Annotated in this window: 43 protein-coding genes and 17 pseudogenes (1 of these 60 running past the window's edge); 13 read left to right on the forward strand and 47 right to left on the reverse strand. The window is 45.5% G+C overall.

Features of this window, described 5'->3' with window-relative positions; all coding sequences use genetic code 11:
• Positions 1-10 precede the first annotated feature (10 nt).
• The 5 genes and pseudogenes from ade to abhA form a co-directional block, all read right to left on the reverse strand.
• Positions 11-1,743, reverse strand: a pseudogene (gene ade, locus D368_RS06305) (adenine deaminase).
• Between the two features lie 147 nt (positions 1,744-1,890).
• Positions 1,891-2,555: pseudogene (ktrC, locus tag D368_RS06310) on the reverse strand (Ktr system potassium transporter KtrC).
• Positions 2,556-2,595: 40 nt separating this feature from the next.
• The gene (locus D368_RS06315) at positions 2,596-3,423 is read right to left on the reverse strand and encodes a gamma-glutamylcyclotransferase (RefSeq protein WP_128574648.1); all 828 of its coding nucleotides are present in this window, start codon (positions 3,421-3,423) and stop codon (positions 2,596-2,598) included.
• A gap of 1 nt (position 3,424) precedes the next feature.
• Positions 3,425-4,728, reverse strand: a pseudogene (locus D368_RS06320) (ATP-binding protein).
• A gap of 172 nt (positions 4,729-4,900) precedes the next feature.
• Entirely contained in the window at positions 4,901-5,185 is a 285-nt protein-coding gene (gene abhA / locus D368_RS06325) for a transcriptional regulator AbhA (RefSeq protein WP_024085249.1), read from the reverse strand.
• Positions 5,186-5,453: 268 nt separating this feature from the next.
• Here abhA and mreBH point away from each other — a divergent pair, with 268 nt between their 5' ends.
• The 3 genes from mreBH to D368_RS06345 all read left to right on the forward strand — a co-directional run bounded on the left by mreBH (position 5,454) and on the right by D368_RS06345 (position 8,000).
• Positions 5,454-6,461 carry a cell shape-determining protein MreBH gene (gene mreBH / locus D368_RS06335; protein ID WP_003154558.1) on the forward strand — a complete coding sequence of 336 codons (1,008 nt, stop codon included), beginning with the start codon at positions 5,454-5,456 and terminating at the stop codon, positions 6,459-6,461.
• A gap of 71 nt (positions 6,462-6,532) precedes the next feature.
• Positions 6,533-6,667 (forward strand): protein YkpC, encoded by a 135-nt coding sequence (locus D368_RS06340; protein WP_003154559.1) that lies wholly within the window; start codon positions 6,533-6,535, stop codon positions 6,665-6,667.
• Between the two features lie 100 nt (positions 6,668-6,767).
• Positions 6,768-8,000 (forward strand): aminopeptidase, encoded by a 1,233-nt coding sequence (locus tag D368_RS06345; RefSeq protein ID WP_128574649.1) that lies wholly within the window; start codon positions 6,768-6,770, stop codon positions 7,998-8,000.
• Between the two features lie 16 nt (positions 8,001-8,016).
• On the opposite strand, the gene D368_RS06350 is transcribed toward D368_RS06345, so the two are convergent.
• Both D368_RS06350 and D368_RS06355 read right to left on the reverse strand, forming a co-directional pair.
• Entirely contained in the window at positions 8,017-8,937 is a 921-nt protein-coding gene (locus D368_RS06350; protein WP_128574650.1) for a ketopantoate reductase family protein, read from the reverse strand.
• 112 nt (positions 8,938-9,049) lie between these two features.
• A complete protein-coding gene (locus tag D368_RS06355; protein ID WP_003154562.1) occupies positions 9,050-10,669 on the reverse strand; it encodes an ABC-F family ATP-binding cassette domain-containing protein in 1,620 nt (539 codons plus the stop codon).
• A 162-nt stretch (positions 10,670-10,831) separates the two neighbouring features.
• Here D368_RS06355 and D368_RS06360 point away from each other — a divergent pair, with 162 nt between their 5' ends.
• The gene (locus D368_RS06360) at positions 10,832-11,101 is read left to right on the forward strand and encodes a hypothetical protein (protein WP_021493749.1); all 270 of its coding nucleotides are present in this window, start codon (positions 10,832-10,834) and stop codon (positions 11,099-11,101) included.
• Between the two features lie 37 nt (positions 11,102-11,138).
• Here D368_RS06360 and sipT read toward each other — a convergent pair whose 3' ends face one another.
• From sipT to D368_RS06430, 14 genes and pseudogenes are all read right to left on the reverse strand, one after another.
• The gene (gene sipT, locus D368_RS06365; protein WP_003154568.1) at positions 11,139-11,720 is read right to left on the reverse strand and encodes a signal peptidase I sipT; all 582 of its coding nucleotides are present in this window, start codon (positions 11,718-11,720) and stop codon (positions 11,139-11,141) included.
• Positions 11,721-11,850: 130 nt separating this feature from the next.
• On the reverse strand, positions 11,851-13,755 hold the full coding sequence (locus D368_RS06370) for a PTS fructose transporter subunit IIABC (RefSeq protein WP_003154570.1): 1,905 nt from the start codon (positions 13,753-13,755) through the stop codon (positions 11,851-11,853).
• A 14-nt stretch (positions 13,756-13,769) separates the two neighbouring features.
• Positions 13,770-14,681: a 1-phosphofructokinase gene (gene pfkB / locus D368_RS06375; protein ID WP_003154572.1), complete on the reverse strand. Its 912-nt coding sequence runs from the start codon at positions 14,679-14,681 to the stop codon at positions 13,770-13,772.
• Positions 14,678-15,433: a DeoR/GlpR family DNA-binding transcription regulator gene (locus D368_RS06380; protein ID WP_014417627.1), complete on the reverse strand. Its 756-nt coding sequence runs from the start codon at positions 15,431-15,433 to the stop codon at positions 14,678-14,680. Before D368_RS06380 ends, pfkB begins: the two co-directional genes overlap by 4 nt.
• Positions 15,434-15,714: 281 nt before the next feature.
• Positions 15,715-16,908 (reverse strand): ABC transporter permease, encoded by a 1,194-nt coding sequence (locus D368_RS06385; protein ID WP_071391893.1) that lies wholly within the window; start codon positions 16,906-16,908, stop codon positions 15,715-15,717.
• Positions 16,905-17,597: an ABC transporter ATP-binding protein gene (locus tag D368_RS06390; RefSeq protein WP_071391894.1), complete on the reverse strand. Its 693-nt coding sequence runs from the start codon at positions 17,595-17,597 to the stop codon at positions 16,905-16,907. The genes D368_RS06385 and D368_RS06390 overlap by 4 nt, the downstream gene beginning before the upstream one ends.
• Positions 17,598-18,723, reverse strand: a pseudogene (locus tag D368_RS06395) (efflux RND transporter periplasmic adaptor subunit).
• Between the two features lie 9 nt (positions 18,724-18,732).
• Positions 18,733-19,430: pseudogene (gene yknW / locus D368_RS06400) on the reverse strand (YknW family membrane protein).
• A 322-nt stretch (positions 19,431-19,752) separates the two neighbouring features.
• Positions 19,753-19,986 (reverse strand): molybdopterin converting factor subunit 1, encoded by a 234-nt coding sequence (gene moaD / locus D368_RS06405; protein ID WP_007611118.1) that lies wholly within the window; start codon positions 19,984-19,986, stop codon positions 19,753-19,755.
• A complete protein-coding gene (locus tag D368_RS06410; protein WP_003154579.1) occupies positions 19,983-20,453 on the reverse strand; it encodes a molybdenum cofactor biosynthesis protein MoaE in 471 nt (156 codons plus the stop codon). The genes moaD and D368_RS06410 overlap by 4 nt, the downstream gene beginning before the upstream one ends.
• Complete coding sequence (gene mobB, locus D368_RS06415) at positions 20,454-20,975, reverse strand: molybdopterin-guanine dinucleotide biosynthesis protein B (protein ID WP_041482361.1); 522 nt, start codon at positions 20,973-20,975, stop codon at positions 20,454-20,456. It lies immediately after the preceding gene.
• Positions 20,936-22,207: pseudogene (locus tag D368_RS06420) on the reverse strand (molybdopterin molybdotransferase MoeA). Before D368_RS06420 ends, mobB begins: the two are co-directional and overlap by 40 nt.
• Before the next feature lie 37 nt (positions 22,208-22,244).
• Entirely contained in the window at positions 22,245-23,264 is a 1,020-nt protein-coding gene (locus D368_RS06425; protein WP_128574651.1) for a molybdopterin-synthase adenylyltransferase MoeB, read from the reverse strand.
• Between the two features lie 51 nt (positions 23,265-23,315).
• On the reverse strand, positions 23,316-23,918 hold the full coding sequence (locus D368_RS06430; protein ID WP_071391898.1) for a molybdenum cofactor guanylyltransferase: 603 nt from the start codon (positions 23,916-23,918) through the stop codon (positions 23,316-23,318).
• Between the two features lie 145 nt (positions 23,919-24,063).
• On the opposite strand from D368_RS06430, the pseudogene D368_RS06435 reads away from it, so the two are divergent.
• Positions 24,064-25,055, forward strand: a pseudogene (locus D368_RS06435) (sporulation protein).
• 20 nt (positions 25,056-25,075) lie between these two features.
• Here the strand turns inward: D368_RS06435 and rok are convergent.
• Together rok and D368_RS06445 are read right to left on the reverse strand one after the other, a co-directional pair.
• Positions 25,076-25,671, reverse strand: a pseudogene (rok, locus tag D368_RS06440) (transcriptional regulator Rok).
• A gap of 451 nt (positions 25,672-26,122) precedes the next feature.
• Positions 26,123-26,581: a redoxin domain-containing protein gene (locus tag D368_RS06445; protein WP_071391901.1), complete on the reverse strand. Its 459-nt coding sequence runs from the start codon at positions 26,579-26,581 to the stop codon at positions 26,123-26,125.
• Between the two features lie 286 nt (positions 26,582-26,867).
• Between D368_RS06445 and D368_RS06450 the strand changes: the two genes are divergently transcribed.
• Positions 26,868-27,674, forward strand: a complete 807-nt coding sequence (locus tag D368_RS06450; RefSeq protein WP_060386912.1) for a mechanosensitive ion channel family protein — start codon at positions 26,868-26,870, stop codon at positions 27,672-27,674.
• Positions 27,675-27,706: 32 nt separating this feature from the next.
• Here D368_RS06450 and D368_RS06455 read toward each other — a convergent pair whose 3' ends face one another.
• From D368_RS06455 to fadH, 14 genes and pseudogenes are all read right to left on the reverse strand, one after another.
• Positions 27,707-27,952 carry a YkuS family protein gene (locus D368_RS06455; RefSeq protein ID WP_003154596.1) on the reverse strand — a complete coding sequence of 82 codons (246 nt, stop codon included), beginning with the start codon at positions 27,950-27,952 and terminating at the stop codon, positions 27,707-27,709.
• A gap of 60 nt (positions 27,953-28,012) precedes the next feature.
• The gene (locus tag D368_RS20035; protein WP_101562970.1) at positions 28,013-29,137 is read right to left on the reverse strand and encodes an N-acetyldiaminopimelate deacetylase; all 1,125 of its coding nucleotides are present in this window, start codon (positions 29,135-29,137) and stop codon (positions 28,013-28,015) included.
• 108 nt (positions 29,138-29,245) lie between these two features.
• Positions 29,246-29,917: pseudogene (gene dapD / locus D368_RS20040) on the reverse strand (2,3,4,5-tetrahydropyridine-2,6-dicarboxylate N-acetyltransferase); the annotation flags it as partial.
• Positions 29,918-29,998: 81 nt separating this feature from the next.
• A complete protein-coding gene (locus D368_RS06465) occupies positions 29,999-30,454 on the reverse strand; it encodes a flavodoxin (protein WP_071391903.1) in 456 nt (151 codons plus the stop codon).
• Positions 30,455-30,480: 26 nt separating this feature from the next.
• Entirely contained in the window at positions 30,481-31,374 is an 894-nt protein-coding gene (locus D368_RS06470) for a WD40/YVTN/BNR-like repeat-containing protein (RefSeq protein ID WP_071391904.1), read from the reverse strand.
• Positions 31,364-31,837 carry a flavodoxin gene (locus D368_RS06475; RefSeq protein ID WP_071391905.1) on the reverse strand — a complete coding sequence of 158 codons (474 nt, stop codon included), beginning with the start codon at positions 31,835-31,837 and terminating at the stop codon, positions 31,364-31,366. The genes D368_RS06470 and D368_RS06475 overlap by 11 nt, the downstream gene beginning before the upstream one ends.
• 110 nt (positions 31,838-31,947) lie before the next feature.
• Complete coding sequence (ccpC, locus tag D368_RS06480) at positions 31,948-32,829, reverse strand: transcriptional regulator CcpC (protein ID WP_007611101.1); 882 nt, start codon at positions 32,827-32,829, stop codon at positions 31,948-31,950.
• 140 nt (positions 32,830-32,969) lie between these two features.
• Positions 32,970-33,413 (reverse strand): cyclic-di-AMP-binding protein CbpB, encoded by a 444-nt coding sequence (gene cbpB / locus D368_RS06485; RefSeq protein ID WP_101562969.1) that lies wholly within the window; start codon positions 33,411-33,413, stop codon positions 32,970-32,972.
• A 143-nt stretch (positions 33,414-33,556) separates the two neighbouring features.
• Complete coding sequence (abbA, locus tag D368_RS06490) at positions 33,557-33,748, reverse strand: antirepressor AbbA (RefSeq protein WP_007409618.1); 192 nt, start codon at positions 33,746-33,748, stop codon at positions 33,557-33,559.
• Between the two features lie 140 nt (positions 33,749-33,888).
• Positions 33,889-34,407, reverse strand: coding sequence for a ribonuclease H-like YkuK family protein (locus D368_RS06495; protein WP_020955744.1), 519 nt, complete (start codon positions 34,405-34,407; stop codon positions 33,889-33,891).
• A gap of 122 nt (positions 34,408-34,529) precedes the next feature.
• A complete protein-coding gene (locus D368_RS06500) occupies positions 34,530-34,769 on the reverse strand; it encodes a YkuJ family protein (RefSeq protein WP_003154613.1) in 240 nt (79 codons plus the stop codon).
• Positions 34,770-35,210: 441 nt separating this feature from the next.
• Positions 35,211-36,431 (reverse strand): EAL domain-containing protein, encoded by a 1,221-nt coding sequence (locus tag D368_RS06505; protein WP_003154615.1) that lies wholly within the window; start codon positions 36,429-36,431, stop codon positions 35,211-35,213.
• A gap of 142 nt (positions 36,432-36,573) precedes the next feature.
• Complete coding sequence (locus D368_RS06510) at positions 36,574-37,122, reverse strand: hypothetical protein (RefSeq protein ID WP_128574652.1); 549 nt, start codon at positions 37,120-37,122, stop codon at positions 36,574-36,576.
• A gap of 110 nt (positions 37,123-37,232) precedes the next feature.
• Positions 37,233-38,065 (reverse strand): annotated as a pseudogene (gene fadH, locus D368_RS06515) (2,4-dienoyl-CoA reductase).
• Positions 38,066-38,139: 74 nt separating this feature from the next.
• Between fadH and D368_RS06520 the strand changes: the two are divergent.
• The 4 genes from D368_RS06520 (at position 38,140) to D368_RS06535 (ending at position 41,526) form a co-directional block, all read left to right on the forward strand.
• Complete coding sequence (locus D368_RS06520) at positions 38,140-39,003, forward strand: metallophosphoesterase (RefSeq protein ID WP_071391907.1); 864 nt, start codon at positions 38,140-38,142, stop codon at positions 39,001-39,003.
• A 74-nt stretch (positions 39,004-39,077) separates the two neighbouring features.
• A complete protein-coding gene (locus D368_RS06525) occupies positions 39,078-39,572 on the forward strand; it encodes a L,D-transpeptidase family protein (protein ID WP_088037173.1) in 495 nt (164 codons plus the stop codon).
• Positions 39,573-39,647: 75 nt separating this feature from the next.
• Entirely contained in the window at positions 39,648-40,940 is a 1,293-nt protein-coding gene (locus D368_RS06530; RefSeq protein ID WP_071391909.1) for an MFS transporter, read from the forward strand.
• A gap of 121 nt (positions 40,941-41,061) precedes the next feature.
• Complete coding sequence (locus D368_RS06535; protein ID WP_003154622.1) at positions 41,062-41,526, forward strand: YkyB family protein; 465 nt, start codon at positions 41,062-41,064, stop codon at positions 41,524-41,526.
• Positions 41,527-41,568: 42 nt separating this feature from the next.
• On the opposite strand, the gene cheV is transcribed toward D368_RS06535, so the two are convergent.
• Positions 41,569-42,480, reverse strand: coding sequence for a chemotaxis protein CheV (gene cheV / locus D368_RS06540; protein ID WP_071391910.1), 912 nt, complete (start codon positions 42,478-42,480; stop codon positions 41,569-41,571).
• A gap of 188 nt (positions 42,481-42,668) precedes the next feature.
• Between cheV and D368_RS20045 the strand changes: the two genes are divergently transcribed.
• Positions 42,669-42,830: a hypothetical protein gene (locus D368_RS20045; protein WP_007409608.1), complete on the forward strand. Its 162-nt coding sequence runs from the start codon at positions 42,669-42,671 to the stop codon at positions 42,828-42,830.
• A gap of 199 nt (positions 42,831-43,029) precedes the next feature.
• Positions 43,030-44,243 (forward strand): annotated as a pseudogene (locus tag D368_RS06550) (aminotransferase A).
• On the opposite strand, the pseudogene D368_RS06555 reads toward D368_RS06550, so the two are convergent.
• Positions 44,224-46,043 (reverse strand): annotated as a pseudogene (locus D368_RS06555) (PAS domain-containing protein). The pseudogenes D368_RS06550 and D368_RS06555 sit on opposite strands and share 20 nt — an antisense overlap.
• A 177-nt stretch (positions 46,044-46,220) precedes the next feature.
• A pseudogene (locus tag D368_RS06560) lies at positions 46,221-48,353 on the reverse strand (peptidoglycan D,D-transpeptidase FtsI family protein).
• A 335-nt stretch (positions 48,354-48,688) separates the two neighbouring features.
• Between D368_RS06560 and D368_RS06565 the strand changes: the two are divergent.
• Positions 48,689-49,464 (forward strand): annotated as a pseudogene (locus D368_RS06565) (CAP domain-containing protein).
• Here the strand turns inward: D368_RS06565 and D368_RS06570 are convergent.
• From D368_RS06570 to ptsG, 7 genes and pseudogenes are all read right to left on the reverse strand, one after another.
• Positions 49,426-50,367, reverse strand: a complete 942-nt coding sequence (locus D368_RS06570) for an NAD(P)-dependent oxidoreductase (protein ID WP_486129234.1) — start codon at positions 50,365-50,367, stop codon at positions 49,426-49,428. The pseudogene D368_RS06565 and the gene D368_RS06570 sit on opposite strands and share 39 nt — an antisense overlap.
• A gap of 80 nt (positions 50,368-50,447) precedes the next feature.
• Positions 50,448-52,413, reverse strand: a pseudogene (locus D368_RS06575) (methyl-accepting chemotaxis protein).
• A gap of 127 nt (positions 52,414-52,540) precedes the next feature.
• Positions 52,541-53,569 (reverse strand): spore photoproduct lyase, encoded by a 1,029-nt coding sequence (gene splB / locus D368_RS06580; RefSeq protein ID WP_003154644.1) that lies wholly within the window; start codon positions 53,567-53,569, stop codon positions 52,541-52,543.
• A gap of 86 nt (positions 53,570-53,655) precedes the next feature.
• A complete protein-coding gene (gene splA / locus D368_RS06585; RefSeq protein ID WP_003154646.1) occupies positions 53,656-53,895 on the reverse strand; it encodes a splAB operon transcriptional regulator SplA in 240 nt (79 codons plus the stop codon).
• An 87-nt stretch (positions 53,896-53,982) separates the two neighbouring features.
• Positions 53,983-55,697, reverse strand: a pseudogene (ptsP, locus tag D368_RS06590) (phosphoenolpyruvate--protein phosphotransferase).
• The gene (locus D368_RS06595; protein ID WP_003154654.1) at positions 55,697-55,963 is read right to left on the reverse strand and encodes a phosphocarrier protein HPr; all 267 of its coding nucleotides are present in this window, start codon (positions 55,961-55,963) and stop codon (positions 55,697-55,699) included. Before D368_RS06595 ends, ptsP begins: the two are co-directional and overlap by 1 nt.
• 96 nt (positions 55,964-56,059) lie before the next feature.
• Positions 56,060-57,671, reverse strand: a pseudogene (ptsG, locus tag D368_RS06600) (glucose-specific PTS transporter subunit IIBC); it runs 484 nt beyond the window's last position.

Consider the following 57,671-nt stretch of genomic DNA (forward strand, 5'->3'; position numbering starts at 1 on the left):
GCAGTTTTTTTTATTGCAGCGGAATATGCTGAAAGGCTTTGACATCAAACAGACCGGCCGCCGTCATTTTAATATCCGGAATCACCGGAAGGGCTAAAAACGATAAGGTGAGAAACGGATTGAAATCACCGGTGAATCCGAGCAGAGGAAGCTTTTCATGAAGCACGCCCAAGCTGTCATTGACCCATTCCGCCGACTTATCAGACAAAAGCCCGGCGATCGGAAGCGGAACGGAGTGAAGCAATTCTCCGTTTTTCACGGCTGTTAATCCGCCCCCGGTGTCACGGAGCCTGTTGATTGCTTTTGCCAAATCGGCATCGTTTGTACCGACGGCGATGATATTATGGGAATCGTGAGAAATGGTTGTGGCGATGGCGCCTTCTTTTAACCCGAACCCTTGTACAATCCCGAGTCCTATCATTTTTTCGCCGCTGTGCCGCTCTGCGACGGCGATTTTTAATAAATCATTATCTGTATCAGAACGAAACGCGTCAGCAGACGGTGCAGGCACTTCTTTTTTTCTCGTCTCCAAATGATTCGGTATCATTTCGATTACTTTCATTTTCCTGCCCTCATGAATCGGCATATAAAAATCAGATTCAGTCAGCGGCGCTTTCAGCCGCACTGTATCCAACAGCGCCTGGTCCGGCGAATAGGAACCGGCAGACTGTTCATAAACCGTGCGTCCGTTCTCGGCAACGGTCCGGCCGGCGACCATGGTCTTCGTGACGGCAGCCTCCCGCACATCTGAAATGAACAGCAGATCTGCGTCAAAACCCGGTGCTACTGCCCCTTTTGTTTCAAGGCCGTAGCACTCAGCCGCATTTAAACTGGCGAGCTGATACGCAAGGAATGGATCAAGTCCCGCCTTTATCGCCATTTTGACTTGGTGGTTCACACTTCCTTCTGAAAGCAGATCATCTACATGCTTATCATCCGTGCAAAAGAAAAAGCGCCGCGCGTTTTTTTCATTCACCGCCGGCAGCACATTGAGCGTATTTTTCGCCACCGATCCTTCGCGCAGCATGACATACATTCCCCGTCTGATTCTGTCCAGCGCTTCTTCTTTTGTCGTCACTTCATGATCATTCGACACCAGTGCGGTTCTGTATATATTGATGATATCTGAAGACAGTCCGGCTAAATGCCCGTCGATCCGTTTTCCGTGACGCTTGGCATCAAGCAGTTTCTGAAGCATATCCTCTTCACCTTCCGCAACAGACACATAATCCATTACTTCCGCAAGTCCGAGCACCTCTTTCTCCTGATAAAAAGGCTTTAAATCCTCGGCTTTTAATACGGCTCCCGAGCGTTCAAAGCTGGCGGCGGGAACACAGGAAGGAAGCATGAAACGGATGTTCAGCGGCGCCTTTTTTGCCTGCTCTATCATAAATGAAATGCCTTTTGCTCCGGAAACGTTCGCAATTTCGTGAGGATCAGTAATGACAGTAGTCACCCCATGTGGGAGGACGGCTTTAGCAAATTCAATCGGAGTAACCATAGAGGACTCGATATGAACATGTCCGTCAATAAAGCCCGGAACGATCATTTGGCCTTCTGCATCAATGACTTCTTCCCCTTCATATTCGCCCAGCCCGACGATCACTCCGCCCGTAATGGCGATATCTGCAGAAATCCATTCCTGGTTAAATACATCCATGATTTTCCGTTTTTAATGACGGTATCGGCTTTTTGTCTGCCGGCTGATGCATTCAGCCGTTCAGCCAGTGTTTCTTTGTTCAAAATGAGGCCTCCTCTTTTCTTTATATGGTACAATATGCTATCGGATCGCCTGATCATAGTCAATAAAAATTGCAGAATATACCGCTTACACGATAAATGTCTTTCTATTCTGACATAATAAAAGACCGTCCTTTTACGGACGGCTTTTCACTTTGTGTGAAGCACTCTTTTTCAAATCGGGAAATGTCCGTAAGAGAGCCGATAACGATGAGAATATCTTCTTTTTGGATCATTTCAGTCGCCAGCGGAGATACGATCACTTCTTTTTCTCTCTTGATCGCCACGATATTAATGCCGTACTTCGCCCGGATGTCCAGATCAAGCAGTGTGTTGCCCGCAAGCCTGCTGTTGGCCACGATCTCCACAATGCTGTGTTCGTCGGACAGCTCCAAATAATCAAGCACATTATTTGATACGATGTTGTGGGCGATGCGTTTTGCCATGTCACGTTCAGGGTGGACGATGTGATCGGCCCCGATTTTCGCAAGCACTTTCTCATGATAATCGTTCTGCGCTTTAACCGTGATCGTGTTCACACCGAGTTCCTTTAAAATCAGCGTCGTTAAAATGCTCGCCTGTATATTTTCGCCGATTGCCACAATGACGTGGTCAAAGTTGCGCAGCCCTAAGTTTTTCAGCACCGATTCATCGGTTGAATCGCCGATGACCGCGTGTGATGCGATTTTGGCGTATTCATTTACTTTATCTTCATCAATATCCATCGCCATGACCTCAAGGCCTTCTTCACTTAATGCTTTGCAGATACTTCCGCCGAAGCGTCCGAGACCGATAACGGCAAACTCTTTTCTCATAACAGTACTCCTTTAAACAATATCTCTAATAGGAATAGTATCACATTTTCGGCAATGAATTCATATAGCGTTTGAGCTTTTCTGAAAAGGCGGGTGATAAATACAGGTCCGCTCCGCGTTCGATTTCTTCCTGATAGTGACCCGGAGGCGCAATTTCCTTAGCTTTATCAAGAACCAGAAACGTCAGGACGCCTCTGTATACACGGCCGCCGGCACACACTTCTATGAATGCGGGACGGTATGTGTGGTTATCAACACCTTCTCTTTTGTACAGATAGGTTGCCGCTTCAAACGGGAGCTTGTACAGCACGCCTTCAGTTCGTCCCCCGTCTTCAACAAGATCGGCTCTGGAACCGTCAGGACGCCTTAACGTGAATCTCGTCGAATACCCTTCAACAACCGCCCCTCCGACCGGCTCGGCAAAGAAGTGGTCGACCCCCGCCTGTTTAAACCGGGCATTGTCCATACAGGAGCCGTAAGCGAAATAATAAACCGGACTGTCATCCTCCCGTTTCATAAAACGGTATTCTTTCCAGTCTCCGCTTTTGATACGGCTGAATGAGGCACACTGGTCGGGCTTTACGACATATGCGAAGGCGGTTTTATTCCCGGCATCCGTCGTCACGGCAACCTCTTTCCGGTCAAAATCAGCATAATACATATCCAGCTTACGGATCATCTGATGATCTGTTTCATACAATTCCCCGTACACAAAAGCTGTTTCTACTAAAGACGCCGCAGGCTGACCTTTATCCGTTTCGTACAGCACACCGTTTATCGCGGCCTGCTCGCACACACACAGAGCACCTTTCAGCAGTTCATGGTTTTCTTCACGCTTTCGTAACAAACCGTATACAAAAAGAAGCAAGTTATTTTTCCTCCTTTTGGACAGCAGCCGCTTCTAACGGCAGAATCACCTGAAACGTACTGCCTTCTCCATTTTTGCTCTTAATGTTAAGTTTACCATTATGCTCCTTCAGAATTCGTAAACAAATCGGAAGCCCGAGACCCGTTCCCTGATCTTTTGTTGAGAAAAACGGTTTCCCGATGTTTTCAAGCTTTTCTTTCGACATGCCGTTTCCTTCATCCTGTATGCTGATCACCGCGTATTCTTCATCCCGTTCTGTATAAATATGAATATTCCCGCCGTCAGGCATCGCTTCAATCGCATTTTTAATAATATTGATAAATACCTGTTTCAGCTGGTTTTCGTCACCGTTAACCATACAGGACTCAGTCTGCCTGAAATCCTTCTCAATCACAGTGTTCGACAGCACCGCGTTCGTGTCAAGAAGCGTCGCCACCTGCCTTAAAATATGGTTGAGATGATGAGCGGTAAACGTCACGGTCTGCGGCTTGGCGAGCAGAAGCAGCTCCCCCAGCACGAGATCAATCCTTTTAATCTCCGAAAAAATAATATCGAAATAATCCGTTCTTTCCGGATACTGGGCTTTCATCAGCTGGAGAAAGCCGCTGACTGACGTTAAAGGATTTCTTACTTCATGGGCGATTCCTGCCGCAAGCTCTCCGGCAATGGCCAGCTTTTGAGATTGCATGGCAAGGCGTTCGTTCGTTTCCAGAAGCTCGTCGACCGCTTTTTTCCGTTCACTGATATCAGACATCGTCCCCAGGCTCCCGACAAATTTCTGTCTGCGGTCATAATACAGCTTATAATGGACTTCCCCCCAAAAAATCGTGCCGTCTCTTTTAATATATTTGGCCGTAAACATTCCTGACGGGGACTGCTGCTTGATTTGGGAGATAATATAATCAATGATATGTTTTCTTTTATAAAATAATCATTATACATCGTGCCCATACATTCGCTGATGGAGTGGCCCGTAATCGTCGTCCAGGCCTGATTCAAATATGTAATATTCCCTTGTGAATCCGTCTGAAAAACGATTTCCTGCAAATTGTCCATGATCCGGTTTTTCTCATCTGAAAGCGCCTTTGCTTTCTGCTCGCTGTCCTTCAGCTCCGCCAGCAGCTGCTTTTTATTGTCCACATAATAAGCCAGCAGCCAGACGCTGATTAATGTGACGGCGGTAAAGGTGATGTCAACGGGCCAGTTAATCGGATTCCGTTCAATCATATAAAATAAATAATCCCAAAACATAATAAAAATCATTGCCAAGATTAAGGAAATGATACGCGCTTGATATTTTCCCATAGTCCCACCTGCCGCTAACATTTCTACATATATTGTAACATTGTTGACTGCATTATTGACTAAAAAATGATAACTATTCCCAATTAATTGAGCAGGTTCGCTTACTTTTCCCGTGAGTTTTTGCACAAGTTCATAATAAAAGGACGGAATGATGCCCCGCCCTTTTTGCTGATTATGATCTATCTTTTAACGCTTCTTCGATTTCCTCAAGCAGCATTTTCGCTCCTTCAGGACTTAAAATAATTTTGCCGTTGCCGTACTCCTGATTTTCGGAGGTAATTTCCCCGGTCATTAAGCAAATGCCGTGCGGCTTGTATTTTTTTAAGACAATTTTGTCTCCGTCAACGAAAAATTCAATACTATCTTTAATAGCGATATCCAATGCTCTTCGCAATTCAATCGGCATGACAATACGCCCGAGTTCGTCTACTTTTCTTACTACACCAATTGATTTCATAGAAATCCCCTACTTCCTTTAATGTCTCTTCTTTATGTCCAAGGAAAATCCTTCATAAACGTAGACGAAAGGAACGGAGCAAAAGTTTCTCAGCATCCGGAAATGAATGTTTTTTACAGAAAAAAGCCTTTTGAAATACGGGATACAGACTTTCCCTCCTTTTTTACAAAAACATTTCATTCCCGGCGGAAACCCCCAAAAATCGTGGTTTTTCTCAGAAACTTTAAATGTAGAATCAATTAAATCAGGATAGGGATTGGGTGAAAACATGTTTCAATCAACTGAGATCGGAATCGACTTAGGAACCGCTAATATACTTGTTTACAGTAAAAATAAAGGAATTATTTTAAATGAGCCATCCGTTGTCGCTGTAGATACAACAACGAAAGCGGTGCTTGCCATCGGAACGGATGCCAAAAGCATGATCGGAAAGACGCCGGGGAAAATCGTCGCCGTACGGCCGATGAAAGACGGTGTCATTGCTGATTATGATATGACAACTGACTTATTAAAACACATTATGAAAAAAGCCGGAAAAAAAATCGGAATGACCTTCCGCAAACCGAATGTCGTCGTCTGCACGCCTTCAGGCTCAACAGCCGTTGAACGCCGCGCCATCAGTGACGCTGTCAAAAACTGCGGAGCGAAAAACGTTCACTTGATTGAAGAACCCGTAGCCGCTGCAATCGGGGCCGACCTCCCTGTTGACGAGCCGGTCGCAAACGTCGTCGTAGATATCGGCGGCGGTACGACTGAAGTCGCCATCATCTCATTCGGTGGAGTCGTATCCTGCCATTCGATCAGAATCGGCGGCGACCAGCTTGATGAAGATATCGCCTCGTTCGTCAGAAAAAAATACAACCTGCTGATCGGGGAACGCACGGCAGAACAAGTGAAAATGGAAATCGGATTTGCATTGATCGAACATGTGCCGGAAACGATGGAAATCCGCGGGCGTGACCTTGTAACCGGTCTGCCGAAGACAATCAGACTGCAGTCTAATGAAATTCAGCACGCGATGCGTGAGTCGCTCCTGCATATTCTTGAAGCGATCAGAGCGACGCTTGAAGATTGTCCGCCGGAGCTCAGCGGTGATATCGTTGACCGCGGCGTCGTGTTAACCGGCGGAGGCTCCCTTTTAAACGGGATGAAAGAATGGCTGACAGATGAAATCGTCGTTCCCGTTCATTTGGCGGCAAATCCGCTTGAATCAGTGGCTATCGGCACTGGGCGTTCATTAGACGTCATCGACAAGCTGCAAAAAGCGATTAAATAATAAGATTGTGCTTCTTTTTTCTCCGGCCGGCTCATATTGTGAGAACTGGAGAAACATTAAGGAGGAAGCATATGCTTAGAGATGTGGGAAGACGCGTAGCAGTAGCCGTCATTTTAAGCGGAATTATTTTGGGGGGCATGAGCATTTCACTGGCCAATATGCCCCATTCTCCGGCCGGCGGCGCCGTAAAACTGAATCACCCGTAAAGACGCAGCAAAAGCTGTGTCTTTTTCGTTTGTGCTCCTTTCTTTCCTTTACGAGGCGATATTTGATATGATGAGAAAAACCGATGAGGAGGAATGAACGATGAGTTCGTTTACTGAAAAGTTAAATACATATGCTCAGCTGGCGGTAGAAGTCGGCGTCAATGTCCAAAAAGGACAGCATGTCGTAATCAATGCCTCAACTGATGTCCGGGAACTTGTCAGACTGCTTGCCAAACATTCTTATGAAAAAGGCGCAAAAAACGTCACCGTAAATTGGCAGGACGATGAACTGTCCAGATTAAAATACGAGATGGCACCTTTTGAAGCGTTTGAAGAGTATCCTGAATGGGAAGCAAAAGGAAAAGAAGAGCTCGCGAAAAAAGGGGCTGCGTTTATTTCTGTCGTCTCATCCGACCCCGACCTGTTAAAAGGCACTGACGGCAAACGGATTGCAGCGTTCCAAAAAGCCGCCGGAAAAGCATTGCATACATACAGACAATATATTCAATCAGATAAGGTCAGCTGGACGGTGATCGGAGCTGCTTCAACAGGCTGGGCGAAAAAAGTGTTCCCGGATCAGCCGGAAGAAACAGCCGTTCAGCTTTTATGGGAAGAAATTTTCAAAACGACCCGCGTAAATGAAGAAAACCCTGTGGAAGCATGGAAAAAACATGATCAAAATCTTCATGAAAAAGTGGAACACCTGAACAAAAAACATTACAGCGCCCTGCATTATCAGGCTGAAGGAACAGACTTAACCATTGAACTGCCGAAAAAACATGTATGGGCAGGCGCGGGAAGCGTGAATGAAAGCGGTCACGAATTCATGGCCAACATGCCGACAGAAGAGGTTTTCACCCTTCCGCAGCGTGACGGGGTGAACGGCACGGTTTCCAGCACGAAACCGCTGAGCTACGGCGGCAACATTATTGATAACTTCACTCTTACCTTTGAAAACGGCCGCATTGTCGATGTGAAAGCTGAAAAAGGCGAGGAGATTTTAAAAGGCATCGTCGAAACCGATAAAGGCTCACACTATCTCGGTGAAGTGGCCTTAGTGCCTTACGATTCACCGATTTCACAATCAAATATTTTATTTTACAACACACTGTACGATGAAAACGCCTCTAACCACTTGGCGATCGGCAGTGCGTATGCCTTTAATATTGAGGGCGGCAAACAAATGACACGGGAAGAGCTTGTTAAAGAGGGCTTAAATGAAAGCATTACACACGTAGATTTTATGGTCGGTTCCAAAGACATGAATATCGACGGTATTACCGCGGACGGGAAAAGAGAACCGATCTTCAGAAACGGAAACTGGGCATTTTAATAAAAAAAGGAGGCGATCAGGCCTCCTTTTTTTTCGCTTCATACATTTGCAAGTTGGCGCAGACGGTTTCCAAAACAGGTGTATCAATTGACAAGCCTTTCGCTTTCTCAAGCAAAAAGCCGTGTAAATGATCACCTTCCGTCACCCTGCCCTTTTCCATATCTCTCAGCATCGACGATTTCATACGGTAAGACATGCTTGTCAATGTGCGATAACTCTCTTCTTCCAGACCAGGATCTTTCGGGATGCCGGCAGCCTTGAAAATGGCTCCGATTTCGGCAAAGAGGCGCTTTGCCGTGCTGCGGCCGCCTTCTGTTTCTAAAATCGGTCCGACCGGCTGTTGAAACAGAGTGGTCACTCCCGCCTGCGCGGCAATAAACATATATTTTTTCCAAATGTCCTTTTCAATCTCCCGACTGATGATGACATCCGCTTTCACACCCGCAAACGCTTTTTCCAGCTCATTTATACGTTCCGTGCGTTCCCCGCTCCATTCACCGAAAATGAAGCGGTGGGCAGCGCTCGTATGAAGAATGTCCCCTTTGTCGTTAAGGGCGCTCTCAATAAAGCAGAGGCCGCCCAGCACCTGCCGTTTTGAAAAAGCTTCAAACAGCTGGTTATAGTGCCTGTATCCGTTTAAAAAAGGAATAATGACCGACGAAGGTTTGACAAACGGTTTGACATCCCCAATGACGTCCTGCAAAGAATACGCTTTTGATGCGATGATAACGGCGTCAAACTCTCCATCTTCGCCCGCCATGATTATTTTCGGCTTGATTGAAACATCACCATTTGCACTTTTGACGGTCAATCCCGTCTCTTTTAATTGTTCCGCCCGCTTCTGACGGACGAGAAACGTAACGTCATTTCCCTTTTCTGCAAGTCGCGCGCCGATATATCCGCCCACTCCCCCAGCTCCGACAACTAAAAACTTCATGATGCATTCCTCCGTCTCTTTTCAATTTATGTATTCCTTTATTGTAACGGGAAGTCAGAAGATTGAAAACTTTTTTCATAAATAAAAAAGCAGAGTCTCCCCTGCTTCTTTATTACGCGTATAGCTCTTCAAGCTTTTTCTGCACATCCGCGTTTTCAAGAAATTCGTCATAAGACATTTGTTTATCAACAATGCCTTTAGGCGTTAATTCAATGATGCGGTTGGCAATTGTCTGTACAAACTGATGGTCATGAGATGAAAACAGCATAGCGCCTTTAAAGCTGATTAAGCCGTTGTTAAGCGCCGTAATGGATTCCAAATCTAAGTGGTTTGTCGGTTCATCCAGAATTAAGATATTCGCACCGGAAAGCATCGCTTTTGAAAGCATGCAGCGTACTTTTTCTCCTCCGGAAAGGACGTTTGATTTTTTGTTGACTTCTTCTCCTGAGAACAGCATGCGTCCTAAGAAACCGCGCAGAAAGCTTTCGCTTTGGTCATGCGGCGAGTATTGGCGGAGCCAGTCGACAAGGTTCGCATCGCTGCCGTCAAAATATTCGCTGTTGTCTTTAGGGAAGTACGCCTGAGAAGTGGTCACGCCCCATTTAAATGTGCCGCTGTCTGCTTCCATTTCCCCGGAAATGATTTTAAACAATGTCGTAACGGCAAGTTCGTTGCGGCCCGTAAATGCAATTTTGTCTTCTCTGTTCATAATAAAGCTGACGTTATCAAGCACCTTAACCCCGTCAATCGTTTTTGTTAAGCCTTCAACCCGCAGCACGTCATTTCCGATCTCGCGTTCCGGCGTGAAATTGACATAAGGATAACGGCGTGATGACGGTTTAATATCATCAAGCGTGATTTTATCAAGGAGTTTCTTTCTTGATGTCGCCTGCTTTGATTTAGAGGCGTTGGCGCTGAATCTGGCCACGAACTCCTGAAGCTGTTTAATCTGCTCTTCTTTTTTCTTGTTGGCTTCCTGAGAAAGCTTTAAAGCAAGCTGGCTTGATTCATACCAGAAATCATAGTTGCCGACGTACACTTGAATTTTATTAAAATCAAGATCGGCGATGTGCGTGCACACTTTATTTAAAAAGTGACGGTCATGGGATACGACGATGACTGTGTTCTCAAAGTTGATTAAAAACTCTTCCAGCCACTGAATCGCTTTCAGATCCAAGTGGTTGGTCGGTTCATCAAGCAGCAGAACGTCCGGCTTGCCGAACAGCGCCTGGGCCAAAAGCACTTTCACCTTTTCTGAACCGCCTAAGTCGGCCATTTTCTTCGTATGCAGGTCTTCAGAGATGCCCAGCCCCTTTAACAAAATAGCGGCTTCACTTTCAGCTTCCCATCCGTTTAATTCCGCAAACTCTCCTTCAAGTTCAGCGGCACGGATGCCGTCTTCATCTGAAAAATCAGGCTTCATATAAATCGCGTCTTTTTCCTGCATGACTTCGTATAAACGTTTATGTCCCATAATGACGACTTTCAGCACTTCACAGTCTTCATATTCAAAGTGGTTCTGCTTCAGAATGGCAAGACGTTCGCCCGGACTCATATGGACATCGCCGGTCTGCGGCTCCAGCTCACCGGATAAAATTTTCAAAAATGTTGATTTTCCGGCACCGTTTGCGCCTATTAATCCGTAGCAGTTGCCCGGCGTAAATTTAATATTGACATCTTCAAATAACTTGCGATCCGCAAAACGCAAGCTCACATTATTTACAGCAATCATTTAGAATCCTCCATCGTGTCTATCATCATTAAAAGTATACCATGAATAAAGGGGAAGAGAAATGTTTCCCTGCGAATATACGGGTTTGAAAAGATGCAGGCGTCAAACCCGGAGCGCTGTGATACAATAGATATATATACATATTCATCACGGAGGAACAAGTTGAAGCTTTTAACACTCACAGAATACTGTCTTATGATTTTCTTCACCGGGGTTTTTCTGGCCGTCACAGGCTTTACGGCACGTGACATCGGCTTGTACGTCGGAATCGCCCTCATTTATACGTTTTCGCATCTCTTTTCAAAACGGATGCTTGAAAAACGCGGCAAAGAGAAGAAGCAGGTGAATCTTTTTTTCAGCGTTCTGGCCATTGTCGGATCAGTGCTGGCCACGGTATTGTTCATCGCCGTCGCGGCCTCGTTTGCCAAATAAAAAACGCCTGCTGTCCGAATCGGGCAGCGCGGCGTTTTTATTTTGTCTGACGCATATCATGAAACGGGAAGAACACAAACTTCGAGGTGCCGACGATCCGGTTTTCGGCTATTAAGCCGAGGCCGTTCCGGCTGTCCATTGAATTCAGCCGATTGTCGCCCATGACGAAGTATTTGCCTTTCGGAACCTTTACGGGGCCGAAATCTCCCGTCAGGTTGACTCCCAGTTTTTTCGCTTCTTTTTTATTGCTCGCGAGGTACGGTTCTGCGATTTTTTTGCCGTTTATATAAAGCGTGTCATTTTTCATTTCCACCGTTTCTCCAGGTTTTCCGATGAGCCGCTTTACATAATGGACTTTCGACGTATCGCCGTTAATAATGACGATGTCCCCCCGCTCGATTTCTCCGATATAATTGACGCTTTTGTTGACAAACAGTCTTTCACCGTCATGTAATGTCGGGTACATTGATGATCCTTCCACTAAGTACGGTTCAAACAGGAAATGGCGGATTAACAGCGCAAGTGCAACCGCTATAATGATGGCCTTTCCCCATTCCCAATACGTGTTGGATTTTCTTTTTACCGATTTTTCAGAAGTAGGTTTTTGTTCTTCAGTCAACGTGGTTCCTCCTAGACGATCACTGTTTCGGTTCATGTACCATCTTTACTTTATCACAACTCATCACAAAATACATAACGCTTCTATGTGCATATGATTGAAAAAAGCGCCCGTAAAGGACGCTTTTCGCTTATTTCTCTACTACCGGTTTTTTGATGATTCCCAAGATAACCGCCGTTACAATCGCTCCGATCACGATGCTCATTAAGTAAAGCAGCGGATGGTTCGTAATGAATGCAACGAATATTCCTCCGTGCGGTGCAGGAAGCGTTACCCGGAAAAACTCTGTCAGTCCGCCCGCTACCGCAGAACCGACAACGGCTGCAGGGATGACGCGAAGCGGATCAGCCGCTGCAAACGGGATGGCGCCTTCTGTAACGAAAGCTGCTCCCATGAAGTAGCATGTAATACCGGCTTCACGGTCACGTTTAGAGAATTTGTGTTTAAAGAATGTTGTCGCCAGTGCGATTCCAAGCGGCGGAGCCATTCCGCCCGCCATGATGGCCGCATGCGGCGCATAGTTTCCGGCGTCGATCATCGCGATACCGAAAGTGAACGCCGCTTTATTGAGCGGGCCGCCCATGTCGATAGCCATCATACCGCCTAAAATAATCCCCATTAAGACAAGGTTTCCAGTTCCAAGGCTTTCAAGCCAATTTGTTAAGAAATTCATAAACGCTGCTACAGGTGTGTTAATGACAAACTGCATCAGGACACCGGTGATAAAAATACCAAGCAGCGGATAAATCAATACAGGTTTTAATCCGTCAAGAGTCTGAGGAATAAAGACAAACAGCTTTTTCAAAAGGACTACGACATAACCGGCTAAGAATCCGGCAATCAGTCCGCCCAAGAATCCGGCATTCGCCTGCGTAGCCATAAATCCGCCGACCATACCCGGCGCAAATCCCGGACGGTCCGCAATACTCATTGCGATGAATCCGGCAAGAACTGCAACAATCAGCTTTAACGCATTACCGTCACCGATAAAGTTCAGTGCTGCAGCAAACGTGTTGTATGTCGGGTCTTTCGGATCAGCTGAATGAATTCCCCAGAAGAATGAAATCGCAACGAGAATTCCGCCGCCGACGACAAATGGCAGCATGTTGCTGACACCGCTCATTAAGTGTTTATAGAAAGTACTTCCGATGCTTGTGCCTGATTTCTGTTTCGGACCGTCTTCATTTGAAGCGGAAGATCCTCCCCCGCTGCCCTCGTAAATCGGCGCATCTTGGTTAACGGCTTTTTCAATCAGTTCCTGTGGACGTCTGATACCGGCCGTTACAGGCACTTGAAGAACATGTTTGCCTTTAAAGCGCTCCATTTCAACCTGTTTATCAGCCGCTACGATAATCGCAGGTGCGTCTTCAATTTCTTGAGCCGTCAGCTTATGTTTAATACCGCTTGAGCCGTTTGTCTCGACTTTAATGTCAACGCCGAGCTCTTTCGCTTTTTCCTTCAGTGCGTCAGCTGCCATGAACGTATGGGCGATACCTGTCGGGCATGCCGTAACCGCAAGGATTTTGCCTTTTCCTGACGGCGCTGCCTGTTCTTCCTGCTCTTCTTCTTCCTCATCGTCATCTTTGTCATGCTGATTGATGATGTCAATGATCGCATCTTCTGATTCAGCTTCAAGAAGCTGTTTGCGGATTTCCTCACGCATAAGGAGCGTTGAAAGTCTTGATAATGCTTCAAGATGCGTATTATTCGCTCCTTCGGTTGCCGCAATCATAAAGACCAGGTGTGCCGGCTGACCGTCTAATGATTCATAATCCACACCATCTTTTGAACGGCCGAATGCGATGGCCGGGTTAATGACGCTCGCCGTCTTCGCATGAGGAATGGCAATGCCTTCGCCGATTCCCGTCGAGCTTTGGCTTTCACGATTTAAAATGGCTGCTTTGTAAGCCTCTCTGTCATTTAATCTGCCGGCTTTGTCAAGCACTGTCACCATTTCATCGATAACGTTTTCTTTCTCTTTGCTTTCTATATTGAGATGAATTGTATCTCTTGTTAACAGCTCAGTTATCTTCACTTTTCTTTCCTCCTCTATAGACGTGTGACTTTAACTTCAGGAAGAAGCTGCTGTACAAACTCTTCAGTTCCGAGTTCTTCAGAAAATGCCGTCGCGCTTCCGGAAGCAACTCCTAAACGGAACGCATCTTCCAAAGGCAGCTGTTTTGAAATTCCCGCAAGGAATCCCGCGACGACGGAATCACCCGCGCCTACCGAATTGACAAGCTTTCCTTTAGGAACATTGGCGAGGAAAACCGCCTCTTTCGTAAATAAAAGCGCACCGTCGCCAGCCATCGAAACAATCGCGTGTTCAGCGCCTTGTTCAATTAATTTTTTACCGTAAGGAACGGCAGCTTCGGCTGAATCAATGACCGTATTGAACATTTCCCCAAGCTCATGATGATTCGGCTTCATCAAAAACGGTTTCATTTCTGTCGCTTTCATCAGCGCTTCACCGGAGATGTCCACCACTACCCGGGCATTCTGCTTTCTGCATGCCTCAGCAATTTTTTCATACGTGTTATGCGGCAGGGAAGAAGGGATGCTTCCCGCTAAAACGACGATGTCTCCCTCTTCCAGAGCGGAGAACTGTTCTAAAAAGGCATTGAACACTTCGTCTGAAATCGTCGGGCCCTGTCCGTTAATTTCCGTTTCATCGCCCGTTTTCAGTTTTACATTTATACGCGTGTCTTCATCCACCTCAGAAAAAGCCGTTTCCAGACCTTCCTGCTGCAAAAATGACGTGATATAATTTCCGGTAAATCCGCCGACAAACCCCAATGCTTTTGACGGCACATGGTGTCTTTTCAGTAATCTCGAAACGTTGATGCCTTTTCCGCCGGGATACTTCGTGTCATAGCTGGAACGGTTTAAACCGCCTACGGCAAAATCTTCAACGTGAACGATATAGTCAACAGACGGATTGAGGGTTACAGTGTAAATCATGGTTTCACTACCTTTACGACAGTTTTTTCTTGGTAATTATCGAATGCAAGTTCTTCAGCTTCAGTGGTAATGATAGCTGCATCGCCCAAGGCGGCGAACGCTGCGAAAGAAATCTCGCCGAATTTAGAAGGATCGGCTAAAACATACGCATTTTTCGCCTGTCTCACAGCCTTTGTCTTCAGAAGAGCCTCATCCGGATCGGGTGTTGTAAAGCCGGCTTCAATGTGCACGCCGTTCACCCCGAGAAAGCTTTTGTCAAAACGGTACTGGCTGACCGCCGTTAATGAGGCGCCGCCGATCATCGCACCTGTTCTATGCTTCACATATCCTCCGAGAAGATAAAAAGGAATCCCTTTCCTTATTAAAGCGTCGATATGCATAACCCCGTTTGTGACAACCACAATGTCCTTTGTATGATCTATAAAATCAATCATGTGCAATGTAGTTGTTCCCGCATCAAGGTAAATACAGTCACCTTCTTCTAATAAAGATGCCGCTTCTTCAGCGATCTTCAGTTTATCCTGAAGGTTTTTGGAGGATTTTTCAAGCATATCGGGTTCTTGCCTGCTGTTGGAAAGTTTAGACGCCCCGCCGTGAACGCGCTTTAAAAACCCGCGCTCTTCAAGTGTTGATAAATCTCTTCTGATCGTTGATTCAGAAGCGTTTGTCATGCTTATCAGCTCTTGAATCTTCACCACATCTCGTTTTTCAATCTGATCCATAATCAGCTGATACCTTTCAGGAGTGAGCATATTCCGCCTCCTTTGAAAACGTATTCATTTCGGCTGCAAGATAATTGTAAACGCTTTTTTTACTTCAAGCAACTAAAATCACTCAAATTCATTCAATAACTATCAAAATCTTTCACATTTGTTCATATTAACGTATGTACATAGGGTTTGTAAACTGTAAATTCGACAAAAAGGGGGACAATTGTATGACATTTTCTTTTTATCATAAATGAAAAAAGTCTATTATATTCATTCAATCATTAAAACACAAAAAACCCCATGCAGACTGCATGGGGCGCCGGTTATTCATACCGTAACGCTTCAATCGGATCTAAGCGTGATGCTTTGTTGGCGGGCAGCATGCCGAAAATGACACCGATCAGCATACTGAACAGCACGCCGATACAAACCACCTGCCAGGAAACGAGCGACGGCCAGCCTGCGATAAGGGAAACGAGTGTTGCTCCCCCGTAGCCGAGACCGATTCCGATTAAGCCGCCGATTAATGTAAGCACAACAGATTCAATTAAGAATTGTGTCAGAATCTGTCCTCTCGTGGCACCGAGCGATTTGCGGATGCCGATTTCTCTTGTCCGTTCCGTCACTGATACGAGCATAATATTCATGACCCCGATCCCGCCGACAACGAGAGAAATACCGGCGATCGAACCGATGATCGTCGTCATAACAGTCGTGACCTGACCGATTCCCGCCGCGATTTCTTCCATATTCATGACTTGATAGGCCTCTTTTGTACCGTGATTGTCATTTAAGAGACGGGCCGCTTCTTTTCCTGTTGTTTTGATTTGATCAGCGGACTCCGTCTGAACGGAAACGTTGCTGTAGTCGTTAGTACCGAAAGACGTTTTCAGCATGTTGAACGGCACATACATTTCACTGAGTCCTAACGATAAAAAGCCGCTCTCTTCTTTCAGTACGCCGATTACTTCTACGGGCTGTCCGCCGGCCCAGACGATTTTTCCGAGCGGAGACGTTTTCCCGAACAGCTTTTCAGCCATTTTTTTCGAGATGATTCCCGCTCTTTTCCCGGAAAGAAAATCATTGTCCGTAAATGTCCGTCCATCTTGAACGTCCAGCTTTTTTACGTCCAAGTAGCCGCTGTTAATGCCGTTCAGCGTAATATCCGTGTCTTCTTCATGGTAACGGGCCGTCATGGATTTTACCGCGGAAGCGACAACCTGCTTTACGCCGTCCACTCCTTTTAATCCATTAATATCTTCTTCTGTAAAACTCGCTTGCTGTAAGGCGTTCGGATTGGCTGTTAATTCTTCATCACTCGGCAGGTAAAACAATTCAATCGTATTGCCCGGCCCGCTGATGGATTGCTTCAGCATTTGCTCTCCGCCCTGGCCGACAGCCACAACAACGATTACTGAACCGACGCCGATAATGATTCCGAGCATTGTCAGAATCGATCTCAGCTTGTGAGCTCTTACGGAACTGAGGGCCATCCGGAGATTTTCTGACAGGCTCATTCCCCCACTCTCCTCTGCTCAGAATCGCGGGAAACGATCATGCCGTCACGGACGAAAATCACTCTGTTTGTACAGTCCGCCACTTCAGGCTCATGAGTGACAAGCACCACGGTCACGCCCTCTGCATTAAGCTCTGTGAACTGCTCCATAATGGAAATGCTTGTTTTCGTATCCAGCGCGCCGGTCGGTTCATCAGCTAAAATGAGCTTCGGTTCGTTCACGATGGCTCTTGCAATCGCGACACGCTGCTTCTGGCCGCCGGACAGCTCATTCGGCATGTGACGCATCCGATCCGCCAAACCGACTTTTTCCAGCGCGTGCTCAGCCCGTTCCTCACGCTCTTTTTTGCCGATACCGGCATAGATCATGGGGAGTTCGACATTTTTTCTTGCATTCAATCGCGGCAGCAGCTGAAACTGCTGAAAGACAAATCCGATTGATTTGTTCCGGACCGCCGCAAGCTCTTTTTCGGTGCATGAAGAAACATCTTCGCCCGCAAGACTGTAACTGCCGGACGTCGGTCTGTCCAGACAGCCGATGATATTCATAATCGTAGATTTTCCCGATCCCGACGGTCCCATAATTGACACATATTCTCCTTCTTCAATCGTCAGGTCGATTGAACGGAGAACATCAAACGTCTCCTTGCCGATCTGATAGCTTTTTTTCACCTTTGAAAGCTGAATCATCTATGCTTTCACATCCGTTCCGTCAGTCAAACCGTCAGCCGGATTCAGAATGACTTTATCATCCTTTGAAAGCCCCTCTTTTATCTCCGTAAGCTGATTTGCGGTATCGCCGACTTTAACTTTCACGCGTTTGGCCTTCCCGTCTTTTACCGTAAAGACCCAGTGCTCATCTCCGTCTTTTTTGACTGCGGAGGACGGCAGCGTATCGGCTTTCCGTTTGTCGGTTTCAATGTTCATAATTAATTTAAATCCCGGCTTGCCTTCCGGAAGGTTTCCGATCAGCTTAACCTGAAACGGATACTGGACGGCTTGTTCCGTGCTTTCCCCCGAAGCAGCGCTTGACTTTTGATCCGGAACGAGGCCGACAGCCGCCACTCTCCCTTTCCACGTTTTGCCGGGGATGGCGTCTGAGGTGATTGTAACGCTTTGGCCCTTTTTCACTTTCAGCGTGTCGTATTCGGACAAATTGCCGGCAACGACCAGATGTTCCGGGTCTCCTATATGTATAACCGGTTCTTGAATATCCGATTTTTTAGAAGCCGCTTCTTGATTTACCGAGATAACCGTCCCGTCCATCTCACTCTTAACATTGAGATTCGACACTTGATTTTCAAGAGACTGCTTTTGCAAATCAGATTGCTTTAATTCGATTTCCGCCGTTTTTTGCTGAAGCTGCAGATCAGTCCGTTCGGATTCAATTTGTTTTTTGGCTTCCGCTTCTCCCACTTGTTTTGCCAGATCTTGTTCCTTGCTGTTTAATGCTCTGAGTTTTTCTTCAACTTGTTCGATTTGCATCCGTTTTGATTGTTCTGTCAACTCATTTTGTTCTTTATCAAGGTTGAGCTGCTCATTTGTATAAGTGACTAACGACGACCCTTTTTTACTTTGTCGCCTTCTTTTACTTTCACTTTATCAAGAGTTCCTTTATCTGCTTCATAAAAAACATACTGTTCTTTAGAGAATTTAAGTGTTCCCGGAACCATAACCGTAGATGAGATTTCTCTGTTTTCCATGGTTCCGGTTTCGATTTTTTTCCGGCGCTGCCGCCCGCGGGAGCGGCAGACTTATAAATATTGATACCGATGAATACTGCAACAATTACGGCGATGCCGATTCCGATCCAAATTTTTTCATGTTATACACCTGCTGTCACTGAACTTAACAGTCCTCCGACTGCCGAAACCAAAAGCATAATAACAAACAGGACAATCGCGGAAGTCCAGGCCGCTTTTTTCGAAATACCGCCTGTATAGCGAAGTCCCAAAGCGAGCAGAATATAGCTCCAGATGCTGAAAATATCGATCGCGCTTAAAAAGACCGATACGCCGTCTCCGGCCGGTATGACACTCGCCAAAGATGTGACAGGGTACAGTGAGCCCGCACCGGTAAAATAAATGACAAGTCCGTTAATGACTAAGCCGATGTTAGTAATAAATGCAGTAAAGAGGCCGAGTGAGAGCATTTTTTATAAGTTGTCACGCCGCCTGAAATTTTGACGCACAGCCAATAAATAAGCGGAACGATAAAGAGACCGATAATGCCTCCGAAAATCCCTCCGAAAATCGAGCCGAATTTCGCAATGGTTTTGGTCATTTCAATCTGATCATCGGTCAATCCGTCAAGAGATGAGCTGTTCAGCAGTTCTTCATAATTCATTCCGAGCCCGCGCAAAATACTCCCCGCCGCAATGAGAATGATGACAATCAGGAGAGGAAGGCCGATGACCGGGTGTTCTTTTAGTCTTTTAAACTGTACAACAGGACTTGTAATGACGCCGAAAATTGACGGCTTTTCCGTTACTGCCGTATTGCTTTTTTCGAGATTTGGTTCCATATGGCTGATGCCTCCTATGTATTATTCTGTTTATACGTACGCTTTAGGCTGAGAGAAGTTTCAATTTTTTTGCCGTTTGCGTATTTATGCTAAATTGTAACACAAATTCTCAGCTTTACGTTCCATAATTATGTAAAAAAAACATCGTCAGACCGGTATGACGGGTGGCTCAAAACCTTGTAAAGGCACTGTTATCAGCCTATTCATGCAGTGAAAACCGCCTCAATTGAAAAACCCTTTAAATCCCATTTAGATATTCTCTGAAATTCAGCGCCTATAAACAAAAAAGCCGGATGGCAATGATGCACATCCGGCTCTTTTTTCACCCTCCGCTTACAGGAGGGATAAAGGCAATGGTATCACCTTCTGTTACGGTGCTGTTGTCTTTTACATATGTTTCATTGATTGCGATCATGGCATTGTCAATCGTCTGAAGGCCGTACCGTTCCTTTAACAGCGTTTTTACAGCAGACGCCGCCGTCTCTTTTTCGTCAAGTTCAATGACCGGTGTTCCCGCCTGCTCCGCAAGTCCGGCAAATAATAATACTTTAATCATCGCGATTCCCCTTTATCCAAATCCGGTTTTCCGTTCGGATAGGGCGTCGTTTCCAGCTGATCGCCTATCCATTCTTCCCCGTCTTCCCAGATTTCTTTTTTCCATATCGGCACAATCTGTTTTATCCGTTCAATTGCATATTCATTCGCCTCATATGCCGCCTTTCTGTGCGGAGAAGACACGGCGATTACGACCGCTGCTTCTCCGATATCAAGGACGCCGACACGGTGAGTGATTGCAGCTTCGGCTCCTTCCCATTTCGCGCTGATTTCACTGCCGATTTGAGAAAGCATTTGAACAGCCATCGGTTCATACGCTTCATATTCGAGACGCACCGTCCGCCGTCCTGCAGTCCACTCTCTGACCGTGCCGATAAACGTTGTGATGGCGCCGGCTTCACGCTTTTCAACTTTTTTTACGATATTTTCCGCAATGATAGGTTCCCTTGTAATTTGAAAACGTTCCATTTAAGCAGATTCCCCTTTCAGCTGCGAAAGCACAAACATAATGGCAGCCGGATCGTCCGCATGGAATACGGGCTTGCCTGCATCTGTCGGCATATGCTCCGTATTTCTGCTGACAACCGCGATCACGCGCTCCAAATGCTTCAGCTTTTGCCAATCTTCGCTGTTTTTGATCATAATGATTTTCGGATGCGGCGCATGTTTAAACCCCTCTATGAGAAGACCGTCAATTCCCAGACATTCATACAGACTGATCAAACCCGCCAGATCCCATTTTTTTCGCGCCGTAAGCTGCAGGACGCCGTCCCCTTCTACTGCCGTAACCGCGGCTCCGGCTTTTGAAAAACGCTCCGAGTCTTTTCCGTCAGAAAAAGGTTCCGGTTCTCCGCCATGTCCGTGATGTTTTAAACATCCAATATCGCACTCTTTCGGCGCCGCTTTCAGCACACGTTCAATAAACGTTGTTTTACCGCTGTTTTGAAAACCTACGATCTGGACGATCGGGAAAGAATTGACCACGGCCATTCACTTCCATTCTCATCACGGATGAGGAGCGCGTGAACCGTCCGGCCCGCTTCATACCCTCTCGTTCCTCCCGGCAGAAGGATAAACGCGTTTGCTTCGGCAAGAGATGTGACTGAGCTTGATTTGTCGAGACCGACCGGTGACGCCATCATTTTTCCGTCCTTATGATAAACAAACGCCCTCACAAATCTCGTAAATGGATTCGGCTTCGGAAAGTCGTTTGTTAACACGGCTTCCGCCCATCCGGAATGAGGTTTTTCATTCAGAAGCCACGTCTGAATCATCGGTTTGACAAACAGGGTGAATCCGACATAACATGCGGACGGATTGCCTGAAAGGCCGAACAGCAGCATGTCATCGGCCCGGGCGACAGTTGTCACGCTCCCCGGGCGCATTGCCACTTTGTTAAAAAGAACTTCCGCTCCGAGCTTATTATAAATGTCCGGAAGAAAATCAAAATCGCCGACTGACACGCCGCCGGTCGTGATCAGAAAATCAACTTTTTTCATAGCTTCCTTCACCGCAGCATAGCTGTCATCAAAATCATCGGAAATTTTCCCTAAGTTCAGCGGTACCGCACCCGCTTCAATGACCTGGGCATACACCATGGCAGCGTTGCTGTTGCGGATTTTCCCCGGCTCAAGCGGATCGCTGACATGAAGAAGCTCGGTTCCCGTTGCGATAATGCCGACAACCGGCTTTCTGACCACGGGAACGGAAGCATAGCCGAAGGTTGCTAAAAGAGCGGTTACGCCCGGCGTGATTTTCGTCCCTTTTTTTAATAGCGAGCTGCCTTTTTTTCGCATCTTCTCCTTGATATGAAATATTATCGCCCGCATGAAAAGGGCGTTTCACTGACATGTAATTCGTGCCGTTTTCAGAAAACGTTTTTGTCAGCTCAAGCATCACTACGGCATCCGCGCCTTTGGGAATCTGCGCCCCCGTCATAATGCGGACCGCTTCATAAGGCCCGAGTTCTTTTTCTGACACGGCGCCGGCTCCGATATGGTCAATGACTTCAAAGGTGACGGCATTGTCACGGGAAGCCGTTTTTGAATCGCTCGCTCTGATGGCAAACCCGTCATACGGGGAACGGTTAAAGGCCGGCACATCATGATCCGCCTTAACATCCTCCGCCAAATAGCGGTGGAGACTGTCCTCAAGCGCCACCCATTCGGTATCCCCCTGTTTTTATACCGGCTCACCCGGCGGACTGCTTCGTCCACCTGAATCGGCGTTCTTTTTCAAGCATAGCAATACATCCCCTTCCTACAGTCCGATCACTCTGGCCAGAACTGAATTAGCTTCTTTTATATCGTTTGTACCGTGAATCAGAGCCCGTCCGTCCTGAAAAATAACGATTCTGAAGCGCTCGTACGTCATGTGCAGCAAAAACTCATTTGCTTCCACTTTACCGATCTGCTTCAGACGTTTGACAAGCTCTTCTTTATCCAGCCTCTTTAAGGCTTCCGATCTGATTTGAACGGTGTCTCTTCCGCACAGCACGCTTGCTTTCGGCCTGTTTTCAGGCTGCAGATACGGATATACGGGCTCCGCGCCGCAGGAAGGGCAATGATCCCGTTTGATCTGATCCACATTTATGCTCATATTGGTGTTATTCCACACGTCAAACGTGAAAAAGCGCCGATTTACCGCCGCATGATTTCCTGTCAGCAATTTCAGCGCCTCTGCCTGCTGATAAGCGGAGACGATATGAACCGCCGGAGGTATGATGCCTGCTGTATCACATGTCGCTCCGCCCACGGGCATTTGCTCAAACAGGCAGGATAAACACGGCGTAACCCCCGGAATAATCGTCATGCACATTCCCTGACTGCTGACACAGGCACCGTAAATCCAAGGTGTTTTCGTTTTCTGCGCCAGATCATTGATGACCATTCTCGTTTCAAAATTATCTGTCGCATCCACGATGCAATCCGCTTGTTCGATCAGCGGTTCAAGTGTTTCCGCCGTACCTTCCGCCGCGTAAGCATCGATATGTATATCACTGTTTACCTCTAAAAGACGCGCCTTGGCCGCCATTGCTTTCGGCAGGCGCTGTCTCGCGTCTTCTTCTGTATACAGCTGCTGTCTTTGTAAATTGCTCCATTCCACATAATCCCGGTCAATAATCGCCATACGGCCCGCTCCGGCTCTTGCCAGGCCCTCTGCCGCGGCTGTTCCGAGGGCTCCGGCTCCGACAATCAGGACACTGCTGTCAGCCAGCGCCTGCTGCCCTTTTTCCCCTATCGGCTTAAATCTTGTCTGCCGCGAATAGCGCTCTTCCATCTGTGTTGTCCCCTTGCATTTTTATTTCCATCATACCATGTTTCTTCCCGATCAGTCCTGATTTGAAGACTCGACATGCGCCAAAAGTCTGGTGTAATCATCCCGTGTGTTGACATTAGCGAACTCCTCCGGCCCGGCGCCGATGTCTTCAGCCTGCACATAACAGACAGACAGCCGTTTCAGCGTGTCTGTCATTTTCAGTTTGTTTTGTGTCAGCTGATCAAAAAGCACATCCTGCACCCGTTTATGGTAAACCGCCAAAAGGGGCTGCTCTCTGTTTTCACAAACCGGTATGACAGCATCCAGGTTTCCGGTCAGCTTCATTTCAAGCGCAGCCATCGTTTTTCTTGTCACGAGCGGCGTGTCACAGGATATGACCGTATATGTTTCGCCTTCCGTTTGTTCCATTGCCGTATATATGCCGGCAAGCGGGCCCATTCCCCGAAACTGCGGCTCATCGGCAAAAACATGCCGCTCCCTGTTTGATAAGAACTTTTTTATATGCTCAGGGCGGCTGATAATCACCGTTTCTCCGACGCCGAAGGCTTTTTTCACCTGTTCATAAAACATGCCGCCCTTCCACTTTGCAAAAGCTTTCGGTTCTCCGAATCTTCGGGAAGCTCCCCCCGCTAATATTACATTCACCCGTTTCATGTCATCTCTCTCCCATTCTATATAAAAGCATAGCAAACGCCTCAGCCGAAATACAATATTACGTTGCTTGTCTGTTTAATTAAGAGGAATAGCCGTTGTTCCTTTCCCATATTGTAGTGTTAACATCATGAGGGAGATGGTTCTTATGAAAATATCAGGTCCGTTTTTCCACGACACTTCTCAAGAGAACCTTTACTTGAAATCCGAACTTTCCAGATGCAGAAAAATAATTTCAGAATTTGAAGCAAGCTACTTCCATCAAAAAAATAATAAGCTTCAGGAGGAAAACGCCAATATTAAAGAGCGGCTTCACAAGCTTTCTGACGAATTGGAAGCCATGGCTCAAAAACACAAACAGACAAGTGACACGGAGCGTTCTTTGCATGAAATCAGAGCCGGGCTGCTCGATAAAATCGTCATTCTGCAAGAACTGCTTCAGCAGGAAACGTTTCGTCGGAAAAATGAGATGGAAGAAAAGCATCGTCTGCATCTTACAAATATAAAATTTGAAGAAGAAATAAAAACTTACATACCCGCATCCGCTCACTTGAGACCGCCATTCAAACCGAACGGACTTCTCACGAAGATATGAAACAGCGTTATCATGCCGCTGCAGACGAAAATACCCGGCTCCAAACACAAATGATAGAAAAAGAATACCAGCTCAAACATATTAAAATAGAAATTAATCATATGAGAGATCGAATACTAGAAACAAAAGAACGGCTTGTAGAAATAGAAAAAACGAAAGAAAAGTTATTTCAAGAAACCATTCTTTCGTATAAACGGCAGCTGGACGAAAGTGATGCTTGGATTGCCGGCCATTTTGCTGATATTGACAGCCGCACGGCGGAACCGGCGGAACAAACTCTGGAAATTCCTTCCGTTTCCAAAGAGACTGTTCAGGCAGAAGACTTGCTTACAGCCGTTACCGAACAAGTCATCTCCCTTCAAAAACAATTTGTACAATCAGAGTCCCGCGATCAGTCGTTTGATGAAAAACTGGATGCGTTGAAAGAACGCGCTGACGGCGAAAAGCCTTTCCAAAAATATGTTGTCAAGCTTGAAAAAAAGCCTGGAAAAGATGCGTCACTTCCGCAGAATAAACGGGAAAGCGCAAAAAAACTGCTTGAGTAACGCAAGCAGTTTTTACTGTTTTATTCAGCAGCCGTATCATTTGCCGTTTCTGCTGTTTCCTGAGAAATTTCTCCCTCAAGAATATATTGGCCGCGGTATGGTTTTTTCACTTCCGGATACATTTTAATTAAGCTTTGCATAAATGTTGTCATATTAGGAATTTCAAGGCCGCTTTCCTTTTCAATTTCCTTTTGCAGTTCGGAACTTTTGATCGCTGCATTGTGGCGTTTCAATGTTTTAATCGCTGCTTCGCGCAGTTTTGCCGCTTTCGATCCCGGTCTCGCCGTCCCTCTTCTTCTTCTTGTAGAACCGTCTGGAATGCCTGCGGGAAGAGACGTAATAGACTGCATCTGCTGCTGGGAGGATTGAGGCTGTGTCTGCGGCTTTTGATAGCTTCTCATTTCCTGTGCTGCAAGCTCTGCAAGTACCGGGAGGGAGTCATTTTTTTCTCCGGACGAAACTCTTTTTTTGTATCGGACAGGCTGCCCGCATTGTCTAATTCTCTCAGTTTTGCATATATTTTATCACGTTCTATTTGATATTCACGAATGACTTTTACCTCTGCTTCGTTCAATTGTTCTAAACGTAAGCGCAGCGCTTCTCTTTCATTAAACATGTGTAAAACCCCCTGTCAAAAATTTAAACGCTTTTATTAAGATATTAGATTACAAAAGTAATTTTATCAACTATTATTTTATCATTTTACTATTTTATTTACTCTATGAAAAATTGCTTATTTTCTGAAAATGGTACTTTATATACAAAAATCCCTTATCATATAGGGGATTCTGGACAAAGTTCCAATTTATTCAACCATTTCAAAATATAACTTGAAATTACTTGTTTAATGAAAATTAGCGTGATATCTACAATTTTCGACTATAATATGTAAAAGATAATGATATGGATGAAACAAGCGGTACAGCGTGTTTACGGCTGTTTCTCTTATTTTTTAAGCCACACATGTCATATTGGAATTTTTTATCCAATAGACACAAAAAAACCCTGTTACCTAACGGCAAAGGGTTTGCAGAACCGAGACAATAGTCCGACGGAGATTGTCCCGATTACTCAGAAGCCTGCTCCGTTTCTGAAAGTACCCGGCTGATGCGTTTTTCAAGCATTTTCATCCCGCTCTCTCCCGCTTGAAAATGGCGGAGCTGTCCGTTTTTATCAAAAACGTAATAAGCCGGCACATATTCATTTTCAAATACGTCAGTCAGCGTATGATCGCTGTCGACGCAAATCGGCTGAGAGATATCATGCTCAGCCGCTGTTTTCTTGATTTTCTCAAGATCAAGATCGTCTTCGGAACGGGGCGTGTGGACGGCCAACACATTCAGCTGATCTTTATATTTATCACGAAACCCGTTCACCTCAGGCATCGCTTCTTTACACATGCGGCAGCTGGCGGACCAGAAGTGAATCAGTGCCGGCTTTCCGCCGACCAGCTGTTCCTTCGTGACTTCTCTGTTAATCCATGCTTTAGCGCCGGGCAATTCAGGCATTTGCTGATGTAATTTCATCTCATTTCCCTCCTTATGAAAAAGTTTTTTGCCGGGGCTTTCAGTCCGCCGGGCAACGTCCTCCTGTTTTCTCTCCAAAGGATATGATTTGGCTGAATCACCGTGTTAAAATGAGTGTGGAGATTCTTTAGTACATATCTTCACAAAAATGAAGATATTGAAACCGGGCAATATGAACAAATCATAAATGTAATAACTGGTTTCTATGAAAAGGTTTATCTTATTTAAAAAACGGGTATATCACTTTTAGCTTTTTCTGCAATAGACTTGAAAGGAAGACATCACTATGATTGATTTAAAACACTTTGATTGGGCCGGGCTTCTCACATCTGCCGGGATTTTCATCATAAAGCTGGCTCTCATTATTTTAGCGTACTTTATTTTCCGGACGGCAGGAAAAAAGCTGATCAAGCATCTGTTTCAGAAATTCGAGCAACAAAACAACCTCTCCACGGGCCGCGCTTATACTTTGCGAAGCCTCGCGCTCAATGTGTATGGATACATCCTGATATTCGTTTTTATTGTGATGATTTTGGATTTATTTCACTACAATCCGAGCGCTCTCATTGCCGGCGCCGGCGTGGTCGGTCTCGCAGTCGGCTTCGGGGCTCAGGGGCTTGTCAGTGACATCGTCACCGGATTTTTTATCCTTTTGGAAAAACAGATTGACGTCGGTGATTATATTACGGTTGCCGGCTACAGCGGCATTGTCGAGCAGGTCGGTCTCCGTACGACGCAAATCCGGAGCTTTGACGGCACGCTTCACTATCTTCCCAACCGGGGCATCACGAATGTGAGCAACCATTCCCGCGGAACGATGCAGGCGCTTGTCGATATTAAAGTGCCGCTTGAAAAAAATCTTGATGAAACCATTCAAATTCTGCAAACCGCGTGTGACAAAGCAGCCGCTGAGCTCCCGCAGATTAAGGAAGGGCCGGACGTCATCGGGGTTCAAGATTTAAGCACGTCAGAAATGGTGATCAGAATCATTGCCAAAACAGAAAATATGGAGCAATGGCGGGTTGAACGCGTACTGCGGAGAGAAATAAAAATCGCGCTCGACCGTTTTAAAAACGCCGCTTCCGCCGAATAGAAAAACCGAAGCGTAAGCTTCGGTTTTTCTTTTTAATGAAATTTTTTTTCCACTTCGCTGCAGATTTCGTCGGCGGTCATTCCGGAAGCCGTAATGACGGGAGCCTGAGTTGACGTATCGGCAATTCCTTGAACATTGCTGTCAAGTCCGGTTACGACACAGCAGTCACAATTCTTCGCATCCTCAGGAGTCTTCATCATCACTACGTCATATCCTTTTTGTTTTAACGCCTGTTCTACATCCGATAAAGATTGTTCAATTCCAATTTTTTTCGTCATATTGAACACCTCCGTTATGTAGAATGCTCAATTTTTGTTAGATTATTCTTCTTTTCGGATTTAATTGGCATACTTCGAAAAATATCCGACCATGACATTTACCGCGGTTTCCATCGCATCTTCATCCGGGTTCAGCTTGGCGTGATGAAGCCCGTGGGATGAATCGGCCCCCAGCCAGAACATAAAGCCGGGATATTTTTTCAGCATATATCCGAAATCTTCTCCGGTCATCGCTTCTTTCGCCGTTTTCACGTCAGCAAGCTGATGATCGCTGACAAATTGCATAAATTCTTCGGTCAGGCCGCTTGTATTATAAACTTGATGATAAACGGACGGATACGTGACTTTTCCTTTGCATCGGAAGCCGATTTCAATTCCTTTGACAAGCTCTTCAATCCGCTTTTTCACCATACGCATTGATTCCTCGGAAAGCGTCCGGATGGTTCCCTCCAAATGAGCATGCTCTGCGATGATATTTTGCGCTGTGCCCCCGGTAATCGTTCCGACAGTAATTACAGCGCTGTCAAGCGGATCCGTATTTCTGGATATGACTGTTTGCAGCTGCGTGACAAGCGTGCTCGCGGCAACGACCATGTCATCTGCTGTATGCGGATATGCCGCATGTCCGCCTCTCCCCTCAAGATCGATGACAAGCTCGCTCGTATTGGCAAACAGCAATCCGCTTTTGGTGGAAATGGTGCCGACCGGCAGCTCAGGTGCTATATGGAGAGCCGTGATCAAATCCGGCGTCCATTTTTTCAGCACATCGCTTTCAAGCATCGGTGCCGCCCCGCCCGGTCCTTCTTCAGCCGGCTGGAATAAAAAGAGCAGATCATGTTTGACGGGATGATGGACAAAATGATCAATAATGCCGAGCGCGATGGTCATGTGCATATCGTGGCCGCATGCGTGCATAAAACCGGGGTGCTCAGATGCAAACGGAAGCCCCGTCTGCTCTTCAATCGACAGAGCGTCTATATCCGCTCTGTAGGCGAGCATTTTTTCCGGAGCCGTGCCGTTGACTTTGACAAAGATGCCGGTTCTCCAAGTTTCGATTTCAATTCTTTCTTCCTGATATTGGTTTAATAGATTCAGCAGGTACTGCTGGGTTTTATATTCCTGAAAGCCGATCTCCGGAATGCGGTGCAGATCTCTTCGGATGGCAATGAGCCGCTCTTTTTCCATATGTATTCCTCCTTGAGATAAGAATAAGGCGTGGATTTTATCATCCACGCCCATTCTATCAAACCATTCCTTACAGCTGGCGTAATTCCTGTTTGATTTCTGTTTTTCCTTTTGTTTTTCATCGATATCTTTGATTTTTTTCGCTGGTGTTCCCGCTACAACGGTATACGGCTCGACGTCATTTACAACGATGGCTCCGGCGGCGACAACCGCGCCTTTACCGATTGTTACGCCTTCAAGCACAACCGCATTTGCGCCGATCACAACGTCGTCTTCTACGACAACAGGCTTAGCGCTAGGCGGCTCAATAACGCCCGCTAATACAGAACCCGCTCCGATGTGGCAGTTTTTGCCGACAGTCGCGCGTCCTCCGAGAACAACGTTCATATCAATCATCGTACCTTCGCCGATGACTGAACCGATATTAATAGATGCACCCATCATGATAACGGCATTGTCGCCGATTTCGACTTGGTCGCGGATAATAGCGCCTGGCTCGATTCTCGCTTTAACATCTTTTAAATCAAGCATCGGGATCGCAGAGTTGCGGCGGTCATTCTCAATGACGTAATCCTCAATTTTGTCTTTGTTTTCTTCGATTGCGCTTTTAATTTCAGCCCACTCGCCAAAAACGACGCCGGATTGGCCGTTCAGGAATGTTTTAGCGGAATCGCCAAAGCTGATTCCTTCGAGATCGCCTTTTACATACACTTTTACAGGCGTTGATTTTGTACTATTTTGAATAAATGAAATAATTTCATTTGCATCCATCATTTTCATATGTATTGTCCTCCTCTGATTTTCTACCTCATTACTGTAACAAAGGAAGGATACAAAGACAAGAAAAAAAGGAACAAGCCTTTATTCTGCCGGCTGGCTGCACAGCGCGGCAAACTGTCTTCCGAATTCCCGGAGCTCTTCTTCCTCACTGCCCTCAGGATTGTTTTCAATTTTGACCGACGGCAGCACCACCCGCCCGCCGCGGGCCGTGATTACTTTTTCCAATTCGTCAACCGCTCCGCAAAAAAACTCATAGGACGTATCTCCGGAACCGAACAAAGCAAATGTTTTTCCCGTAAGCTCCAGGTTTTCCATATCTTCAGCAATATCGAGCATTTCATCAGGAAGATCCCCGTCTCCCCACGTATATGTGCCTAATAAAATATACTCGTAATCATTAAAAAGTTCGGCATGAATATCCATCGCTTCATATCTGTCTACGGAGACTTGTGCTTCGATCAGCCCTTTTTCAATTAAATCCGCCATCGCCTCGGTGTTTCCTGACATTGTAGCGTAAACAAGCAATACATTCCCCATCTTCGTCTCTCCTTTATGCATAAAAACTAATGTGCGAGCCGAACCGCCTCATACGGTCTGACAAACTTACTTTCGTAAAGGCCCGCGCAAAAAAAGTTTTCTTCCCGGTTGGCCACCCGCCATCCGTGACCGCGGATCGTATCAAACCACTTTAATTCACCGGCGGCAAGATCAGCTTGATAAATACGCGAAAATCCGCTTTCGCCCTGTGACGATGTGACATAAATAGTCCCGTTATCCTCAGAAACGTCGAGAAATGACTTTTCCCTTACAGCGTCCCCGGCTGTAATGGCAAACTCCTCTTGCGTCCGCACGTTTCGAACGGCAACCTCCCCCCGTTCTCCCTTTGCCGCGCCCTTTGCTGCAATGAGCCAGTCATTCTGATACATCATCATTGAAGCCGTCATGCGCTGCCTTTCGCGGCTTATACGCCGGATGCGGCCTTCCGTCAGATCATACGCCCAAATGCCGCCATGATTCATATGAATCCGGGTGCCGATATAAATCGTCTGACCGTGTAAACAAAGCGAACGGATGACAGGCGGCTCCTTTAATTGTGAAAAGGGCTTAGCCACATGCCAAGTGACGCCGAAATCATCAGATAAGTAGAGGCAGTATGTGCCGTGCGCACAGACAAATCCGTCATTCCGTCCGGCAACGGCCCATACGGAGGCGCTGGTCGGAAATCGGGAGGCCGTCCAAGTCTTTCCTTGATCGGCCGATCTGAGGACGGCGCCTTTTTCTCCAGCTGCGAATATGTAGGGCCCTATATAAGTCAGCACATGAATCCTGCTTTTCACTCGGAATAGTCTTTTCCAGCCTTCTTCCGCCGAAAAATGAAAAATACCTTCGTCTTTCACAGCGACAAAAAATCCCGAAGATACTGATGCCATGACAGCCGTCGCGCCTTTATGAAACATGGCACCGGTCTCCGTGGTGAGCGGCCCATGCAAGAAAACCGCGGACAAATTCTTTGCAGCATTCTTGATCTTCAGCCGTCTCGGGCGCCAGCTCAATTTTCAGCGTTTCCGGATATAAATTGGCTCCGGCCTGTTCAAACGCATCGCAAAACAGCGTGACCGCTTCACAAAACTTCGGGTAGGCGTGATCGCCTGAACCGAAACAGGCCGTTTTCAGTCCGTTGAGCTGGCTGTGCAGAATATCTTCGTAAAAATCTTCCGCTTCGTAAGGAAGATCACCATCCCCCCATGTGTATGTGCCGACAAAAACATAATCATATGCTTTGAGTGAATCCGCATCTGCTTCGTCCATGTCAAGACTGTCAACCGCTATCTGATGCCCGCTCAGTGTTTCTTTAATAATGCCGGCAATATCCTCTGTATTCCCCGACATGCTTGCGTATATCATTAATGCTTTCTGCATATGATCACCTCGTAATTGATAATGATTTTCATTAACATATATAACACTTTAAATGATAATGATTTTCATTGTCAATAAAAATAAAAAAAGACAGCATGATTGCTGTCTTTCTAAAATGGGCGTTCCTGTTTCAGCATATCTTTAATGACAGAAACAAAAGCCTGCACCTGTTTTAATTCAAATGCCGGCTCATATCCGAGCAGCCATGTGTCACGGCCGATCGGATGATCCTTTGTATCAAGCAGGGGCATTTTATTTACTTTGTCTTCCTCTTCTAAGGTGACTGACGGCAGAATGGCATAACCGATCCCGTGCAGCGCCATCTGCTTGCACGTTTCAATCTGATCGACGAGGATGGTCTGTTTCGGCGAAGTTTTGAATTTTTGATGCCACCAATGCTGAATTTCCTGAAAATATGTACTGTCACTTTTGAATTGAATAAACGGCCGGTCGGTATGGGCAATATCATCAATACAGGAAATTTCCGTATCGACCAAATATAAATGATCGGTCATTAAATAATCTTTCCGGCCTTTCCATTCCGGATTTCCCCGGATAATGCCGATATGTACCTGATCTTCATACAGACTTTTCAGCATTTCGCTGCTCCACCCTGTAATGAGAGAGACCTTTGCATTCGGATATCGTTCCACATATGTTTTTAACACTTTCGGAAGCCAGTGCTGCCCGATAATGGAGGCGACGGCAAGCTTTAATGTGCCGTGAATCTCACCCTCAAGTTCATCAATGTTTTCTCTGATTCTTTCTTGCCGATCCGTGACGTCATTTGCAAATTGTATGATTTTTTCTCCTGCCGGCGTTACCGTAAGTCCTTTTTGAGACCTAAGAAAGATCTTTGTTCCCCAGGCTTTTTCAATGGTCTGCAATCGCTGGGACAGAGCCGGCTGTGACACGAATAACCGTTCGGCAGCCTTCCTCATGTTTAATTCCTCAGCTAAAACTACGAGCATATGAAGCTCTTGAAGCTGCATGTCGTCCTCCTTTTCAATGCCTTTTCATATTTCTTATCTACCATTCTAATCAAATAAAGGCTGCCGAGGCAAGCGTCACTCATATGTATGCGTTTTCTTTTTCTGGCATGCGAAAGAACAAATAGGCTGATCGTGCGAGCCTACTTATTCAATGATCTGATATGACTGCTCAACTGCTTTAATACGACTCTTCTCGTGAAAATGCCTTCAAAGACGCCTTCATCATTTTCAACGCAGACAAAGCCGTTGTTAATGACCATGCTGAACCCTTTGATAATCGGATCATTGATGTGGAGACGGGGAATGTCTTTCAGCATGACTTCCTCAACCGTAATTTGATCCAGCTTCTCAAACTCGATCCGTTCAAGTCCGAAAATGCTGTTCATAATCATATTTGTCCCGATCAAACCGTGCAGACGGTACGAAGCGTCAAGGACGGGAATCGCGGTATAGCCGGTTTTCGTCAGCACTAATAGAGCATGCTCAAGGTTGTTTCCGACTTGAACGTGCGCCACTTTATCCGCCTCGATCATAAATCGTCCGACTGTTGCATCAAGAAGCTGATCTGATTGTAAGCTAATCATGTCACTTCGACCCCTTTACATTTTTCATCAAAGCATGTATTCCCTATATTGCAATAATATAAACATTATCATTTTTTGTCGAAAAGTTTCCGTCAATAAAAAAGATACTCTTTGCAATCGAGTATCAATTTATAGGCCGCTGATTAATTTTCGTTCCGAAAACGGTCATAGAGCGTTACGAGTTTTTTATAAGTGGTTCCATCAACGCTTTTTGACCCTGCTTCTATATCGTTGATTTCGCTGGTCAAAAGCTCAATGGCATATTCTTGATTGATCAGGATATTCAGCAGAAGTTTCTGTTCTTCTTCCGTAAATCGTTCACCGATAAGACTCATACGTAATCAGGCCCCCTATTTTTAACTGAATACCTCCGAAAGCAAGGTGAAATTTGCTTTCAGCTCTACCGCTAGAATAAGTAAACAGAAAAAAATCGTCAACCGCATAATTCGACATTTTGCGGATTCTGTATGAAATATTATTTTGTGTAACGATTGGCATAACTGAATGCTGTGCAGGAATCGGGCTTGATTTTCGCTTCAATGCCCATCGAGGTAATGCGGCCGGTCATTTCTTGTATCAATTCTTTTGTCAGCCCTTTTTGACCGATATCCAGATGCACTTCAAATGAAAGATCCGCCCCTTCATCCGCAAAAGGCAAGAGCAAATCTGTCAGTTCCATAAGACGGCCGTCGAGGATATGCGCAGCCATCTCCTGGCTGAACGCGGTTTCCAGCGAAATTTTTTCGCGAAGGCTATGTATCGGTCTTGCAAGATCGTGATTTTTCAAACAGCCCCAAGCTCCCTTGCCTGTACGGTGCAAGTGTATAGCCGTAATAAACTTTGTGAAGTCGCGGTAAACTTGTGAATCCGTCCCTACAGACAGCACGTATGCTGAACGGGGGTCTTTATTGACAAAGCGTTTCAGCCGCTCCGTCACGTCTTGAAAGGTCATCTGTGCCTCAGAAAGATTATAAAACAGAAAAGAATCAGCCATGTACGGACACTCCTCTTTCCAGAGTCTACAACCAAACGAACAAGCACGTTCCTTTGCATAATTTAATAAAGCTCCGCTTGCGGAAGACCGGAAGCTTGGTCAGCCTGAAAAATCAAATCACATTACTGAAGGAGCTCAAAAATTTCAATAGAAATCATGTCAATGTTATCAAACGGATATGTGTTAGGTTTTTCACCTTTTTGGAAAACCGTCAGTTCAAACGTTTGATTTTTTTCGAAATATTTAACACTGCAAATTTTTTCGCCGTTAACTTCAAAATAACGCTGCATCGGCTCGTTAGCCGCTTCCGCTGTTTCTTGCAGACTTTGCAGCCGCGTGATGATACCCATTAATTGTGACATTCTAAAAAAAGACTCCTTTCAAAAAACAACTTCAAATCAACAAGTATTTATTATAATACAAGTCCTACAGAGCATCATACCATAAAGTAGACCGGGATGGCATTTTCCCGCTGGATTTTCAATAAGAAAATAAACGGGAAAACCGTGTTTTCGAATAGTTTGAAGCTTTTTTCAGAATGTCATACACCTTTCAAAAATAATTTTTCGCTTTTTGAGCCGCCATTGTCAGATGTATGTGAGGAGAAGCCCTTTTATGAGGAGACAGCATAAAAAACTTGGCGGGGTAGCGCCAAGCTTTTTCGGATCTTGATCTGATAGAGGGGTTGGGGAACAGAGAGTAACTTCTCTCTATAACTAAATGATAATGATTATCACTATCATTGTCAATCGTTTTTAAAACTTTTTCACATTTATAAAAAAAAGCGGCATACAGCAGCCGCTTTAAAGTAACCCGTCCTGTTCATATAAATAAGAGTAAGGCAGATCGATAAATAAATACATATTGTCATCCATCGGGTATGAAAAGGTTCTGATCATCTCACCCGTCTCAATATCACTGTACAGGTCACTGAAAAAGCCTTTTCTTGAATTCCGCATCTTCATAATGTTTTCTAAAAAGTACGGACGCCAGCTCCAGTTTTTCTCCACGTATTCAGGCTGATAAAGCCATTCGCCGGACTGCTTGAACACATTTCCCGTCAGCTGATAGCCTTCTTCATCACACATATAAATTCTGAAACAGCAGTCGGTCAGGTTTTCCGCCAGTTTTTTAATAAACTCATCGTCCGCCTGATGGGTTTTCTTCAGCTCGGAAACTGCCTGATTGACCCGCTTATAAAAATTCTCAGAGTGTTCGTATACTGTCTCCAGCTTCTTTTTTTCTCTCGTGATAAATTGCTGAAACTCCGTTTTCAAGCGTGCTTTTAACAGGCTCCGGTCTATAAAATCGCCGCTCGGCGCCTGCAGATAATAGCCTTGAAAAAATCGGCCTCCGTTTCTCCATGCGTACTGGAGCTGAAAATCAGCTTCTATATCTTCATACAGCAGCGCGGCGCCGATTTTTCTTGCCAGCAATGAAATGCTGTACAGCACATGCTCATACGAAGGTGACGGCTGAGATACCTTCAGCGCCTGCAAATCTATTTTCAGAAGGTCCGGTGAAAGGAGCGCGATTCTGTCCAGGTTGCTGCTCTCCTTACCTATATTGTCCACCGCGATTTTAATGCCGTATGTACGATAGTAGGCAAGCATATGGTACAGCTGTTCAATGTCGCCTTCGAAATTGTGCTCGGTGATCTCAAGCACAATACGGTTCAATTCAATGCCCTGCTCTTCGTATTCTTTCAAAAGCTCAAGAAAGCTTTCTCCGTGGTCAAGCATCAATACATTCGCATCCTGATTGATAAAAATCAACAGATCGCGATCAGCTTCTTTAAACCTCTCCAGCGCCTGCCTGATGACTCTGTCATCGACCTCAAGCTTATATTCTTCCGGAATGCCGGAATCTAAGAAAAACGGCCCGAGGCTCTCAATCTCCGCATCTGCCAAAATCCGCCCAAGCACTTCGTAGCCTACGACTCTTTGTTCCTCAGCGTTAAAAATCGCTTGGTAATACGGAATGACATCATCAATATTCGTCAGTATATCAAGTGGGTCCAACATGTTATCACCTGCTTCTCTATCTTTGTCTGATTATACACAATTATATCAGCACCACAAATGTTTAGATTAGGGGAAAAAGGAGGCAGTATGGCAGCAGTTTAAAATAAAAGGGGGACATTTTTAAGATCACTCTTCAGACCGGTTAATTAAGGACGTTATTCATTTGTTTCACCATCACAAATAAAAGGATAAATATAAGAGCATGATAACCGGCGGCTGTCCAAAAATAATGGCTCCAATCAGTGCTGTTAAATATCCAATCATCATCATGTTTCAACTGAAAGAAAGTTCCTTTTTTATCTAAAGTGCCAAATGTAAGAGTTGTTAACCCGCCAGCAGTCTTGGAAACGTCAACTCCATACATTGAACCGGCATGATCAGTATGATTTATTGGCATATACGTATAATCAGATAAAATTGTTTCCGCCAGCTTGGTTGGCAGAGACACATATAATACAGCCGATGTATCGCCTCCGAGCCCACTCAAATACTCCCTGGCTTTAATAAATTTCGTTTCATCAGGAAAATCTATATGATATAGCTTTTCAAATCTGATTATTTCATCAGATGTAAGATTGGTATTTTGATAATACTCCGGAGTAAAAGCGCAAATGATAAAGTACCAAACATTAAAGATGATAACGCAACTGCTTACAAATAGTACAATGAACCATTTTAATAATTTCTTCACTTATTCACCTCTTAATCTTTAAAAATTATATCATAATTTTGAATAGAAAAATAAAACAAGCGAACGTTCACCTTTAACGTTCGCTTGCTTCGCAAAATATGTCATGTAAATTAAAACGGGTAAGGATTCAGCCATTGCCCCCCGTCCATTGTAATACAATCCCCGTTTATATAGGATGCTTCATCGGATAGCAAAAACGCTGCCAAAGCGGCGATTTCCTCCGGTGTCCCCAGACGGCCGAGCGGCACACTGTTCATAGTGCGGGACACGGCTTTTTCCGATTCAAACAGCTTTTCCGCACCGCCTGTCCGTTCAATCGGACCGGGGGCTATCGCGTTTGTCCGGATGCCGTATTTGCTCCCCCATTCAACGGCCAGCGTTCTTGTCAGTGACAATACCCCCGCTTTGGCTGCAGCGGAATGAACGACACCCGCTCCCGCTCCCCATGCGTATGTAGCGGCCATATTTAAGATGACGCCCTTCTGCTCCTGCTCGATCCAATGCCTTGCCGCGGCTTGGCTGCAGAAAAATGTGCCGTTTAAAACAATCTCAATAACAGCTTTCCATCCATTGGGCGTCAGCTTCTCTGCCGGGCAAATAAAATTGCCGGCCGCATTGTTAATCAGCGCATCGAGCCGGCCAAAGACTTTTTTCGCTTCTGTAATCATGTCTGAAGCGGCGGAATCAGAACGGACATCCATTTGAAAACAGGCGACCTGCCCCTCAAAGGTCTCAATTTCTTTTTTGTTTCCTCAAGTGCTTCATGGTTCCTCCCTGTCACCATGACATGCCATCCTAATTCAGCCTGTTTTTTCGCCATTGCTTTTCCCATGCCGCTTGAACCGCCTGTAATGATTACCGCTTTCTTATCCATAACAAACCCACCCCTTTTATTGAATGAATAATCATTCATAATTTTATCATAGATGTCTTTCCGCGTCATTACATGCTGAGAAGGGATTTTTCAGCCAAGCTGATGATATAATAGAACAACTCTGACAAAGGTTGGTTTTACAGATGGAGAAAATGACGAGAAGAACATTTTTAAAAAGAGGATTCGGCATTTTGGGTGCAACTCTCGCAACGGCTTGCGGAGGTTACGGCTATGCCCGGTATATTGAACCGCGCATGTTTGAGATCACCCGGCATACAATCACCAACCGCCTGATCCCCCGCGGCTTTGACAATTTTAAAATCGTTCAATTCAGCGATACGCATCTCAGTGATGTGTTTACACCCGGTGACTTGAATAAAGCAGCGGAAAAGATCAATCAGCTGAAACCCGATCTGCTCATCTTTACGGGAGATTTAATTGATAAGCCGCATTTATTTAATGATCATCAGCATGCACTCGCCGTGCTGCAAAATCTGGAAGCTCCCTTCGGCAAACTTTGTGTTTACGGAAACCATGACCACGGAGGCTACGGTACGAACACGTACAAGGCTCTGATGGAAGCTGCTGATTTTCAAGTGCTTCGAAATGGCTGCCGTCAGGTGCAGCTGACAGACGGAAGCCGGATTGAACTCGCGTTTTTGGATGATGTAATGCTCGGAAAACCCGATTATGAAGGCACCCTGTCCCGCCTTTCCGAAGATGCGTTTTCCATTTTAATCGTCCACGAGCCTGATGCCGCTCTCAAGATCGGCGGATATCCCGTAAACCTCCAGCTGTCGGGACACACTCACGGCGGCCAGGTCCAGCTCCCGTTTTTCGGCCCTCTCATTACGCCTCCATACGGAAAAACGTATACCGACGGCATGTATACGCTGCATGACACAGCCGTTTACGTCAATCGCGGGCTCGGTACGACAAGACTGCCGTATCGATTTTTAGCCAGACCGGAAATTACGCTGTTCACATTGAAAACCGTACAAAAATAAGACTTTTATCCCGATGCACAGACACCCCCTCCGTAATATGTATATGGAAAAGAGCAAAAAGGAGGGTGATGAAACTGCTGACATATCAAGTGAAACAAGGAGAAACCATCTCAAGCATTGCGCAAGACTTCAGAATAAGCACTGCTGCTCTCCTTCAGGCAAATCCCTCAATCCAATCGGTCATATACGCGGGACAGCATATTATCATACCGAATCTTCCCGACCCATCCACCATCCCCTATTCCATTGTCGTGTATATCGGAGCGAAGAAACTGGAGTTATACCGCCTTGGCAGGCTCATCCGTACGTACCCCATCGCAGTCGGAAAAATATTGACGACCACGCCGACCGGAGAATTTTACATTGTGAACCGCCAGCCTAAGCCCGGCGGCCCGTTCGGCGCTTATTGGCTCAGCCTCTCTAAAATTCATTACGGCATTCACGGAACAAATAATCCTTCCTCCATCGGCAAAGCGGTATCAAAAGGCTGCATCCGGATGTATAATCAGGACGTCACTGAACTTGCGGCTACCGTTCCTAATGGAACAAGGGTGACGATTATAAGATAGAAAGATCTTATTTGTTAATGGAACGAGCTGATGATAATATATTACAGTGGGACCTTTAGGGTAAGGAGCGTGTTTATGGATATATTTAAAAATCGCAATTTTGTCCGTCTCTTTTTCGCAGCACTCGCTTCTCAAATGGGAACGACTGTAGGTAATATGGCTTTCGCTTTTTACTTGCTGGACCATTTTTCAAACCAGCCGGCATACACAACTTTGGCTGAGCTGATGTATTCACTGCCGACAGTTTTCGTATTTCTGATTGTCGGTGTCGCAGCTGACCGGCTTGACAGGAAAAAGGTCGCAGAGAATTGTGACTGGATCAGAGCCGGACTGACGATCATATTGTTTGCCGCATTATACACCGGGAGCATCCCTCTCGTGTTCTGTATTTTGTTCATCAGAAGCGCCGTGACCAAGTTCTTTTTCCCGGCGGAAGCCAGCCTTGTACAAGCTATTCTGCCTAAGGAGCATTATGCGAAAGCGGCGGGACTTAACCAGATCCTGTTCAGCATCTTTATGGTATTCGGCGTCGGTATGGGCGCGTTTATGTATAAAACGATCGGTATTCACGGAGCCATTATCCTTGATTTTGTCAGCTTTATTGTATCAGGCTTTCTGATCCGCGCCTGCCGCATTCCGAAAGAAGCCCGTCAGCCGAACGGCCCTTTTAAATGGAGAGATTCGTTTCTGAAAGACTCGGTCGCTGATTTTAAGGAAGGGATCGTATATATTGTTAAAAACAAATTGCTTGCTTCCCTTATTTTCGGCTTTTTTATCTTTGGTTTTGTCAACGGCGGCTTTGCCGTACTGCCGATGTTTACGATGAAATACGGACTTGCGCCTGATCATTACGAATCACATACTTCCATCTTCACCGTCGCACTCGGCTTCGGCCTGCTTGCAGGAAGTGTGATCGGAACGATGATCGCAAAAAAAGTCAAACCGCATCATTTGATGTCGATTCCTATTTTGGCAGCCGGACTGCTCATTTTTGTCCTTGGCTATACGGATAAGCTGTGGATTTATTATGCGGCGGCTTTCATCCTCGGCATGTGCATCGGCCCCGTCAATATCGCCATCGGGGGCTGGATGCCGAAAATCGTTCATCCGAAAATAATGGGCCGGGTCAGCGGCTGGCAGGACCCTTTTATGATGTTTGCCCAATCGATTACACTCGGACTGGTTGCCCTGTTATTTCCGAAATTCGTTGCCAATATTGATTACCTTTATTACGGCATGGGAATCGTGATTTTAGCGGTATTTGTGTTCTATTTTATCGCTCTTCCGAAATACAGCGCCGAGGCAGCAGAGGTCGATGTACAGCAATCATTAAAGGCTGATTCCGAAAAACATGCGAAACCTGTCTAATAAAGGAAAAAATGCGCCCTTTTCATCAGAAAAAGGCGTATTTTTATAATCAATATTTGCATTTCAACGCTAAAAAAGTATAATCTATATATGAACTTGATCAATGCAAAGGAGAGAAATAATGGACGACCACGCTTATTCGAAAGAGCTGCAGCCAACCATCGAGAATCTTTCAAAAGCTGTTTATACTGTGAACCGCCATGCAAAAACCGCCCCCAACCCTAAATACCTTTATCTGCTGAAAAAACGGGCATTACAAAAGCTTGTGAAAGAAGGCAAAGGGAAAAAAATAGGGCTTCACTTTTCAAATAATCCCAGGTTTAGCCAACAGCAGTCAGACGTACTTATCTCTATCGGAGACTACTATTTTCACATGCCTCCAACAAAAGAAGACTTCCAGCATCTTCCGCATTTAGGTACGTTAAATCAATCGTACCGCAATCCTAAAGCACAAATGTCTTTGACAAAAGCGAAAAACGTATTGCAAAAATATGTGGGCTTAAAGGAAAAACCGCTTGCCGCCAACAGGCAGCAGCCCGCTTATCATAAACCCGTATTTAAAAAACTTGGTGAGAGTTATTTTTAATTCCGCCGCAAAAAAGCCGATGCGTCATGCATCGGCTTTTTTCTATTCAATCACGTACGTATCCACTTTTTTAATGAGCTCGCTGATTTCAGGCTTGCTGATCTGTTCATCCGCTCCGACTACTTCGCCCCGGTGGCGCAGGTCGTCCGTAATGAGGGACGAGAAAATCATAATCGGCACATCAGAGCTTTGCGGGTTATCCTTAAGGAGCTTCGTCAAACGATGCCCGTCCATTTTCGGCATCTCAATGTCACTGATAATCATGTCAATATGGTCTGACAGGTTTGCTCCGTTATCCGTCAGTTCCACGACGTAATCATACGCTTCTTTTCCGTTTTCAAACGCAACGATTTCACTGTACCCCGCCTCAGTCAGCTCATCCGTCAAAAGACGCATCAGAAGCGGCGAGTCTTCAACGATAATCAGTTTTTTACCCGCCCGTCTTTCATCAAATCCTTCCTGATGGACATGATAAGTCTCAACACCGGATGCTGATTCAATATCGTAAATGATCTTTTCATAATCAGGCAGAAAGATCATCGTGTCTTCCAGTTTGATGATTCCCGTTAAGTGCCGCTCCATGCCCTGGTTCAGGGAAGTCGGCTTTTCAATCGCCTCCCAGGACACTCTGTGGATTTGTGAAACGGAACCGACGTGAAAGACGATTTTCCGTTTGTTGAATTCCGTTACGATATATTTATCGTCTTTTGCTCCTTCGGCATCAACGCCGAAAAAGGAATACAGACTGATGACGGGAAGAATTTCGCCTCTCAGCTTAATCATCCCTTCTACGTCTTTATGAGACTGAGGCACAGATGTGACATCTACCGGCTGAATGATTTCCCGGACTTTCATCACATTTATGCCAAATGTATTGACGCCTACTTCAAATTTGACGATTTCTAATTCGTTTGTGCCTGAATCCAATAAAATATCGTATTGTTGTAAAGACAATTCAATCCCTCGCTATCCGCATTCAGTATTGTACTGTATATATCGGCTGTAAACGGAAAAAGTGAATGTATTCGGGCCAACTGGCCATGAACTCTTTATAAAAAGATGCTTTTTTCTGATATCCCATTGACTTTTTGACATCGAGTGGTAAAATAGTCAAGGATTTTTCAGGAAGAAGGGTGTAATAAATGGGTACAGTAGTCATATTCGACCAAGATCAAATGACGGTGTTAGAAGATATCAGCAAAACGGCTTACCTGCAAATGAAAAAAGAGGCGAAAGAGCGTCCCGACAAGCCCGCTCCATACATCTTATGGCGGGAAGACGTCAGCTTTGAATACGGGTATTAATGACATTCGCCACATATCACAATAGATAGATCATGATACAATGAAGACAATCATTTCAGCTGGTTGTCTTATTTTTTCTGAAAGAAGGTATGTTTTCACATATCGGACATATACTCGGGATAGTTCAATAAAAAGATGACAAATGCTCAGCTAGTGGTAAAATAGGAGAAACTCAATATATAGTATAAGGTGATGAATTATGGAACATTTGCTTAATCCGAATGTAAAAGAAATTGAAATTTCAGGAATTCGCAAATTCTCAAATCTTGTAGCTCAGCACGACAATGTCATTTCGCTTACGATCGGTCAGCCGGATTTCTTCACGCCGCACCATGTCAAAGCGGCTGCCAAAAAGGCAATCGACGATAACGCAACGGCATATACTCCGAATGCGGGCGGCCTTGAGCTGAGACAGGCCGTACAGCTTTATATGAAGAAAAAAGCTGATTTGAATTATGAAGCTGAAACTGAAATCATCGTCACAACCGGGGCAAGCCAAGCGATTGACGCGTCTTTGAGGACGATTTTATCTCCGGGCGATGAAGTTATTCTCCCCGGACCGATATATCCGGGCTACGAACCGATCATCCGCATGTCGGGCGCCGTTCCGGTCCATGTGGATACGACGACACACGGATTTAAGCTGACGGCGCGGCTCATTGAAGAATCGCTGACACCAAAAACAAAATGCGTCATTCTTCCTTATCCGTCAAATCCGACCGGAGTGACATTGTCTGAGGAAGAGCTGCAAAACATCGCAGCCGTCCTGAAGGGCAGAAATGTTTTTGTCCTGTCTGATGAGATTTACAGCGAATTAACCTATGACAGACCGCATTATTCGATCGCGTCTTATTTGAGAGACCAGACGATCGTCATCAACGGCCTGTCAAAATCACACAGCATGACGGGCTGGAGAATCGGTTTCATTTTCGCACCGAAAGAAATTGCCAAGCACATCTTAAAAGTTCACCAATACAGTGTGACATGCGCGTCTTCAATCTCTCAGAAAGCGGCTCTTGAAGCGGTGACAAACGGTGTTGATGATGCGCTTATTATGAGAGAACAGTATAAAAAGCGGCTTGACTATGTATATGACCGTCTTGTTTCAATGGGGCTTGACGTCGTAAAGCCGTCAGGCGCATTTTATATCTTCCCTTCCATTAAGTCATTCGGAATGTCATCGTTTGATTTTAGTATGGCTCTTTTAGAGGATGCAGGTGTGGCTCTTGTGCCCGGCAGCTCGTTTTCAAAATTGGGTGAAGGGTATGTGAGGCTGTCATTCGCATATTCACTGGATACATTGAGAGAAGGCTTGGACCGGCTGGAAGCATTTATTTTAAAAACGAGAGAATCCATGCAGACTATTTAAACAACGGCATAACGCCGTTGTTTTTTATTGTTTCGGGAATGTAATGTGAAAGGCCGTGCCTCTGTCCGGTTTGCTGTCTACTTGGATGGCTCCCTGATGGTTTTTAATAAGGTTGAATGTGACCATCAGCCCCAGGCCGGTTCCTTTTTCTTTCGTTGTCAGAAACGGTTCGCCTATTCGTTTCAGCACGTTTTCCGGTATCCCGTCACCCTCGTCTTTCACCGTCACATTAACGGAATACTCATCTTCTGTCATGATGATGTGAACCGTTCCCCCATCCGGCATCGACTCAACGGCATTTTTAATCAGATTGATAAACACCTGTTTCAGCTGATTTTGATCACCGTTAATATACATGCTGTCATGTTCGTAATCCGTTTTGATAAAAATCCCTTTAAGATTCGCCTGCGTCTCTAAAAGAGCGGTCACTTCACTTATAATTTTCTTTAAGTTTACACGCTCTTTCACGGCGTTTTGCTGAGGTTTGGCAAGCATTAAAAGCTCACTTAAAATTAATTCGATTCTGCTCAGTTCAGAAAACACAATTTCAAAGTAATGTTCGTTTTCCTCCATCGTCGGCTTCATGAGCTGTAAAAATCCTTTGATCGCCGTCAGCGGATTGCGGATTTCGTGAGCGATCCCCGCCGCCAGCTGCCCTGCGATAGACAGCTTTTCCGACTTCAGCATTAATTCCTCCGTCTGCTTCCGCTCAGAAATGTCACGCAGAATGACCTGCACGGCCGTTTCTCCGAAAAACGTCGTCGGAATGCAGACCATTTCCGTGTAGATCAGCCGGTTTTTAAAGGTAAACCACGATTGCTTAATGATTTCTGACTCGGTCTTTCGGTTGATAATATTTTGGATCCGCTGTTTCACGCCGTCATGATCACAGGGATGAAGCTGATCATAGACGTTTTTCCCGATTAAATCTTCATATGTTTCAGCCTCAAACAGCGAAATGCCCGATTCATTCATGAATACCCATTTATCATTGTGAATCACGGCGATCGTGTCAATTGAATTCTGAATGAGGAGCTGATAACGTTCTCTGCTTTTTTGCAGAATCGTTTGGAATTTTTTCCGTGAAGAAATATCAATCAGAAGCAGCAATTCCGCCCGCTGATTTTTATATGTCGTCGGTGCCGCCTTCACTTCTAAATGAACGGGCGTGCCGTCGAGCCTTCTCCACGTCTGTTCGATCATTCCGACTTCCATTCCTTTTTGCATCCGCACAATTCGGTTTTTCACAATGTCGTGATACTCTTCTTCAATAAACTCATAAGAGCGCCTGCCGATTACCTCGTCTTTGCTTTCGGCTCCCAGCATGGCAAGCATCGCGTTGTTGGCGTAGGCGATTGTGCCGTTGATGCTGACATATAAAGGATTCGGCAGCATTTCGACAAGACGCTCGAATTCGCCGTTTCCAGCCGCATCTTCAGACTGTTGTTCTGCCTTTTGCTTCTTTTGTTCATACATATAAGGCCGGCGGGGCGTCTTCTCCTCAAGCACCTTGATTTTGAGGATGATTTCCCGATCCGTCCCCTCCATTTGCGGTGTGACAATTTCCACACCCGCTTCAAGCCATACGATGGTATGATCTTTTTAATAAGACGAAAGGTGCAAGGCATCAAATGATGCTCATTATAGAAGTAACTTTCAACCAAAAATTGATCTTCTTCATGCAGGAACGTTTTGAGAAATGACCCGATCATCTCTTCCTGAGAATAACTGAAATACGATTTGCAGTTTGCAGAAATATACATAATACGCCCGTTAGACGTCAAAACGGCATGAAGATCGGTTTTCGATTGAAACTGTTTGACATGCTGAGTATCCTGTTCCACAGAATCCCTCCTTTGCATTATACTCGCACTGCAGGCTGGACACGGACTGATATAAAAAGAAATTCCACTAGATTGATTCGCTAAAAAATGAGCATTCTCCTTCTATTCTTATTGTGAACGTCAATTTTCCTGAATGAAAGAAAGGGCGCACGATATGTTCGGCCGCCCTTTCATTTGTTATTTTTTATTGTATTTCTTTTCAAGTTCTTTGTAAGCGTCAATTGCTCCTTTGGCAATGTTTTTGCTGACGGGATCGTGATCATCTCGAACAGACGGTACGACGACGCTGAATGCCACTCGTGGATGTTCTGACGGATAATAGCCGACAAAGGTCAGGTTATACGTGTCTTTACCCCACCAGTTTTTGTTCGTGCCGTAATAGTGCGTCTCCGCGGTTCCCGTTTTACCGGAAACATCGGCGCCGGACCCCTGGAATGTTGAATAAGCCGTTCCTTGAGGTGAGCTTGTGACCAGTTTCATTCCTTTATGAACTTGATCAAAATCGCTCGGGCTGTTATTTACTTTGTTCAAAATTTTAATATCCCGCTGTTCAATCGCTTTTCCAATCTTATTTTTGCTGTCCGGTTCATGAATGCTTGTGACGATCCTCGGCTGGACGCGATACCCGCCGTTTGCGATGGCTGAAATATATTGAGCCATTTGAAGCGGCGTATACGTATCAAACTGTCCGATCGCAAAGTCAAGCAGCAATCCCCCGACCATTTGCGGATTTGACTGCATGCCCGCTGATTCCTGCGGAAGATCAATCCCGGTCTTCACACCCAAACCGAATTGGGCATAGTAGTTCCGCATTTTTTTTAATATCGTCTAATCCGGCAGGCAGTGTGCCGTACGGCCTGTAGTTAATGCCGGCGATATGCATGGCCACATGAAACATATATACGTTTGAACTTCTTTGCAGCGCGGTCAGCTCAGTAATGGCTCCCATTTGTGTCCACGATTGTTTTCTCGTTTTGCCTTTAAATACAAGCGGTGCATCGACAAACGTTTTATAATGCGGGAGGCCGCTTTGGTAACCCGCGAGAACAGTCGCTCCTTTAACAGCAGAGCCCATCTCATATTGGGTCGTAAATGATCCGATCGCAAAATCCTGTGTTTTATTTGTTTCGAGATCGATGCGTTTCCCCGCCATTGAGAGGATATCCCCGTTGTTCGGGTCCATCATGACGGCAAATCCTCTGTCAACCATATAGTTGCCTGCAGCGCGGCTTCTTCTCAGCTCTTTTTCAATGACTTTTTCGACTTTCGACTGCAATTCCATATCGAGCGAGAGCTGCAGATCGTAGCCTCTGCTGCCTTCATCGACGGGCTTTTGGCTGACGACTTCACCTTTGCTGTTTTCCACATACTCTACTTTTTCTTTATGTGCGTTTAAATAGTCTTCATACTGATATTCAATGTAGCTTTTACCCACCCGGTCATTCAGTGAGTAGCCTCTTGTGACATAGTAATCTTTCCGTTCGCCCAACAATCCCTGTTCCGGTGTCGTCACACCGCCGAACAGAGAGTACAGTGTTTTGTCGTACGGATATTTCCGCGTCCAGTCATTGATTACGTCAATGCCGGGGAGCTCTTTCAAGTGCTCGGATACGACGGAAACTTCTTCATATGTCAGGTCGCTTTTCGGTTTTTGCTTGTTGTTGTCATGCTCGTCAAGCAGTGAACCGCTGTTTCCGTTTCCGTTCAGCTTATTCGGGTCCATTGATTTGACGACTTGCGGCTGATAGGCGTTGCCGCTTGAAAAACGCGTATAAATCGCCGCAATTTCCAGCTCTTTTTTATCTTTTTTGATCGCGTCAATCTCCTGTTTCGGGACGCGTTCAATCTGGCGTTTGTATACTTCTTGCGGTTTCAGGCTGTTTTCTGAATCCTTCATAAGCTTTTCCGCCTTCTTCGGATGTGCGGCAAGCCAGTAATCAATGATATTTCGATCCTTCATAAATTCAGTATCAATATGGATCAGTGCGGCGAGATTTTTTGCCGTTTTCAATTTGTCCTTTGCCGAGGTTTTTGAGGTAGAAACGTATACAATTTCAGGCACAGCCTGGTTATCAACCGCCACCCTGTTCCGCTTGTCATACATTTTTCCCCGCGGTGTCGGATAATAGGCGGTTTTTGCATTTGCCTTCTCTGCATCCTGGCGGTGTTTATCCCCTTCGACAATCTGGACGATGCCGAGTTTAAAAATCAGTGCCGTAAAGAGAAGAAACACAATCAAAAAATAGAGATTCATTCTCAGCGCTCTGTAACGTTTCGTTTTTTCTTTGGTTCGCGCGCGACTTCAGCCACTTTCTGTTACACCTCTCAAATCATTGAATATATTTACATAAACAGATTTTAATTGTAACATTTTTGTAAAAGTTGTTACAGCGAAAACGGGTAAAAAAAACTGTCAAGATCAAATTATCTTAAAATATATCTAACACTTCAAATAATTTGAAGAGATGTAACGGATTTTAAAAAATAAATACAGATCGTTTTTCCTGATATAAAGCCATTTTTCTATGCTCAATTACAATTATGACAAACGTTTGTTGTCAAAGGAAATGGCTGCCTGCATTATGACAAAAAAGCTGTGATAAGATTTTTCATGTAGAAAAAACTTCTCTGGGAGGCTATTAACTATGAAAAAAGCATTTCTCTTATCTGCCGCTGCGGCAGTCAGTTTGATTACATTCGGAGGCATTCAGCAGGCATCTGCAAAAGAGCTGTCATGCCAGCACGTCGTTACCGTAAAAAAGGAAACACCGTACAGCATCTGACTCTTCAAGAGGCTGTTGAAAAACTACATATGAAAACGAGCGCGAAACAGCTGAACGTTAAAAATGAGAAAGAACTGAAACAGCTGCTGCAAAAACACGCCAAGCATTCTGACATGACAGTTAAGGATGTACAAAAAGAAACACCGGCAAAAACGGCTCCGGCAGCTGCTGAAAAACCGAAAGCCGATCAAAACCAGACGGCTGACAATGCAAAGCAGACAGATAACACAAACAACAGCAGCGAGAAAACTCCTTCATCTGTCAGTGCGTACGAAAAGAAAGTCGTTGAATTGACAAATGCAGAGAGACAAAAGCAAGGCTTAAAACCTCTGCAGATTGATGAAAAATTAAGCAAATCAGCTCACGCAAAATCACAAGATATGAAAGACAAAAACTATTTCGATCACCAAAGTCCGACTTACGGCTCACCGTTTGATATGATGAAGTCTTTCGGAATCACTTATAAAACTGCCGGTGAAAATATCGCCAAAGGGCAGCCGACTCCTGAAGCCGTCGTTAAAGCTTGGATGAACAGTGAAGGCCACAGAAAGAACATCATGAATCCTGAGTTCACTCAAATCGGTGTCGGTTATGTAGAATCAGGCAACATCTGGACACAGCAATTCATCGGAAAATAAATAATAAAAAAGATTGCCCCGGCGGGCAATCTTTTTTATTTCACCCCAAAGCTTATAAATGCTTTGAGTTCCACTGTTTTCTTCACCTTGCGCGGAAAGCTTGTCGTATAATGATTTGGCCAGCGCCAATCCGGGCATTTCTTCTCCCATGAGCTCCGCTTCTTCAAGGGCAATGCCCATGTCTTTAATAAAGTGTTTCACGTAAAATCCGGGCGCAAAATCGCCTTTCAGCATACGGGGAGCGAGGTTTGACAATGACCAGCTGCCAGCCGCTCCGGTTGTAATGCTTTTCAGCACTTGTTCCGGGTTCAGACCGGATTTTTCCGCGTAAGCCATCGCTTCAGCCACTCCGACCATCCCCGCTGCAATCGCGATCTGATTGCACATTTTCGTATGCTGGCCGCTGCCAGCCGGTCCTTGATACTGAATGTTTTCCCCCATAACGGAGAAAAGCGGCAGGCATGCTTCAAACGCTTCTTTTTCTCCTCCGGCCATAATGGCAAGCGTTCCGTTCCTCGCGCCGATGTCTCCGCCGGAAACGGGTGCATCCAGGGCGTGAATGGATTTTTCTTTGGCTTTCTCCGCTATTTTCTTCGCCAGAGACGGTTTTGATGTCGTCATGTCAATGACAAACGCCCCTTCTTTTGCATGACGGAGAATGCCGCTTTCACCGAGATAGATTTCCTCGACATCACTCGGATAGCCGACCATGGTAATAATGATGTCTGCTTTTTCCGAAAGGTCTTTGACCGTCTCCTGCCAGACCGCTCCCTTATTCAGAATCTCTTCCGCTTTTTGTTTCGTCCGCGTGTAGACTAAAACAGGATAGCCCGCTTCTAAAATGTGCGATGCCATACTGTTTCCCATGACGCCCAAACCGATAAATCCGACCGTTTTGTTCACTGCGCTTTCCTCCCCTGATGCGATTCATATATCACTCTTTCATGTCTATATTACCATATTATAGGCTGATAGAGACCGCGTCACAAGGTGAATTTAGAAATGGCGCTGATCAGATCTTCGCTTGCGCTCTTTAACATATCAGTCGATTGCTTCACTTTTTCAAGCGTAACGAGCTGTTCATCAGTAGAAGCATTCACTTCTTCCGCCGCTGCCGCAGATTCTTGAGAAATGGCGGAGATGCTTTGAATCGCTTCTTGAATCGCGGCTTGTTCTTCACTCATTTTTTGAATGTCATTGTAAATATGATCTATACCTTGAACGAGAGACTGCATTTCCGTCGTAATCAGATTGAGAACCTCACCCGTTTCATGAATAGCGCTGTTTTGTTCATCATTCATTCTGCTTGCCTCAATCATCGCGTGTGACGCTTCTTTTGTCTCTGATTGAATCAGACGAACCGTCTCACTGATATGGCCGGAAGAAAGAGCTGATTGTTCAGCAAGCTTGCGGACTTCTTCCGCGACGACGGCAAAGCCCCGTCCGCTTTCTCCCGCTCTTGCGGCTTCTATGCTCGCATTCAGCGCCAAGAGATTCGTCTGGTCTGAAATAACGGATATTGCCGTCACGACTTCTTCTATGTTTTTCGTTTGTTCTTCCAGGTCATTCAGCATTGCCTCTACTTTTTCGTTTCTGAATTGGCTTCGTTTGACTTCATCAGCAGCTGCCCGAGCGCGTCCAATCCTTTGTAGCTGGCATCCTCTGAAGATTTTGAGAGTTGTTTTATGCTGCCTGCGCGATCTGCGATTCCTTTTATTTTGACTGAGAGATTTTCTGATTTTTCGTTGATCGTCTCAACCTCTGACGCTTGCTCTGTCGCTCCGGCGGCGACTTCCTCTATCGCTTTTGCGATTTGTCCGCTCGTTTCATTTGTTTCTTGTGAAATGACGGTTAGCTGGTCAGATGTATCAGACACATTTTCTGAGGAGGCCTTGACCTGTTCGACCATCTCTTTCATATTTTCAACCATTTGGTTAAAGTCTTTTGTTAACTCGCCTACTTCATCTTTTGATTTCGTCTGAGCGCGGACGGTTAAATCTCCCGCTGAGACTGAATTTGTTTTTGCGATCAGCTGCTGAATCGGCCCGGTTATCGTTTTTGCGAGGAAATAGCTGAGTCCGATCGTAATCACAAGGGCGATCAGTGACATAAAAATGCTCACCGTGTTCATTTTGTCGGCTACTCCCATCAGCTGATCTTTTTCAAACTGCGTTCCGACTTTCCACCCTGTTTCTTTTACCGTTTGGTAGACGACCAAGTTTTCCTGCAGCTCTTTGATGCCTTCTTTGTCCGCAGTGATGTCTTTTAACGTCTGATCTTCCGAAATATTTTTTCCCTGTTTTGCCGGATGGGCCAGAAGAGAGCCGTTTTCATCCGCTAAAAAGGCAAATCCTTTATACGGAACCTTTTGCTCGTTGACCATGCTCTGAATAGAGGACAGCTTCAAATCTAAGCTCGCCACTCCGACGACGGTTCCGCTGTTTTGAATGGCTTTTGACGCCGTCACGATCATGTCTCCCGTCACTGCATCTTTATAAGGGTCAGTCCAGACAACCTTATCGGGTTTTTCAGCCGCCATCTTATACCACGTTCGATTTGTCGGATCATAGTCTTTGGCAAAATCGGCCTTTGGATATGTAAACATTTGTTTGTTTGCGGTTCCGACGTACGCAAGCGCGACATATTTGTCATTCTGTCCGATCTGTTTTAACTCATCGTTAAAAAGCCGCGCGGTTTCTTTCTTCCCATCTGATAGAAAAGACCGGGACAATTCACCGTCTGCTAATCTCATTAATACGGTCTCATCATTTTTCAGCTGAAGCTCAATGTTCTGACCGAGTGAATTGGTGACATTCTCTGTCGTACGTTTTGCTTCCTCCGTCATCATCGGCTTTAATGTCAAATATGAAGAAACCGTTAAAAAACAACCGTTACAATAAGCATTGCCGAGACAAACACAGCAATTTTGATATGCATTTTTTTAAACATAACCATCCCCTCCTGAGAGTTATATCGGTCTTTCGGCCAAGAAAATGAATAAATCTTGAAATAAATATCAAACATTTCCGTCATTTGGCGCAGCAAAAAAAAGAGCCGTCATGCCGACAGCTCCGCCTTACGTAAAATATTCGATTTTCGCTTTCGGAAAATAGGTTTCGATATAAGATTCGAGTGTTTCCCTTAAGGCATGTTCTTCGTCTTTTTGGTATATATATTTGCCGATTCCGTAGCGTCCCCATTTGTACCTGCGCTTTTCTTCATCAAGCTCAAGCTTTGTTTTCGGATAGTTCTTCTCAATCACCCGTTTGGCCGGTTTTGTAAAACGATGCTGGATCAGTTCAAATGTGATGTCATGCCGAACGTCTTCATCAAGCGCCGCATCCAGTTTCTCAAACAGCTCCTTATAGCCTTCCTCCCAGCCATCGTGAATATAAATCGGCGCCACGATGAAACCGAGCGGATAGCCCGCTTTAGCGACTTTGACGGCGGCTTCGATCCGTTTGTCGAGCGGAGAAGTTCCCGGTTCAAAGTTTTTAATGACATAATCCGCATTGATGCTGAATCTGAACCTAGTCTTTCCGTTATGTTTTGCATCGAGCAAATGATCGACGTGGTGAAATTTAGTCACGAATCTGAGCTGTCCCAATTCGCTTTGTCCGAAATGTTCAATGGCTCTTTTTAATGTATGTGTCAGATGATCGATTCCTACAATATCAGACGTACAAGAGGCTTCAAATCTTGTAAATTCCGGCGCCCGTTCTTTCATATACTCATCAGCCTGATCCAGAATCTCTTCCACATTGACATATGTCCGGATGTAAGGCTTTGATCCCATCGTCGTCTGCAGGTAGCAATAGTGGCAATGCCCCATACAGCCCGTCGCAAATGGAATGGCATATTCGGCGGACGGCTTTGAAGAATCGAATTTCAGTGTTTTCCGGACGCCGATTACCAATGTTGATTTCGCGTTCCGGTATTGCTGCAAGTGATTTTTCCCCGGAATATTCCGGACTTGATTATGCGATGTTGTTTCTCTGATCTCAAGCCCCATGTTTTCAAACTTATTCTTCAGCTCTTGTCCTAACGGGTATTCGAGCGCTCTCGGTTCTATATAAACAAGCTGGGGCACAAACGGCTTCAGCATGAACTGACACTCCCTTTTTACATTTTCTCATGTTGTTACTTTCCGTTTAAAAGAGAGTGAATATGCGTTGTAAACATTTCCTTTGATCAATGATACCGGTCTTCTTCAAAAAGCTCGCTGTAAAGCGCTTCCGCTTCCTCATATGTCGAAAAGACCGCGTCATCTTCGGCCAGCGGATGATAGGTTTCGTATAAAAACAGAGACAGTTCTCCCTCATGATACGGGTGATGGACGATCTCCGCCTCTTTAATATGGGCAACATTGGCGGCATGCGGATTGCGGTAAATCACATAGACCGTATCCCCCGCTGCAAATGATTTTGTCATGATAATCCCTCCTGTTGATCGTTATTGTTCCCCCCTTTTTTCCGAATATGAAAAAAACCAGACGGCTTACACCGTCTGGCTGTTGTATTACTTATTGAATGTTTCTTTAACGAATGCGACAACCTCTTCTGTCGTGCTCATAGACAAGATTGTTTCTTTGAATGATTCAGCTTCTTTTTTAGAAAGCTTGCTGATCTGCGTTCTTGCCGGAAGGATGGATGTAGCGCTCATTGAGAACTCATCTAAGCCTAAGCCGAGAAGAATCGGAATCGCAATTTCGTCTCCCGCCATTTCTCCGCACATGCCGACCCATTTGCCCTCTTTGTGAGCGGCTTCAATAACAAGGGTGATCAGACGGAGAATCGCCGGATTGTATGGCTGATACAGATAAGCTACGCGCTCGTTCATGCGGTCAGCAGCCATCGTGTATTGGATCAAGTCATTTGTTCCGATACTGAAGAAGTCAACTTCTGTAGCAAACTGATCTGCGATAACGGCTGTAGACGGAATCTCTACCATCATACCGACTTCAATATCGTCAGAAACCGCTACGCCGGCTTCGACGAGTTTTTCTTTTCTTCGAGAAGAATCGCTTTCGCCTGTTTAAACTCGTTTACTGTCGCAATCATCGGGAACATGATTTTTAAGTTTCCGTATGTACTTGCACGAAGCAGCGCACGAAGCTGAGTTCTGAAGATTTCTTGCTCTTCAAGGCAAAGGCGGATGGCTCTGTAGCCTAAGAACGGGTTCATTTCTTTAGGGAGCTGCAGGTAAGGAAGCTCTTTGTCGCCGCCGATATCCAATGTCCGCACGACAACTGATTTTCCTTCCATACGCTCAAGAACCGTTTTATAAGCGTCAAACTGCTCGTCTTCTGTCGGAAGCTGGTCGCGTCCCATGTAAAGGAATTCCGTACGGTAAAGCCCTACAGCTTCTCCTCCGTTTTCAAGAACGCCTTTTACATCGTCAGGTGTGCCGATGTTTGCGGCAAGCTCTACATGATGGCCGTCTTTTGAAACAGTCGGTTCATTGACGAGCTTCGCCCACTCAGCTTTTTGCGCCAGGTAAGCACTGTGCTTTTCTTCATATTTCTTTAACGTTTCACTGGAAGGATCGATGATCACATCACCATCGATGCCGTCTACGATCACCGTAACACCGTTTTCAATTGTCCCTGTAGCCGCTTTTGTGCCGACAACAGCCGGAATTTCAAGCGAACGGGCCATGATCGCGGAGTGTGAAGTGCGTCCGCCGATATCAGTTGTAAAACCTTTTACAAACTGGCGGTTTAATTGCGCCGTATCAGACGGTGTCAAATCTTCAGCCACGATAACAACCTCTTCTGAGATCATGCTCGGGTTCGGAATTTCCACGCCCAGCAGGTGCCCCGTCACACGTTTTGTTACGTCACGGATATCCGCCGCACGCTCTTTCATGTATTCGTTATCCATTGATTCAAACATAGTAACGAACATGGAAGCTGTTTCTTTCAAAGCGAATTCAGCATTGACTGAATCTGTGCTGATTTTCTCCTTTACCGGGTTCAACAGCTCAGGATCACTCAGAACTAAAAGGTGCGCGGAGAAAATGTCAGCTTTGTCTTGTCCCAGTTCTTTTAAAGCATGCTCTTTAATTTTTTCAAGCTCTTCTTTAGAACGTACAATCGCTTCATCAAAACGGCTTACTTCAGCCGCAGCATCAGCAATGTTTTTCTTTTCAACCGTTAAGTCCGGCTCTTCAAGCCGGTATGCTTTCGCAATCGCAATTCCGGCTGAAGCGCCTATTCCTTTTAATTCTTGCATTACTCGCCGAGTCCTTCGCTTTTCATTGTTTCTTCTAAAGCGTTAAGAGCATCGTTTTCGTCAGCGCCTGAAGCGGAAATTGTGATTTCAGCGCCTTTAGCGATACCTAGAGACATAACGCCCATGATTGACTTAAGATTTACTGTTTTGCCGTTATATTCTAAGTTTACGTCAGCATCGTATTTGCTTGCAGTCTGTACAAGAACTGTCGCAGGACGAGCGTGGATTCCGGAATCTGCTGTTACTTTAAATGTTTTTTGTGCCATGATTATCATTCTCCTTTAAATTAAAGCTATTTTACTACACAATATTATATCATACAGCCGTACTTGTCATCTGACAAGCACGGCGTATTTATATGCTTATTTTCCGATTTTCACAATATCTTTTTGTTCCCGTTTTACGGTACCTTCGGCCGAAAGGGAAATCGCTTCACCCTCGGCAAGATTTGTAAAGACAATCGGTGTCATTAATGAAGGAACATGAGGTTTAACCGCTTCAAGATCAACTTCAAGCAGCTTTTGCCCCGGTTCAACCCGGTCACCCTCAGAAACAAAAGAAGTGAATCCTTCGCCTTTCAGGCTGACTGTGTCGATTCCGAAATGAATCAGGATCTCTCTTCCGCCGTCAGACTGAAGACCGATCGCATGTTTTGTCGGGAAAACATTCAGCACTTTTCCGCGGACAGGCGATACGACGATTCCTTCTTCAGGAAGAATCGCAAAACCGTCACCCATCATTTTTCCTGAGAACACCTGGTCAGGCACATCGGTAATCGGATGGATTTCGCCGGTGATCGGAGAAGCGAACACTTCTTCACCCTGCTCGTTTCGGAGCGGATCTGCGATAACCTCCTCAACCTGCTGGCTGACTTCTTCTTGTGCGGATACTTTCGGTTCAGGGCGCGGCGTGCGTCCGGCGATAATATCCTGCATCTGTGTTTTTAAACCGTCAGAACGCGGGCCGAAAATGGCCTGAATGTTGTTTCCGACTTCCAGAACGCCTGAGGCGCCAAGCTGTTTCAAACGAGTTTTATCCACTTTCTTCTGGTCGTTGACCGTAACGCGGAGTCTCGTGATACAAGCGTCAAGGTGCTTAATGTTTTCCTGGTCACCCATTGCCTGCAGGATTTCATAAGGAAGGTCGCCGGCTTCGCCTGAGGCGCCCGCACCTTCATCCGCAGTCTCTTCTTCACGGCCCGGCGTTTTCAGATTGAACTTTCTGATCGCAAACCGGAAACCGAAGTAGTAAATGAGTGCTAGTCCTAAGCCGACCGGAATGACAAGCCACCAAGCCGTCCGGTTAGGCAGAATTCCGAACAGGAAGTAGTCAATCAGACCGCCTGAGAACGTCATACCGATTTTTACATGCAACAGCTGCATAACCATAAAGGAAAGTCCCGCGAATACGCAGTGAATCGCAAACAGGATAGGAGCCACAAATAAGAATGAGAATTCAAGCGGCTCGGTAATTCCCGTTAAGAAACTTGTCAGAGCGGCAGAACCCATGATTCCGGCTACAAGTTTTTCTTTTCAGGCTTCGCTTCATGATAGATTGCAAGCGCTGCCGCCGGAAGACCGAACATCATAAACGGATATTTCCCCGTCATAAATGTTCCCGCCGTCAGCTGTACGCCGTCTTTGATCTGAGCCATGAAAATCCGCTGATCTCCGCGGATGATGTCTCCTGCGGCATCTTTATAGCTGAAAAATTCATACCAGAACGGCGAGTAGAAAATGTGATGAAGACCGAACGGAATCAATGACCGCTCAATCATCCCGAAAATAAAGGCCGCCAAGGTTGGATTCGCTTCCACAAGGCCCGTGGAGAAGGAATTCAGACCGTGCTGGATCGGAGGCCAGATCACTAACATAATAAGACCGAGAATTAATGCGGAAATTGATGTGATAATCGGGACAAACCGCTTACCCGCAAAGAATCCGAGGTACTGCGGAAGTTCAATTTTATAAAACT

Origin of the sequence: Paenibacillus lentimorbus NRRL B-30488 (assembly GCF_000411595.1) — a bacterium.
GTDB lineage: Bacteria > Bacillota > Bacilli > Bacillales > Bacillaceae > Bacillus > Bacillus velezensis.

Coding starts and splice junctions, on each gene's coding strand:
- abhA (WP_024085249.1), bottom strand. CDS start 5,185: ATGAAATCAATTGGTGTAGTAAGAAAAGTAGACGAACTCGGGCGTATT.
- mreBH (WP_003154558.1), top strand. CDS start 5,454: ATGTTTCAATCAACTGAGATCGGAATCGACTTAGGAACCGCTAATATA.
- D368_RS06340 (WP_003154559.1), top strand. CDS start 6,533: ATGCTTAGAGATGTGGGAAGACGCGTAGCAGTAGCCGTCATTTTAAGC.
- D368_RS06345 (WP_128574649.1), top strand. CDS start 6,768: ATGAGTTCGTTTACTGAAAAGTTAAATACATATGCTCAGCTGGCGGTA.
- D368_RS06350 (WP_128574650.1), bottom strand. CDS start 8,937: ATGAAGTTTTTAGTTGTCGGAGCTGGGGGAGTGGGCGGATATATCGGC.
- D368_RS06355 (WP_003154562.1), bottom strand. CDS start 10,669: ATGATTGCTGTAAATAATGTGAGCTTGCGTTTTGCGGATCGCAAGTTA.
- pfkB (WP_003154572.1), bottom strand. CDS start 14,681: ATGATTTACACTGTAACCCTCAATCCGTCTGTTGACTATATCGTTCAC.
- D368_RS06380 (WP_014417627.1), bottom strand. CDS start 15,433: ATGCTCACTCCTGAAAGGTATCAGCTGATTATGGATCAGATTGAAAAA.
- D368_RS06385 (WP_071391893.1), bottom strand. CDS start 16,908: ATGAGCCTGTCAGAAAATCTCCGGATGGCCCTCAGTTCCGTAAGAGCT.
- D368_RS06390 (WP_071391894.1), bottom strand. CDS start 17,597: ATGATTCAGCTTTCAAAGGTGAAAAAAAGCTATCAGATCGGCAAGGAG.
- moaD (WP_007611118.1), bottom strand. CDS start 19,986: ATGATTAAAGTATTATTATTTGCCGGACTTGCGGAGCAGGCGGGAACA.
- D368_RS06410 (WP_003154579.1), bottom strand. CDS start 20,453: ATGGAACGTTTTCAAATTACAAGGGAACCTATCATTGCGGAAAATATC.
- mobB (WP_041482361.1), bottom strand. CDS start 20,975: ATGGCCGTGGTCAATTCTTTCCCGATCGTCCAGATCGTAGGTTTTCAA.
- D368_RS06425 (WP_128574651.1), bottom strand. CDS start 23,264: ATGGAAGAGCGCTATTCGCGGCAGACAAGATTTAAGCCGATAGGGGAA.
- D368_RS06430 (WP_071391898.1), bottom strand. CDS start 23,918: ATGAAACGGGTGAATGTAATATTAGCGGGGGGAGCTTCCCGAAGATTC.
- D368_RS06445 (WP_071391901.1), bottom strand. CDS start 26,581: ATGAAATTACATCAGCAAATGCCTGAATTGCCCGGCGCTAAAGCATGG.
- D368_RS06450 (WP_060386912.1), top strand. CDS start 26,868: ATGATTGATTTAAAACACTTTGATTGGGCCGGGCTTCTCACATCTGCC.
- D368_RS06455 (WP_003154596.1), bottom strand. CDS start 27,952: ATGACGAAAAAAATTGGAATTGAACAATCTTTATCGGATGTAGAACAG.
- D368_RS20035 (WP_101562970.1), bottom strand. CDS start 29,137: ATGGAAAAAGAGCGGCTCATTGCCATCCGAAGAGATCTGCACCGCATT.
- D368_RS06465 (WP_071391903.1), bottom strand. CDS start 30,454: ATGGGGAATGTATTGCTTGTTTACGCTACAATGTCAGGAAACACCGAG.
- D368_RS06470 (WP_071391904.1), bottom strand. CDS start 31,374: ATGTTTCATAAAGGCGCGACGGCTGTCATGGCATCAGTATCTTCGGGA.
- D368_RS06475 (WP_071391905.1), bottom strand. CDS start 31,837: ATGCAGAAAGCATTAATGATATACGCAAGCATGTCGGGGAATACAGAG.
- ccpC (WP_007611101.1), bottom strand. CDS start 32,829: ATGCAGCTTCAAGAGCTTCATATGCTCGTAGTTTTAGCTGAGGAATTA.
- cbpB (WP_101562969.1), bottom strand. CDS start 33,413: ATGATTAGCTTACAATCAGATCAGCTTCTTGATGCAACAGTCGGACGA.
- abbA (WP_007409618.1), bottom strand. CDS start 33,748: ATGAGTCTTATCGGTGAACGATTTACGGAAGAAGAACAGAAACTTCTG.
- D368_RS06495 (WP_020955744.1), bottom strand. CDS start 34,407: ATGGCTGATTCTTTTCTGTTTTATAATCTTTCTGAGGCACAGATGACC.
- D368_RS06500 (WP_003154613.1), bottom strand. CDS start 34,769: ATGTCACAATTAATGGGTATCATCACGCGGCTGCAAAGTCTGCAAGAA.
- D368_RS06505 (WP_003154615.1), bottom strand. CDS start 36,431: ATGTTGGACCCACTTGATATACTGACGAATATTGATGATGTCATTCCG.
- D368_RS06520 (WP_071391907.1), top strand. CDS start 38,140: ATGGAGAAAATGACGAGAAGAACATTTTTAAAAAGAGGATTCGGCATT.
- D368_RS06530 (WP_071391909.1), top strand. CDS start 39,648: ATGGATATATTTAAAAATCGCAATTTTGTCCGTCTCTTTTTCGCAGCA.
- D368_RS06535 (WP_003154622.1), top strand. CDS start 41,062: ATGGACGACCACGCTTATTCGAAAGAGCTGCAGCCAACCATCGAGAAT.
- D368_RS20045 (WP_007409608.1), top strand. CDS start 42,669: ATGGGTACAGTAGTCATATTCGACCAAGATCAAATGACGGTGTTAGAA.
- splB (WP_003154644.1), bottom strand. CDS start 53,569: ATGCTGAAGCCGTTTGTGCCCCAGCTTGTTTATATAGAACCGAGAGCG.
- splA (WP_003154646.1), bottom strand. CDS start 53,895: ATGACAAAATCATTTGCAGCGGGGGATACGGTCTATGTGATTTACCGC.
- D368_RS06595 (WP_003154654.1), bottom strand. CDS start 55,963: ATGGCACAAAAAACATTTAAAGTAACAGCAGATTCCGGAATCCACGCT.